At 42.0% G+C, this 55,983-nt stretch carries 70 protein-coding genes and 1 pseudogene (2 of these 71 running past the window's edge); 53 read left to right on the top strand and 18 right to left on the bottom strand.

All coding sequences use genetic code 11. The features are described from left to right. The 21 genes from ACRQ5D_RS31545 to ACRQ5D_RS31445 form a co-directional block, all read left to right on the top strand. Positions 1-2,235: the 3' portion of a TraG family conjugative transposon ATPase gene (locus ACRQ5D_RS31545; RefSeq protein ID WP_091207682.1), read on the top strand. The gene continues 219 nt to the left of window position 1, outside the view; 2,235 of the gene's 2,454 nt are visible here — the last part of the coding sequence; its start codon lies beyond the left edge, outside the window; its stop codon occupies positions 2,233-2,235. A gap of 27 nt (positions 2,236-2,262) precedes the next feature. Next, entirely contained in the window at positions 2,263-2,931 is a 669-nt protein-coding gene (locus tag ACRQ5D_RS31540; protein ID WP_091207680.1) for a hypothetical protein, read from the top strand. After that, positions 2,928-3,590: a hypothetical protein gene (locus tag ACRQ5D_RS31535; RefSeq protein WP_091207678.1), complete on the top strand. Its 663-nt coding sequence runs from the start codon at positions 2,928-2,930 to the stop codon at positions 3,588-3,590. The genes ACRQ5D_RS31540 and ACRQ5D_RS31535 overlap by 4 nt, the downstream gene beginning before the upstream one ends. Then, positions 3,590-4,252 carry a hypothetical protein gene (locus ACRQ5D_RS31530; RefSeq protein ID WP_091207675.1) on the top strand — a complete coding sequence of 221 codons (663 nt, stop codon included), beginning with the start codon at positions 3,590-3,592 and terminating at the stop codon, positions 4,250-4,252. Before ACRQ5D_RS31535 ends, ACRQ5D_RS31530 begins: the two co-directional genes overlap by 1 nt. Then, positions 4,249-5,031 (top strand): hypothetical protein, encoded by a 783-nt coding sequence (locus ACRQ5D_RS31525; protein WP_091207673.1) that lies wholly within the window; start codon positions 4,249-4,251, stop codon positions 5,029-5,031. Before ACRQ5D_RS31530 ends, ACRQ5D_RS31525 begins: the two co-directional genes overlap by 4 nt. Positions 5,032-5,061: 30 nt before the next feature. Beyond that, positions 5,062-6,198 carry a plasmid transfer protein gene (locus ACRQ5D_RS31520; RefSeq protein WP_244280836.1) on the top strand — a complete coding sequence of 379 codons (1,137 nt, stop codon included), beginning with the start codon at positions 5,062-5,064 and terminating at the stop codon, positions 6,196-6,198. A 77-nt stretch (positions 6,199-6,275) separates the two neighbouring features. Next, positions 6,276-6,827 (top strand): conjugative transposon protein TraK, encoded by a 552-nt coding sequence (gene traK / locus ACRQ5D_RS31515; RefSeq protein ID WP_432329926.1) that lies wholly within the window; start codon positions 6,276-6,278, stop codon positions 6,825-6,827. A gap of 120 nt (positions 6,828-6,947) precedes the next feature. Next, positions 6,948-7,232, top strand: coding sequence for a hypothetical protein (locus tag ACRQ5D_RS31510; protein WP_432327755.1), 285 nt, complete (start codon positions 6,948-6,950; stop codon positions 7,230-7,232). Next, the gene (gene traM / locus ACRQ5D_RS31505; RefSeq protein WP_091207662.1) at positions 7,229-8,389 is read left to right on the top strand and encodes a conjugative transposon protein TraM; all 1,161 of its coding nucleotides are present in this window, start codon (positions 7,229-7,231) and stop codon (positions 8,387-8,389) included. Before ACRQ5D_RS31510 ends, traM begins: the two co-directional genes overlap by 4 nt. Continuing rightward, the gene (locus tag ACRQ5D_RS31500; RefSeq protein ID WP_432327754.1) at positions 8,389-8,742 is read left to right on the top strand and encodes a hypothetical protein; all 354 of its coding nucleotides are present in this window, start codon (positions 8,389-8,391) and stop codon (positions 8,740-8,742) included. Before traM ends, ACRQ5D_RS31500 begins: the two co-directional genes overlap by 1 nt. After that, positions 8,703-9,236 (top strand): DUF4138 domain-containing protein, encoded by a 534-nt coding sequence (locus ACRQ5D_RS31495; RefSeq protein WP_432327752.1) that lies wholly within the window; start codon positions 8,703-8,705, stop codon positions 9,234-9,236. Before ACRQ5D_RS31500 ends, ACRQ5D_RS31495 begins: the two co-directional genes overlap by 40 nt. 55 nt (positions 9,237-9,291) lie before the next feature. Beyond that, a complete protein-coding gene (locus ACRQ5D_RS31490; RefSeq protein WP_091207654.1) occupies positions 9,292-10,086 on the top strand; it encodes a DUF4099 domain-containing protein in 795 nt (264 codons plus the stop codon). 161 nt (positions 10,087-10,247) lie between these two features. Then, a complete protein-coding gene (locus tag ACRQ5D_RS31485) occupies positions 10,248-11,288 on the top strand; it encodes a YWFCY domain-containing protein (RefSeq protein WP_432327750.1) in 1,041 nt (346 codons plus the stop codon). Continuing rightward, a complete protein-coding gene (locus ACRQ5D_RS31480; RefSeq protein ID WP_432327748.1) occupies positions 11,210-12,382 on the top strand; it encodes a type IV secretory system conjugative DNA transfer family protein in 1,173 nt (390 codons plus the stop codon). The genes ACRQ5D_RS31485 and ACRQ5D_RS31480 overlap by 79 nt, the downstream gene beginning before the upstream one ends. After that, on the top strand, positions 12,348-12,743 hold the full coding sequence (locus tag ACRQ5D_RS31475; protein WP_432327747.1) for a M23 family metallopeptidase: 396 nt from the start codon (positions 12,348-12,350) through the stop codon (positions 12,741-12,743). The genes ACRQ5D_RS31480 and ACRQ5D_RS31475 overlap by 35 nt, the downstream gene beginning before the upstream one ends. Positions 12,744-12,747: 4 nt before the next feature. Beyond that, complete coding sequence (locus tag ACRQ5D_RS31470; RefSeq protein ID WP_091207646.1) at positions 12,748-14,019, top strand: zincin-like metallopeptidase domain-containing protein; 1,272 nt, start codon at positions 12,748-12,750, stop codon at positions 14,017-14,019. A 5-nt stretch (positions 14,020-14,024) separates the two neighbouring features. Continuing rightward, positions 14,025-14,825, top strand: coding sequence for a DUF4099 domain-containing protein (locus ACRQ5D_RS31465; protein ID WP_091207643.1), 801 nt, complete (start codon positions 14,025-14,027; stop codon positions 14,823-14,825). Then, positions 14,825-15,028, top strand: a complete 204-nt coding sequence (locus ACRQ5D_RS31460) for a hypothetical protein (RefSeq protein WP_432327744.1) — start codon at positions 14,825-14,827, stop codon at positions 15,026-15,028. The genes ACRQ5D_RS31465 and ACRQ5D_RS31460 overlap by 1 nt, the downstream gene beginning before the upstream one ends. After that, a complete protein-coding gene (locus ACRQ5D_RS31455; RefSeq protein WP_432327742.1) occupies positions 15,028-15,447 on the top strand; it encodes a hypothetical protein in 420 nt (139 codons plus the stop codon). The genes ACRQ5D_RS31460 and ACRQ5D_RS31455 overlap by 1 nt, the downstream gene beginning before the upstream one ends. A 10-nt stretch (positions 15,448-15,457) precedes the next feature. Next, positions 15,458-15,931, top strand: coding sequence for a PH domain-containing protein (locus ACRQ5D_RS31450; protein ID WP_243487259.1), 474 nt, complete (start codon positions 15,458-15,460; stop codon positions 15,929-15,931). A 610-nt stretch (positions 15,932-16,541) separates the two neighbouring features. Next, entirely contained in the window at positions 16,542-17,555 is a 1,014-nt protein-coding gene (locus ACRQ5D_RS31445) for a YiiX/YebB-like N1pC/P60 family cysteine hydrolase (RefSeq protein WP_091207633.1), read from the top strand. 11 nt (positions 17,556-17,566) lie between these two features. Here ACRQ5D_RS31445 and ACRQ5D_RS31440 read toward each other — a convergent pair whose 3' ends face one another. From ACRQ5D_RS31440 to dinB, 5 genes are read right to left on the bottom strand one after another with little or no spacing between them, the layout of a single operon-like run. Next, positions 17,567-17,800, bottom strand: a complete 234-nt coding sequence (locus ACRQ5D_RS31440; protein ID WP_091207631.1) for a hypothetical protein — start codon at positions 17,798-17,800, stop codon at positions 17,567-17,569. A gap of 13 nt (positions 17,801-17,813) precedes the next feature. Then, complete coding sequence (locus tag ACRQ5D_RS31435; RefSeq protein ID WP_432327740.1) at positions 17,814-20,021, bottom strand: DNA polymerase III subunit alpha; 2,208 nt, start codon at positions 20,019-20,021, stop codon at positions 17,814-17,816. Then, positions 20,000-20,710: a PHP domain-containing protein gene (locus tag ACRQ5D_RS31430; protein WP_432327738.1), complete on the bottom strand. Its 711-nt coding sequence runs from the start codon at positions 20,708-20,710 to the stop codon at positions 20,000-20,002. Before ACRQ5D_RS31430 ends, ACRQ5D_RS31435 begins: the two co-directional genes overlap by 22 nt. Positions 20,711-20,761: 51 nt before the next feature. After that, positions 20,762-20,998, bottom strand: coding sequence for a hypothetical protein (locus ACRQ5D_RS31425; protein WP_432327737.1), 237 nt, complete (start codon positions 20,996-20,998; stop codon positions 20,762-20,764). Beyond that, the gene (gene dinB / locus ACRQ5D_RS31420) at positions 20,970-21,920 is read right to left on the bottom strand and encodes a DNA polymerase IV (RefSeq protein ID WP_432327735.1); all 951 of its coding nucleotides are present in this window, start codon (positions 21,918-21,920) and stop codon (positions 20,970-20,972) included. Before dinB ends, ACRQ5D_RS31425 begins: the two co-directional genes overlap by 29 nt. A gap of 144 nt (positions 21,921-22,064) precedes the next feature. Here dinB and ACRQ5D_RS31415 point away from each other — a divergent pair, with 144 nt between their 5' ends. From ACRQ5D_RS31415 to ACRQ5D_RS31380, 8 genes are all read left to right on the top strand, one after another. Continuing rightward, a complete protein-coding gene (locus ACRQ5D_RS31415; RefSeq protein ID WP_432327734.1) occupies positions 22,065-22,439 on the top strand; it encodes a hypothetical protein in 375 nt (124 codons plus the stop codon). A gap of 227 nt (positions 22,440-22,666) precedes the next feature. Beyond that, positions 22,667-23,362 (top strand): SOS response-associated peptidase, encoded by a 696-nt coding sequence (locus tag ACRQ5D_RS31410; protein WP_432327732.1) that lies wholly within the window; start codon positions 22,667-22,669, stop codon positions 23,360-23,362. Between the two features lie 60 nt (positions 23,363-23,422). Then, on the top strand, positions 23,423-24,313 hold the full coding sequence (locus ACRQ5D_RS31405; protein ID WP_091207616.1) for a DUF72 domain-containing protein: 891 nt from the start codon (positions 23,423-23,425) through the stop codon (positions 24,311-24,313). Positions 24,314-24,319: 6 nt separating this feature from the next. After that, the gene (locus ACRQ5D_RS31400; protein ID WP_091207613.1) at positions 24,320-24,547 is read left to right on the top strand and encodes a hypothetical protein; all 228 of its coding nucleotides are present in this window, start codon (positions 24,320-24,322) and stop codon (positions 24,545-24,547) included. A gap of 15 nt (positions 24,548-24,562) precedes the next feature. Beyond that, positions 24,563-25,012, top strand: coding sequence for a DNA-formamidopyrimidine glycosylase family protein (locus ACRQ5D_RS31395; RefSeq protein WP_432327730.1), 450 nt, complete (start codon positions 24,563-24,565; stop codon positions 25,010-25,012). Further along, entirely contained in the window at positions 25,009-25,335 is a 327-nt protein-coding gene (locus ACRQ5D_RS31390) for a hypothetical protein (protein ID WP_432327728.1), read from the top strand. Before ACRQ5D_RS31395 ends, ACRQ5D_RS31390 begins: the two co-directional genes overlap by 4 nt. Positions 25,336-25,547: 212 nt before the next feature. Further along, complete coding sequence (locus tag ACRQ5D_RS31385; RefSeq protein ID WP_432327726.1) at positions 25,548-26,924, top strand: hypothetical protein; 1,377 nt, start codon at positions 25,548-25,550, stop codon at positions 26,922-26,924. Beyond that, the gene (locus ACRQ5D_RS31380) at positions 26,915-27,175 is read left to right on the top strand and encodes a DUF4209 domain-containing protein (RefSeq protein WP_432329925.1); all 261 of its coding nucleotides are present in this window, start codon (positions 26,915-26,917) and stop codon (positions 27,173-27,175) included. Before ACRQ5D_RS31385 ends, ACRQ5D_RS31380 begins: the two co-directional genes overlap by 10 nt. A 98-nt stretch (positions 27,176-27,273) precedes the next feature. Here ACRQ5D_RS31380 and ACRQ5D_RS31375 read toward each other — a convergent pair whose 3' ends face one another. The 3 genes from ACRQ5D_RS31375 to ACRQ5D_RS31365 form a co-directional block, all read right to left on the bottom strand. Continuing rightward, complete coding sequence (locus ACRQ5D_RS31375; RefSeq protein WP_143065071.1) at positions 27,274-28,443, bottom strand: hypothetical protein; 1,170 nt, start codon at positions 28,441-28,443, stop codon at positions 27,274-27,276. Positions 28,444-28,655: 212 nt separating this feature from the next. After that, on the bottom strand, positions 28,656-28,880 hold the full coding sequence (locus ACRQ5D_RS31370; protein WP_091207602.1) for a helix-turn-helix domain-containing protein: 225 nt from the start codon (positions 28,878-28,880) through the stop codon (positions 28,656-28,658). A 300-nt stretch (positions 28,881-29,180) separates the two neighbouring features. Beyond that, complete coding sequence (locus ACRQ5D_RS31365) at positions 29,181-29,411, bottom strand: helix-turn-helix domain-containing protein (protein WP_091207600.1); 231 nt, start codon at positions 29,409-29,411, stop codon at positions 29,181-29,183. 307 nt (positions 29,412-29,718) lie between these two features. On the opposite strand from ACRQ5D_RS31365, the gene ACRQ5D_RS31360 reads away from it, so the two are divergent. From ACRQ5D_RS31360 to ACRQ5D_RS31325, 8 genes and pseudogenes are all read left to right on the top strand, one after another. Then, a complete protein-coding gene (locus ACRQ5D_RS31360; protein ID WP_091207597.1) occupies positions 29,719-30,000 on the top strand; it encodes a hypothetical protein in 282 nt (93 codons plus the stop codon). A 54-nt stretch (positions 30,001-30,054) separates the two neighbouring features. Beyond that, complete coding sequence (locus ACRQ5D_RS31355; protein ID WP_091207595.1) at positions 30,055-30,654, top strand: RNA polymerase sigma factor; 600 nt, start codon at positions 30,055-30,057, stop codon at positions 30,652-30,654. A gap of 56 nt (positions 30,655-30,710) precedes the next feature. Further along, positions 30,711-31,202 (top strand): hypothetical protein, encoded by a 492-nt coding sequence (locus tag ACRQ5D_RS31350; RefSeq protein WP_432327723.1) that lies wholly within the window; start codon positions 30,711-30,713, stop codon positions 31,200-31,202. 49 nt (positions 31,203-31,251) lie between these two features. Next, positions 31,252-31,497 (top strand): annotated as a pseudogene (locus tag ACRQ5D_RS31345) (FecR family protein); the annotation flags it as partial. Beyond that, entirely contained in the window at positions 31,481-31,759 is a 279-nt protein-coding gene (locus ACRQ5D_RS31340) for a DUF4974 domain-containing protein (RefSeq protein WP_432329924.1), read from the top strand. The pseudogene ACRQ5D_RS31345 and the gene ACRQ5D_RS31340, both read left to right, overlap by 17 nt. A 75-nt stretch (positions 31,760-31,834) precedes the next feature. Then, on the top strand, positions 31,835-35,407 hold the full coding sequence (locus tag ACRQ5D_RS31335) for a SusC/RagA family TonB-linked outer membrane protein (RefSeq protein WP_432327721.1): 3,573 nt from the start codon (positions 31,835-31,837) through the stop codon (positions 35,405-35,407). A gap of 151 nt (positions 35,408-35,558) precedes the next feature. Then, complete coding sequence (locus tag ACRQ5D_RS31330) at positions 35,559-36,794, top strand: RagB/SusD family nutrient uptake outer membrane protein (RefSeq protein ID WP_432327719.1); 1,236 nt, start codon at positions 35,559-35,561, stop codon at positions 36,792-36,794. A gap of 172 nt (positions 36,795-36,966) precedes the next feature. Next, a complete protein-coding gene (locus ACRQ5D_RS31325) occupies positions 36,967-38,517 on the top strand; it encodes a TlpA family protein disulfide reductase (protein ID WP_091207584.1) in 1,551 nt (516 codons plus the stop codon). Positions 38,518-38,558: 41 nt separating this feature from the next. On the opposite strand, the gene ACRQ5D_RS31320 is transcribed toward ACRQ5D_RS31325, so the two are convergent. From ACRQ5D_RS31320 to ACRQ5D_RS31300, 5 genes are all read right to left on the bottom strand, one after another. Continuing rightward, positions 38,559-38,861: a hypothetical protein gene (locus tag ACRQ5D_RS31320; RefSeq protein ID WP_091207578.1), complete on the bottom strand. Its 303-nt coding sequence runs from the start codon at positions 38,859-38,861 to the stop codon at positions 38,559-38,561. Between the two features lie 83 nt (positions 38,862-38,944). Next, positions 38,945-39,397 carry a MauE/DoxX family redox-associated membrane protein gene (locus ACRQ5D_RS31315; RefSeq protein WP_091207577.1) on the bottom strand — a complete coding sequence of 151 codons (453 nt, stop codon included), beginning with the start codon at positions 39,395-39,397 and terminating at the stop codon, positions 38,945-38,947. Then, a complete protein-coding gene (locus ACRQ5D_RS31310) occupies positions 39,372-40,754 on the bottom strand; it encodes a serine/threonine protein kinase (protein WP_091207574.1) in 1,383 nt (460 codons plus the stop codon). The genes ACRQ5D_RS31315 and ACRQ5D_RS31310 overlap by 26 nt, the downstream gene beginning before the upstream one ends. A gap of 53 nt (positions 40,755-40,807) precedes the next feature. Beyond that, a complete protein-coding gene (locus tag ACRQ5D_RS31305; protein WP_091207572.1) occupies positions 40,808-41,014 on the bottom strand; it encodes a DeoR family transcriptional regulator in 207 nt (68 codons plus the stop codon). Between the two features lie 84 nt (positions 41,015-41,098). Then, positions 41,099-41,485, bottom strand: coding sequence for a helix-turn-helix domain-containing protein (locus tag ACRQ5D_RS31300; RefSeq protein WP_091207570.1), 387 nt, complete (start codon positions 41,483-41,485; stop codon positions 41,099-41,101). Positions 41,486-41,607: 122 nt separating this feature from the next. Here ACRQ5D_RS31300 and ACRQ5D_RS31295 point away from each other — a divergent pair, with 122 nt between their 5' ends. Next, positions 41,608-41,784, top strand: coding sequence for a hypothetical protein (locus tag ACRQ5D_RS31295; protein ID WP_167667793.1), 177 nt, complete (start codon positions 41,608-41,610; stop codon positions 41,782-41,784). Between the two features lie 107 nt (positions 41,785-41,891). On the opposite strand, the gene ACRQ5D_RS31290 is transcribed toward ACRQ5D_RS31295, so the two are convergent. Then, on the bottom strand, positions 41,892-42,485 hold the full coding sequence (locus ACRQ5D_RS31290) for a rhomboid family intramembrane serine protease (protein WP_091207567.1): 594 nt from the start codon (positions 42,483-42,485) through the stop codon (positions 41,892-41,894). 195 nt (positions 42,486-42,680) lie between these two features. Between ACRQ5D_RS31290 and ACRQ5D_RS31285 the strand changes: the two genes are divergently transcribed. The 8 genes from ACRQ5D_RS31285 (at position 42,681) to ACRQ5D_RS31250 (ending at position 49,816) form a co-directional block, all read left to right on the top strand. Next, positions 42,681-43,256, top strand: coding sequence for a hypothetical protein (locus ACRQ5D_RS31285; protein ID WP_143065070.1), 576 nt, complete (start codon positions 42,681-42,683; stop codon positions 43,254-43,256). Positions 43,257-43,269: 13 nt separating this feature from the next. Further along, positions 43,270-44,655, top strand: a complete 1,386-nt coding sequence (locus ACRQ5D_RS31280) for a cysteine peptidase family C39 domain-containing protein (RefSeq protein WP_091207560.1) — start codon at positions 43,270-43,272, stop codon at positions 44,653-44,655. A gap of 99 nt (positions 44,656-44,754) precedes the next feature. Then, the gene (locus tag ACRQ5D_RS31275; RefSeq protein WP_432327715.1) at positions 44,755-44,946 is read left to right on the top strand and encodes a hypothetical protein; all 192 of its coding nucleotides are present in this window, start codon (positions 44,755-44,757) and stop codon (positions 44,944-44,946) included. Continuing rightward, positions 44,925-45,584: an RteC domain-containing protein gene (locus tag ACRQ5D_RS31270; protein ID WP_432329922.1), complete on the top strand. Its 660-nt coding sequence runs from the start codon at positions 44,925-44,927 to the stop codon at positions 45,582-45,584. The genes ACRQ5D_RS31275 and ACRQ5D_RS31270 overlap by 22 nt, the downstream gene beginning before the upstream one ends. A 279-nt stretch (positions 45,585-45,863) precedes the next feature. Beyond that, complete coding sequence (locus ACRQ5D_RS31265) at positions 45,864-46,136, top strand: hypothetical protein (protein WP_432327713.1); 273 nt, start codon at positions 45,864-45,866, stop codon at positions 46,134-46,136. Next, positions 46,118-47,593, top strand: a complete 1,476-nt coding sequence (locus ACRQ5D_RS31260) for an NACHT domain-containing protein (RefSeq protein WP_432327711.1) — start codon at positions 46,118-46,120, stop codon at positions 47,591-47,593. The genes ACRQ5D_RS31265 and ACRQ5D_RS31260 overlap by 19 nt, the downstream gene beginning before the upstream one ends. Next, a complete protein-coding gene (locus ACRQ5D_RS31255; protein ID WP_432327709.1) occupies positions 47,550-48,026 on the top strand; it encodes a hypothetical protein in 477 nt (158 codons plus the stop codon). Before ACRQ5D_RS31260 ends, ACRQ5D_RS31255 begins: the two co-directional genes overlap by 44 nt. Beyond that, positions 48,011-49,816, top strand: a complete 1,806-nt coding sequence (locus tag ACRQ5D_RS31250; RefSeq protein WP_432327708.1) for a hypothetical protein — start codon at positions 48,011-48,013, stop codon at positions 49,814-49,816. Before ACRQ5D_RS31255 ends, ACRQ5D_RS31250 begins: the two co-directional genes overlap by 16 nt. Before the next feature lie 176 nt (positions 49,817-49,992). Here ACRQ5D_RS31250 and ACRQ5D_RS31245 read toward each other — a convergent pair whose 3' ends face one another. Both ACRQ5D_RS31245 and ACRQ5D_RS31240 read right to left on the bottom strand, forming a co-directional pair. Further along, on the bottom strand, positions 49,993-50,466 hold the full coding sequence (locus ACRQ5D_RS31245) for a hypothetical protein (protein ID WP_091207551.1): 474 nt from the start codon (positions 50,464-50,466) through the stop codon (positions 49,993-49,995). 73 nt (positions 50,467-50,539) lie between these two features. After that, positions 50,540-50,689 carry a hypothetical protein gene (locus ACRQ5D_RS31240; RefSeq protein WP_432327706.1) on the bottom strand — a complete coding sequence of 50 codons (150 nt, stop codon included), beginning with the start codon at positions 50,687-50,689 and terminating at the stop codon, positions 50,540-50,542. A gap of 94 nt (positions 50,690-50,783) precedes the next feature. On the opposite strand from ACRQ5D_RS31240, the gene ACRQ5D_RS31235 reads away from it, so the two are divergent. The 7 genes from ACRQ5D_RS31235 (at position 50,784) to ACRQ5D_RS31205 (ending at position 54,884) form a co-directional block, all read left to right on the top strand. Continuing rightward, positions 50,784-51,086 carry a hypothetical protein gene (locus ACRQ5D_RS31235; protein WP_091207545.1) on the top strand — a complete coding sequence of 101 codons (303 nt, stop codon included), beginning with the start codon at positions 50,784-50,786 and terminating at the stop codon, positions 51,084-51,086. 94 nt (positions 51,087-51,180) lie between these two features. Further along, positions 51,181-51,783: a hypothetical protein gene (locus tag ACRQ5D_RS31230; RefSeq protein WP_243487262.1), complete on the top strand. Its 603-nt coding sequence runs from the start codon at positions 51,181-51,183 to the stop codon at positions 51,781-51,783. A gap of 65 nt (positions 51,784-51,848) precedes the next feature. After that, entirely contained in the window at positions 51,849-51,977 is a 129-nt protein-coding gene (locus ACRQ5D_RS31225; RefSeq protein WP_256464371.1) for a hypothetical protein, read from the top strand. After that, positions 51,974-52,147 carry a hypothetical protein gene (locus ACRQ5D_RS31220; RefSeq protein ID WP_167667791.1) on the top strand — a complete coding sequence of 58 codons (174 nt, stop codon included), beginning with the start codon at positions 51,974-51,976 and terminating at the stop codon, positions 52,145-52,147. The genes ACRQ5D_RS31225 and ACRQ5D_RS31220 overlap by 4 nt, the downstream gene beginning before the upstream one ends. Before the next feature lie 11 nt (positions 52,148-52,158). After that, positions 52,159-53,205, top strand: coding sequence for a DUF932 domain-containing protein (locus ACRQ5D_RS31215; RefSeq protein WP_091207542.1), 1,047 nt, complete (start codon positions 52,159-52,161; stop codon positions 53,203-53,205). 42 nt (positions 53,206-53,247) lie between these two features. Beyond that, positions 53,248-54,030, top strand: coding sequence for a DUF3560 domain-containing protein (locus ACRQ5D_RS31210; protein WP_243487263.1), 783 nt, complete (start codon positions 53,248-53,250; stop codon positions 54,028-54,030). A gap of 668 nt (positions 54,031-54,698) precedes the next feature. Beyond that, positions 54,699-54,884 carry a hypothetical protein gene (locus ACRQ5D_RS31205; protein ID WP_432327703.1) on the top strand — a complete coding sequence of 62 codons (186 nt, stop codon included), beginning with the start codon at positions 54,699-54,701 and terminating at the stop codon, positions 54,882-54,884. Between the two features lie 12 nt (positions 54,885-54,896). Here the strand turns inward: ACRQ5D_RS31205 and ACRQ5D_RS31200 are convergent, their stop codons facing one another. Both ACRQ5D_RS31200 and ACRQ5D_RS31195 read right to left on the bottom strand, forming a co-directional pair. Continuing rightward, positions 54,897-55,751, bottom strand: a complete 855-nt coding sequence (locus tag ACRQ5D_RS31200; protein WP_432327701.1) for a hypothetical protein — start codon at positions 55,749-55,751, stop codon at positions 54,897-54,899. 14 nt (positions 55,752-55,765) lie between these two features. Next, a protein-coding gene (locus ACRQ5D_RS31195; protein WP_432327700.1) for a hypothetical protein crosses the window boundary here: on the bottom strand, positions 55,766-55,983 show its 3' portion. The gene runs 373 nt beyond the window's last position; 218 of the gene's 591 nt are visible here — the last part of the coding sequence; the start codon falls outside the window, past its right edge; the stop codon is at positions 55,766-55,768.

Raw genomic sequence — 55,983 nt, 5'->3', positions numbered from 1 at the left:
GATGTCTTTTCAAAAGCCATTTATCCAAACAAACCTGCAAAGGAGTTTTTACAGCAAAAATTTAACGAACACTTCGCCGGCCGAAGGTATATCAAACTTGAAACACACCTCGTCATTACCCGGCAGATTAAACGCGGTGCCTTTTATGTTTTCGATCAGCGTGCGCTCATCGACTTCAGCCAATCGGTAATTAAAGTGTACGATCTTTTACTCGGCGCGGGTATGCAGCCCAAGATCCTCGAAGAAAGCCAGATCAATAAACTGGTTATGCAAATCCTTAGCATGAGTTTCAGTGAGCCAACTACAGTGCTTAACAATATTGCACCGAATGATACCGAATTGCTGATGGGTGACCGTGCTGTCAGGAGTATCAGCCTAATCAATATCGACAGTATGGATTTACCATCTGAGGTTGCCACCCATGTGGAATGGAATGAAAAAGATACCATTAAAGGGTTTCCGGTGGATGCGCTCCAATTCCTTTTTAAAGCTCCCGGCTGTGATTGCCTCGTTTATAACCAGGTGATCGAAATTCCGGGGCAAACGGCTACACTCCGTAAACTGGAGCTGAAAAAGAAAAGGCATTCCGGCATCCCAGACCCGGCCAATCAAACCTGCGTGGAGGATATTGACCACCTTTTGACGGACGTCGCCCGTGAAAACCAGCTCTTGGTAAACTGCCATTTTAATATCCTGATCGCGGCCGATAAAAGCGAAATACAAAAGGCGGCAAATTATATTGAAAGCAGCCTGTTTGGGTTGGGAATTATTGCCAGCAAAAACGCCTATAACCAGCTGGAGCTTTTCAGAACGGTATTACCCGGTAATGCAGTTGAACTGAAAAACTATGACTGGTTCCTGACCACCTGCGACGCTGCTTTATGTTTCTTTTTTAAAGAATCACTGCCAAAAGATGAGCCGTCAGATTATACCGTCCGCTTCACTGACCGGCAAGGCATCCCAATCGCTATCGATCCTTCTGATCTTCCCATGCGAACAGGGCGTATCAATAACAGAAACTCCTTTACATTGGGCCCATCAGGTTCGGGTAAATCTTTTTATCAAAATTCGCTGATAGAACAAAAAATGCTCTATAACACCGATATGGTGATCGTTGATACCGGTCACTCATATTCCGGGCTATGTTCATATTATAACGGCAAATACATTACCTATACCGATAAGAAGCCGATCACGATGAACCCTTTTGCGATTTCGCCGGAGGAATATAATATCGAAAAGAAGGAGTTTCTGGTTACACTGATCTGCCTGCTTTGGAAAGGTGCTGAGGGCATTATCAGCCAGGTTGAACGTGATGTCATCGCGCATACCATTAGCGCTTATTTTAACTATTGGTTCGACGACCACGAAGATGACCGTCTTTTGAACTTCAACACTTTCTATGAATTTGCCCTTAAAAAAATACCGGAAATCAAAGCCGAGGAGCAGATCGCGTTCGATCATGACGAGTTTAAATATGTACTTAAAAAGTTTTATCGGGGTGGTGAGTTTGAAACCATACTGAACGAGCAAACGGACAAATCGCTATTTAATGAGCGGTTTATTGTTTATGAAATTGATTCCATAAAGGAGAACAAGATTTTATTTCCGATAGTCACGCTCTCCATCATGGATTTGTTCATCCAGAAAATGCGCTATCGTTCCGACCGGCGCAAATGCCTGATTGTGGAAGAGGCCTGGAAAGCCATCGCCAGTCCGCTGATGGCGGGGTATCTTTTATATCTCTATAAAACGGTAAGAAAGTTTTGGGGTGAAGTCATCGTAGTCACCCAGGAACTGGCTGACATCATTGGCAATGCGGTAGTTAAAGATAGTATCATCAGTAATTCTGATACCATTACGCTGCTTGATCAGAATAAGTTTAAGGATAACTATAATGAAATTGCCGCTTTGCTTTCCATCAACGAGGTGGAACGCAAAAAAATCTTTAGCATACATCAACTGAACAATCAGGAAGGACGCGGCCGGTTTAAGGAAGTGTACATCCGGCGTGGTTCGACCGGCGAAGTTTATGGCGTTGAAGTTTCCTTATACCAGTATCTCGCCTATACCACTGAAAAGCCGGAAAAATCTGCGGTTGAAATCTATGTCAACCATTTTGGTACTTATCCGAAAGCACTTGAAGCGTTCGTGGAAGCCCTTAAAAGCAGCGGGCTTCAGCTTCAGCAATTTGTTAGCCGGGTCAACAATACCGGTGTGCCCTTAGCTGCTTAACCATTCCATTAAATTAAAACGACGACCATGAAACTGATGATTGTACTTTTTCCGCTGCTTTTTATGCTTTTGCATAAAGTTTGGGCCCAGGAATTGGTGGTTGATCCCACAACTTCTGCCGCCGTCGCGGTAAATGCCGGGGTGATCAACGGCCAGCTCAATACCACCAACAACAACCTCAGCCTTATCTCAAAGGGTCAATTGGCACTCACCGGCCAGTTGACCGTTGCCAATGACCTGCAAAACAATATTTATAAAGGGCTTAGCCAGGTAGCTTCCGTAATCTCCAATCTCTATACCATTAAGGACATCGCCGATTGCGGTAGTGACATTGTAACCGACGTGCAACAGGCTTTAACCTACGCAAAATCAAACCCCGTATTGCTGCTTTTTGCGGAGCAGGGTGCCCGCGACTTTGAATCAAGGGCCGTTGCCTTAGCAGCAGATGTAAGCGCGTATGTCATGAAAGGAGGCAATGCCAACCTCATGGACTCCGGTGAACGCGGGCGGCTGCTTAATCACATTGCTACCAACATGCAGGTTTTGCGTGGTATTGCTTATGGTATGTCCCGCGCCATGTACTGGGCCAGAATGAACGGGATATTTAGATCACTCAACCCATGGGCGACATGGCAGAATCAGGATGTCCGCATCGCTACAGACGTAATCAATAACGCTAAATACCTGAAGCAATGAAAAATCTCATCATGATCATCTGCCTCTTTTCCCTTAGCCTGCCGGTAATGGCGCAAAAGAATGCACTCGACTTGCCAGGTATGTACCAGCTGATTAACGAATCTCAGGATGAGCATAGCAGGCAGGTGGCCGCAAAAAATCAACAGGCTTTAAATACCGCTAATGAACAAGCCAACGAAACCCTACTGGACAAACTGAAGGGGGTTTACAGAACCATCCAGAACCGCTACAATGCCTTGGGTACGCTTATCAGCGCTGCTGATGTAGGCATATATGCTGTACCCGTCATCAATCGAATAGTCAATAATCAGCAGCAGATTATTGTGCTCGCACAAAAGAACCCGGCTATCATTCCATTGAGCTATCATACGGAAGTTGAATTTGCTGAAAAAGCGGAAGCCCTGTCGGGATATGTCGCTGGCCTGATCTTGTCCTATGGTGATGTAAACCAGATGAAACAATCCGACCGCAAATTGCTGTTCGACTACATCATTCAACAGCTCAGCCGAATACAGGAATTGTCCGGCAACCTTCTCAACCTGTTGCAATATTCTAACCTGGCATCAGTACTTAAATCACTTAACCCGTTTCAAACCTGGGTAGATCAGGATAAAAACATGGTTAACAACATTCTCCAAAACGCCAAATACCTCAAATAATGAAAAGTTTCTTAGTGTTTGCCCTATGCCTTGGCCTGTTACAGGCCAGGGCGCAGGAAATCGTTTTCGATCCGCAGCATTTTGCGGCGGTCATCGAAAATGGGCTGGTGCGCAGCTCGGCAGAATCCACCCACAATCAGTATTTAGGAAAAATCAACGGCAACCTGAATACGATGAATACAAACGTCAGTTCCGTCGTTCTGGCACAGAACATTATTTACAATGGATTGGCGAATGTAAACTCCGCATTGAAGGACGGGCTTGCATTCAAAAATCTCAGTGTCATCGTTGCCGACATGGTTGGTAACCTAAATCAATGCCTGGAAATGGCAAAAGCACAGCCAGAGCTTTTGCTCTTTACCCAAAATATCCAGCAGCAGATGCAGGCCCGGGCAATTGCGCTCGTCACTGATGTGTCCGGCTATGTTTTGAAGGAAGGCAATAATGTACTTGCGGACTACAACAGCCGGGATCAGTTATTACGCAAGGTTACGCAACAATTACAAATCATCGATGCGCTTGCCTATGGTGCTTATCGCGCGATGTTCTGGGCGAAAACCCGTGGATTGATCGCTTCTGTTAATCCCTATCAGGCCTGGGTCAACAAGGATCTGAACCTCGCCAGCCAAATTATTACCAAATCCAAATACCTGCAACAATGAAACAAATATTTATACTGTCAATCCTCTGTTGCTTATTCATTTTTAAAGCAAACGCACAGGAAGAGATCAACGATAAAGCGATCATTCATCAGGAACAGCGGATGGTGTACCTGCAATGGGATCAGAACAAATTCGATCCGAAAGCTGGCTTTCTAAGTCTCAACCCTTATTACTGGCTGATATGGGGGTTCTTTTATCCCAATTATCACAAAACTGATCTCAGGCCCCTGTCAGCCACCGGGCCGCAAACACAACGCCTCGCCCTGGTAGGTACGCAAAACAGCATCGATAACAAATACAAACTGCAATCCGACACCGTACGCAACACGGCACTTTCACAAATCGCCAGTCAATCCGGCCTGCTATCAGATACTGATCCGCTTTGGTTGCTCTACTATAACCAGCAGTTTAAGCCATTACTGAACTATTCAGCAGCATCGCTGCTCGGTGCGCTTCCCACGGAAGTCAGCGCCAAGCTGGTCACCGAGGGTACTTATAACTGGTATACCAACGAGCTGTCCATGCTCCAGCAAAGGTTAAACGGTGCCAGAGCGACCGACATGGATCGCGGGTCCCGTATTATGGCTTATTACCGGATGCTGAAAGATTATGAGCGCCTTGCAGGGGTTTGGAACATTCGCATCTCGGCCGCACAGAAGGATATCCAAATGGCAAGCCAGCAGCACCGTATCAAAACAGCAGCCGTAAACCCCGGCCCATGGTCGCCGCAAACGGATGTACAGATTGCCAATAAAGTATTACAGCACGCAAAATACTAACTCATGAAAAAGAAAATCATTCTACTATCCATGCTCTTCCTGGTCATGGCCACCGGAAGTTTTGCGCAGAATACCATCGACACAGCCAATTATAAACAATCAATTCAATTCCTTCAGGGTGACGGTATCTATGAAAACGGTATGATGACCTTTTTAGGTGGCCTTAAAGATTCCATTTGGTCGCACTTCGGTTTGTTCATCGGCGACGCGCAGGCGCTTGCAGCCATATTTATGATCATCTTCTTTTCTGTAAAATCTTACGAAATGATGGTCGGCGATAAAAAAATGGAGATCATGCCGCTGTTACGACCCTTCGCATTGGCCATGGTCATCATCTGGTGGGGCGCTTTCGTAAAAATGATCGCTTTTCCTACAGACCTCGTGCAGGCGCAAACAGATCAGATGTTCGAGAGTGAACAGCAAAATGTGGAAGGTTTACGGTTTCAACGTGCCAACCTCATCTTAGCGGTAGCCAATTCGCTCATCACTTACCAGGCACAAACCGAGGTTGCTGAAAAAGAAAGTGATACATGGTACGGACAGGCTTGGGATTCTGTTACCAGCACTGTAAAACAGGGTATCTCTGATGTGGTTTCGCCATTATTGGAGTTGAAAAACCGGCTGCAAGTGGGGATGCAATTACTCGTCACGGAGCTGCTCGAACTGCTCGCGATCTGGATTCTTAGGATAGCAGTCTACATCATCTTTATGATTCAGATTATCTATTCATCGATATTGGTGATACTCGGGCCGTTCTCCGTCGCAGCCAGCATACTTCCTGCTTTCCGTGACAGTTTCAGTACCTGGATCGCCCGTTTTATATCCGTGAACCTGTACTCCGGAATTGGTTACCTCATCATGTATCTCTGCGCCCTGATGCAGGAATACGGTATGCAATCGGAAATCAGTCGCTACCAGGTATTGGTTGGCCAGAATGGTGCCAGCGCCGACCTTGAAAAGCTTGCGTGGTTTGCAGGTAACGGCATCCTGTCCTTTGGAACGGTAATTATCGTTTTCCTGATCGGTGCCATCTGCATGTTTACCGTTCCGAGTATATCCACCTGGATCATCTCTACCTCCGGTATCAGCTCGGCCACCTCCAGCGCCAGCCGTGGTGCCGCTACCGTTTTCGCTGTCGGCCGCAGGGTCTCCGGCAGTTTTATTTAACCCAACTCCAATTTTATGATCATCAAGAACATTGAAGCCAAAATAAAGTTGGCCACTTTTTAGCGTGGGGTAGTTTCCTGACTGCCATCATTATCGCTGTCACCGCGCTGGCATTCGCCAGCCGGCAGGCGGCCGATGCCCGCAAGAGTATATACATATTGGCCGGTAACATCCCCATCATGGCGAATCAAACGGATGTCGCCGTTAACCGCCCAGTGGAATACCGGGCAGATATCGAACGCTTTCATAGCCTGTTCTTTTCCCTTACACCGGATGATAAATACATCGATTACCAGCTGAAAAAAGCAATGTACCTGGTTGACGAATCCGGCGTGCAGGAATACAATAATCTCAAGGAAAACGGGTATTTCAACTCCATACTGTCTTCCAGTTCGGTACTAACGCTCACTACGGATTCGATCAGCCTTGACCTCAACCGTAAATATTTCAGGTACTATGGTAAACTTAAAATCGACCGCCGCAGCTCCACCGTGATTCGCTCACTGATAACCGAAGGCTACCTGAAAGATATCCCCCGAAGCGACAACAACCCTCATGGGGTTCTCATCTGTGGCTGGAAAACACTTGAAAATAAAGACTTGCAGGATGTTCAAAAAAATACGCTCTGACCGTGATCCCAGGGATACGGTCTATTCCGAACTTAAAAAGAGTTCGCACCTTATCTGGACAGGGCAAAAAGTACAGCCAGCCAGTTCGCTGCTAAAAACACGAAAGCCATCTTTTGGGTAATGGTGGCCAGTATGCTGCTTTCGGTGATCATCATTCTAACGTCTCACAGATCGCCTCATATAACCTTACGCCCACATAAAACGGTTATTGCAAAATCGCCCGTTACCGGTGGATTTCAGCAAATCATGGCTACCGGTAACGCCATTCAGGAAATGCTTGCCCTCCGCAAAATGATCGACAGCCTATCAGAAAAGAAACAGCTAACCAGCGCGGACAGTGCCAGGCTCGATACCGCCCTTGACAGTTTTCAAAAACTCAACCACAAATTCAATCAAAGAAAATGAAAATCAATCTCCGACAACCCAAGTACATTCTTCCGTTGCTGGCGCTGCCTTTCCTTTGCCTGTTTTTCTACGTCTATCATAGCAGCGCTTCGAAAAACAAAAAGCAGGTGAAACACGAAGCTGGCTTCAACAGCACGGTGGCGGACGTTTCCCCCGACATCAAAAAACGCAACCTCGAAAACAAGCTCGACGCATACCGGGACAGGTACAAGAATGCGGATGGTAATTCGGCCGTATCGCCAATACCATCTGAAGCACCAGGCAATGGCGGTATGAGCACCGCCACCCGCCAGAAAAGACAACTGGATTCCATCGACAGCGTGATGAAACAACGCTTCATCATGCCGACATCAAAAACACAAATTCCCAAAAGCACCTATAATAGTCACGACCAGCAAATGGCCGATGCTTTAAACCTGATCTCACATCAGCAAAAATCCCTGCCACCGCTTAATAGTGGCACTGCGCAGCCCGGCGAGAAAGACCCGATGGAACTGTTCAAAAAGCAAATGGCCTACATGGATAGCATCAAGAAGTTAGGCGATCCAAATTACCAGAAGGAACAGCAGGAAGCCAAATTAAAAGCAGCGCAGAAAAAGGCCGAAGACCAAACGCTAAGTGTCGTCAAATTCAGCGAATCGACCGATGAGTTTAACACCATCAAACCGCAAAAGGATCAATCTTTTATCACGGCCATGATCGATGAAAGTATAACGGGTTACGCTGGTTCACGCATCCGGCTACGGTTATTAGAACCCATTGTAGCCGGAAAGGTGACCGTACCTAAAGACAGTTACCTTTATGCGCTCATCAGTGGCTTTTCCGGTCAGCGCGTGGTGCTCACGGTGAGGTCAATTCTGTATAATGGCCAGTTGCTCCCTGTTAAGCTGGATATTTATGACCAGGATGGGTTGCCGGGCCTTTATGTGCCCGATTCTCAATTCAGGGATTTTACCAAAGATCTCGGCACTAATTCCATACAAGGGGTATCCATCGACAACGGTTCCGGTTCCGGCAGCCAGTTTTTAATGAGCACCGCCAGCAAACTCTTTCAATCGACATCGACCGCCATCGCCTCGGCCATTCGCAAAAACAAGGCGAAAATCAAATACAACAGTTACATCTACCTCATTGACACTAAAAACTTAAATCAGTAATGAAAAATTTCCTGTTTACGCTCGCTGCTATCTTCATAGCGGCCCTGCATTCCTATGCCCAAAAAATCAATTTGCCCGAGGGCACCCGTAAATCAGACTTACCCGTAGTTTATTTACCCGACAGCCTTTCGGTACACTTTATTTCCCCTGAACCTATTCAATACGTGGATATTTCCTCTAAAAGTATTGTCGGAGATCTGCCGGTAAAAAACGTGCTGCGTATCCGTTATCGTTCGGATTCGTCAAAAATTGCTGGTCGTGAAGCCATAGTAACCATCGCCGGTGAAAAGTTTTTGGCGCAATACCGTATTGAATGGTCTGCGTCGGATGGGGGGCCATCCAATCTGAAATAGAAATTCAACCCTCGGAGACGAGGCCGCTCGATATCGGGGTTAGTCTATCTCAGCCAGAACTTAAAAGGTTAAGCACGAACCTGCTTTGTTTTCGCCCGGAAGCCAACCTACGGCACGCCAAAGCATTCGATATCAAAGCCAGGCTTAATCATGTATACACGTTCGGCGATTATATCTTTCTTGATCTGGGCTATGTCAACCGAAGCAAGCTGAGCTATGAAATTGATAATTTTCGATTTACCATCGAAGATCAGAAAGTTACCAAAGCATCAACTGTGCAGGCCCTCGAAATAAAACCGGAGTTTATTCTTTTTGAGCAGACCCAATTCGCGCGTCATTACCGGAACATTTTTGTATTCAAGAAATTCACCTTCCCTGGCAATAAGCTATTGCGGGTTGAACTTAATGAAAAGCAGTTATCAGGCAGGGTTATTTCTCTACATATCCCTTATAAAGATATACTTAACGCTGACATCATCCCATCGGTCAGATAAAGGATATGCATTGCCAATTATCTACTGAAGTCCATTACCTCCTAAACAAAACAATATGCTAAACCCTCAATCATTTAGCGAAAAGGATTTACCATTAAAGAGCCTCGCAGCCGTAGACCTTGTTCAAGGTGACCTCATCTTTCTTGAACCCACCGATAAAAATGCCTTGTTAGGCGGACGACGGACACGCCTCGTTGAACTCCGAAACCTTGAATTTGCAGAAATGAAGATCGCTTCACTCCAGGCAAAGCTATCGCTCATCAGGAATCAACAAGGGGTACCCGTTTTATTGATTAGCCCCGTGTATTTACAAAGCACCGGCCCAAATCACCTGTCAAAGGAAGAAATGAATCTGTTGGAATCGCGCCGGCAACTGGTCATCGAAAAGCAGGTGACCGCTATTGACGGTTCACCCAAACACGTACTGATAGAATATGACCGGGAAACCAATCAGTTTTTGGAAACTGACGTGAACGATCTCATTGCACCGGAAAAGGTTAACGGCTATCAGTTATCCAAAGAACAGCAGGAGGATTATAAGCGGGGCAAGATCATTGAAATACCGGATAGCACCAGGCTGCAATTTACCGCCACAGATTCCCAGGGCATGCGGGCCAATAAAATGGAGCTGATCGCTACCATAACAATCAATGGCCAGGAAATTTATAATTCCTTTTATAACCTGAAGACGCTAAGGGATTACTCGCACGACTATCAGGAACACCCGCCAACTAATGCATATTTAAATGCCCTTGCTAACCTGCAGACGATTGAAATGGAACAACCCATAGTTCCTGATATTCAACCGGACGTTGAAACACCATCCAATACCTACCATAGGTCACGATGAACCTCTAAACGGAGTTAAGCAGGCTAATACCAGAAGATCGCCCTTCATAGCGATCAAATATCCTTCAATCCAAACCCCTGTTAGGGTGCGTTCAGCAGGTTACATTTCCCGGTAACAGTGCCCCGGCATCTGCTTTTCAAATTCTCAAATACTACAATTTCATGGAAGAAACACGTGAGCAACAACGCCTGCACGGCTTTTTGCAATGCCTGATCTATGTCTCTATCGCACTGGAATTTTGTGTGTTCGTTTATCCCCAAGCCCCATTCTGGGGCATCCTTGCGCATGCGCTCGATAAGATCAGCCAAATACCGATTTACCAGCAATTGCTTTACAGTAAACTCTCAACGCTACTGCTCATCTGCCTGGTCAGCGTGGGCACTTTAGCAAAGAAACAAACAGACCTCAATCCCAAATCCCAGATCCTTTATCCATTAGCTATCGGCCTGTTGCTATTTTTTGGTAGCACGATCTGCTACAACCGGGACTCTGCCGATGCATTCGGCCATACCAGCTGGTTTAATCTCATTTATATGGCCGCCTCTCTAACGGGAGCCATCATGATTAGCCTTAGCTGCGACAACATCTCCAAATTTATTCGCACCGGCCTCGGTAAGGATAAATGGAATGTGGAAGGCGAAAGCTTTATGCAGCCGCTCAAGCCGGTGGAAACGCCTTATTCGGTCAACATCCCGATGCAGTTCTACTACAATAAGAAAGTGCATAACGGGTACATACCTATAGCAAACCCCTTTAAAGGTGTGCTTCTTATAGGCGTACCTGGATCTGGAAAATCCTTTGGCATTGTTTGCCCATACCTGCGGCAAATTATCGCTAAAGAGTTTTGCGTCTGTCTATATGATTACAAGTACCCTGATTTAGGCAAGGTTGCATACTACCATTACCTGCTCGCCAAACAGCACGGCAAATGCCTGAAGCATAGTTTCCACGTCATCAACCTGACCGATCCCGAGCGAAGCAGGCGTATTAATCCCTGGCGAAGCGATTACCTTCAATCTCTCGCCGATGCATCTGAAAGCGCCGAAGGTTTGGTAGAGGCGATGAAAAAGGTGATAAATCAGGCGGCAGCGACCAGTTTTTTACGCAATCGGCCATCAACTTTTTGTCTGCCTGCATTTACTTTTTCAGTAAGCACCAGACCGGTAAGTTTTCGAGCTTGCCGCATGTGTTATCGTTTTTAAATCATTCCTACGAGGATATTTTCAATACCCTCTTTTCTGAACCGGAGTTAGTATCGTTACTGTCGCCATTTAAGAGCGCTTTTATGGCAAAAGCTTTCGACCAGTTGGAGGGCCAAGTCGGCACACTCAAAATCTTCATCAGCCGGTTAGCGACAAAGGAAACTTTTTGGGTATTCTCCGGGGACGATTTTAACCTCAAAATATCCGAACCGGAAACACCTGGAATGTTGGTGATCGCGAATGATCCTAATACGCAAAATATCAATTCGGCCTGTTATTCAGTAGTCATTAACCGATTGACCAAACTACTTAATAACAAAGGCAATCTCCCGTCAGCGCTGGTCATCGATGAAATTCCCACCCTGTATACTCACCGCATCGAGAATATTTTGGCAGTTGCGAGATCCAATAAGGTGGCCATTTTAATGGGGTTGCAAGAGTTGCCGCAATTTAACCAGCAGTATGGCAAAGAAACAGCGGCAACAATTACCTCCGTAGTGGGTAACGTACTGGCCGGTGCGGTACGAAATAAAGAAACATTGGATTGGCTCGAACGCCTGTTTGGTAAATCCAAACAGATCGGCGAAAGCCTTTCCATTGACCGTAACAAAACATCTACATCGCTACAGGAAAAACTGGAAGCCTTGATACCAGCAGGTAAAATGGCATCCTTAAATACCGGCGAAATGGTCGGCCTCCTGGCGGCGGACGTTCAGCAGACCTACACTGGTCAGTTTGAAACTTCGGCAATTAATTGCCGCGTTAACCTGAATGCGGAAGAAATAGCACTCGAAGAAAAGAACTATCGTGACCTTCCGGTTTATTATCATTTCGGCGATAAAAAGGATGAAATCCTCCGCCAGAACTTCAACCGCATAAACAGCGAAACAGAAGCAATTGTCAAACAGTTCCGCCAAAAAGTGCGCCTCCGGCTACAGCGCCCGAGAAAGAAACTCAATCAGTCATTCAGAAAAAATAACCATGAAGCGAACCTGTTACCTGGTCTTAGCTGCTTGCTTAGCTATGACTGGCCCCGCTTATGCGCAAGTGAGTTTACCATTGAAACACCTCCGCGTAACCTCATCCTTCGGTAACCGCATTCATCCATTAACTGGCAAAGATTGCTTTCATGAGGGTGTAGACCTCCGTGCCCATAGCGACACCGTTTATGCAGCCATCCCAGGTCGGGTAGCTTCAGTCGGTTATCATCCTTTTATCGGCATTTTTATTAAAATACAAAATGGCCCGCTATGCGCCATCTATGGGCACCTTTCGATGTGCCTGGTTGCCACCGGTGATTCATTAGCCTGCGGCATACCCATCGCCATCAGCGGTGCCACGGGCAGGATCACCGCTGAACACCTTCATTTTTCCATCCGGTACTATAACGGGTATATCAACCCGCTGACTTTTCTATCGGCGGCATTAAAAAATCAAGAAACAATTAATCATTAATCCCATGAGCGAAAATCAAAAACCGCTATCAGAACAGGTTGCCGAAAAAATGGCTGGCCTGTTAAATGAAGACAGATCGATCTTCACTAAAGCCATCAGAGAAGATGGTACATCTCAGTTTAACACGCCGATCAATGCGCGTACAAAGCAACCTTACCGGGGTGCGGCAGCACTTGTATTGATGATGCAGAACCGTCGCGATCCCCGTTGGCTTACCTATGACCAGGCAAAATTCAATCGCACTCCGGTAAAGCGCGGTGCCTACGGAGTCGATATTGAGTTTAACTCAACGCGTGAACTACGCCAAAAGACTGAAAACGGCCAGCCCGTAGTTAAAGAAAACGGCGCACCAAAGATGGAGCGGGTCAAATTGGATGAACCGGTCGCGGTAACAGCGAGGATGTTCAACGGCAAAGACCTGATGAACCTCAAATCCGGCGAGGTGAAACCGCATGAAAAGACCCCGATGGAGCGGGCACAGGTCATTATCGATAACAGCCAGATCAAAATTGAACCGGCGGGCCTCATGACCACTTACGACCGGGAGAAGGATGCTATTCAAATTTCATCGATGGAAGATTTCGACAGACCAGAGTTATATTATGCCGCCGCTTTACGCGAAGTTGCCGCAGCAACCTCCCATGAAACCAGGCTTAACCGTCCGGAAACAGATCTGCCGCAATCAGATCAGATCGTCAGAGAATCACTCCGCACCAACATCGCCGCAGTTTTCATGAGCGCACAGCTTAACCTGCCTTACGAGCTTGGCGAACATGCCAACATGACAAAGGATTGGGCCAAACTGATTGCCGAAGAACCGGGTGAGTTATTTAACGCGGCAAACGACGCCCAGAAAATCGCCGATTACGTCATGCTCTACGAGCGTCAGCCAGCCCAAAAGCAGGAAGTTAGTCAGGATCAAAAGCAAAACCAATCCCAATCGGGTAAACTGGAAGTAGGCCTGGAAATCCCCTACAATAACACCACTTACAGAATCATCGAAAAACAATCGAAAAATGCGGTCAAGATTGAAGACTTGACCAGCCATCAGAAAATCAGGATCACTCCTTCGATGGGGCTTTATAAATCCTTGCTTAAAGAGTTAAATAGTCCTGGTAGCGCCGAAACGCTCGACCTCAAACAAGATCAGCAGCAGGGCGAAAAACGAGAGGAACAAACTAAGCAGGAAGGCAATAAAGAAGGCCAGCAACAGGAAAATGAACCTGTGGTTGCTCAGGATATCGAACACAATGCCGGAAACCGTTTTAAAAGATAAGCTAAATGAAACAACAACTTTATGAAGCGCAACAGCTTCCATACAATGAACTGGAAAAGGTAGGTCTGGCCAGGGAAGGAAAGTTAACCATTGACCAGGATAACCTGATGACTTTATTATCCGGCAGGCGCACGGAAATGCTGCGCCTTAAAAATCAGTTCGCGCCGGAACTTAACCTGCCCGAGTTTGATGCCAAACTCTCTGTTAGGCCTGCTAAGGAAGGCGGCCTGGAACTCATGGTTCATCCAATTTATAAAGAAGCGCCACAGCTGCCTTATCTGACGGATACCGAAGCCCTGAACCTCGAAGAAGGGCACGTACCCAACATTGAGAAAATGATTTTTGACGATGAAGGTGATCCGCAGGATATCCTCATTGAGTTTGATGAAGAAACCAATGAGTTTATCGTAACTGATCAGAGCCGTATCCTGGTACCTGACCGCATTAATGGCGAGGATCTGTCACTCGATCAAAAGGAACGGTACCGCAAGGGTAAAGAAGTCGAATTGCAGGACGGCACAAAGGTTCAGTTTTCAGCGAAAGAAAAGGAAGGTTTGCGCTCCAACAAAATGTTGCTGATCGCCTCGGTCATTATGGATGGCGGGTTGACGTATGCCGTCTATCATGGCCTGAAAGCACTGTTCGGGCACAAAGAACATGATGCCAAAGCTACAGAGAACAGCAAAGGCTATTACAGCGATCTTGAACAGTTTCAAAAACAAGATCGCCGGGAAACCATGGCGCAAAAGCCTGAAAGTAACAACAAGGAGTACGAACGCTCGTACTCCCGAACCGGCTCCCGATAATGCATCCTTACCTCGACTGGCTTGGAATAAACCCGCAAATTCAAGCCTGGCTGGCACCATCTTTTCAGTCTGATGCTGCCGGAAATATCCTGTTTAAATATGGTAACGAGGCCGAAACTTACGGTATCGGCTTTCACCGGGTCCCGGTGACCGATGAATTTTGGCAGGCTGGCGCTCCAAACATTGCTACCATAAAAAAATAGTGGTAAGCACGTCGGCAATGGAAGCCATTGCCTGGCTGCACTTCCATGCACCGGCATTTAACGACCTCGACAGTCTCCTGCTATTATCTACCGGCAGTGCTTTATCACTGATTCAGCGTGCCAGGCTAAGCACACTCGGTAAACACAAATCATATGTACTTGCAACCGAAAACAGCCTTTTAGGGTCGGTAATGGATTTAAGTATCGCTGCCGCGATCCGAAGAAAGCCGATTTCTATTCGTCATGAAGCGGGGCAACTCGACATATTTTTCAGGAACCAGGCTTACCGCGTTCAGGCTGATGTATTCAGCCTGAACGCTTTCAGTAAACAGGCAGGTTTTCGCTTTCGGTGTGGCACATCGAAACCAACAGAACATCTCAACTGGCTGCAACTTTTGCTTGCCGAAAAAAATCATTAACGGCTTAATTATGGAAACATCTGATTTTACACCACCCGAAACGCTGCTGATCCGACCGGCCGCGACCTTCGCTTTTATGCGGATATTTGGTTATCTGGTAACTGCCATCGTTATCTTGCTACTGGCCTGGCGCTTTTGGCCCGGATTGACCTGGTTCAGTCTGACTGCCATTCTTATGGCTGCCTATCGGTACTGGTACATCCGTCATATCAAATACCTGATCACCGCTGAATACCTTCAGATTTGCCAGGGCCTGATTTTTAAAAGAGTGGATACGGTCGAACTATTCAGGATAAAAGATTATGTGCTTATCCAACCTGTTTGGCTCCAAATCATGCGACTGATGGATTTGAACCTAAAGACCACCGATCCCGAAAACCGAAACCTCTGGTTACGTGGTATTCCGTGCTCTGACCTGGTAGAAACACTGCGCGAACGGGTGTTAGCAACACGGCGAAACAATGGCGTTTATGAGTTAAACTAATAAAAAAAGCTTGCAATAGACTAATAAAATTAGTATTTTTAAGTATTGAAGCTATGAAAACATTTGTCTATTTTATCTTTACCATCTGTATTTCATGCGGCCTGATGATGGCCGCAACGAATACTAAGCAGTTCTCTGCCAAAGCCATATTTTTTTAATTGCTTTTGGAATCTGGGTGCCTTTTTTCAGAGGTTGGAACAACCGCATGAAGAGATACCAGCAGCGTAAATCCGAAGAACGCGGGTTCCAGGAATACATGCGTAATAAAATGCGAAACCAGCGTTATTAAGGATTTTATAAATTTTTATAACTTGCAAGTTCTTAAATGTCATTTGAGACATTTATTGTGATAAGGTTTAGGTTTAAAGCCCCATGCAGCGAGTGCTATGGGGCTTTATATTTTCTAACCTTAGTCATTACCCATTTCCTTACAATGGTATCGCAAGTCTGCGAAACCTCTCTCTCCAAATAAGCGATATATTTTCCCGCAAGAATTAATATGACTTTCTACAGCTTATAAATAGTCATGCAAGATTCTACCTCCGATTATTAAATCTAAATTCGGGTAACCCCAAAAAATCAGCTTAATTTTGCAAACTCAATTTATACCATGCCAGAATCAAATAATAAGTTTGTTTTAGATCTTACTAAATTAGAACCAGGAGATATTTTATTAACGATTTCAAGTCGTGAGCTAAGCGCGCTGATGAATCGTGTAACCGGATGCAAATATCATCACGCCATTTTATATGTAGGTGACTCCAGCTATATCCATTCTTACGATTTAGGAGTGCAGGCAGATAACCCAATGCGCGACCTGTATGAATTAGAAGACGATGTAATAGCGCTTCGGCTCAAAAGTAGCGACGATAAAGTTATTCAAAATGCGATGAACAGCGTGCGTAAAAAAGTCGGTACCCAATACTCATTAGCTGAAGCCAAAGCGGTACTGAAAAAACCTGATATTGATGCTACTGAAGCAAATCGGCAATTTTGCTCGCGTTTAGTTGCACAAGCATACGCTGATGCCGGTGTAGAGTTGGTTCCTAATTCTGACTATTGCTCTCTGAACGATCTGATGACATCCGATAAAGTAGAGATCATTGCGAATGTTTTAAGGGAAGGAACTGCAGCAGAGATAGCTCATGCACTTGAAGGAAGCCCTGAGCTTGAAGAGCAAAAACATATTCAGAATTCAATATTGGAAAACGCCAGAAATATAACTGGCAAGGATATCCAAACATTTGATCAGATAGAGCAAATAATCATCAGTTATCCTGAATTTGATGTACCGATAACCGATGTTATAAAGGCCTCTGGGTACTTAGATCACTGGAAAAAGGAAATGGCGAAAAATCCGCAAAACTATAGTTTCAAGGATTTTGCCAATCATTACCCGAAGCACGTATGGCCAGGAGTCATCCAAGCCTACTATAGCACTGGTTATAGGCATTATCATAGCTATAGAATACAACTTGAAGTGTTAGAAAGTGCTTATAAAAAGCAGCCATTAGAGTATAGCAAAGTCCATATCGAACTACTCAAAAATTTGATGATCATGTTTGGTAAAATGATGGAAACTATGAACGAGGCAACCATTGAGTTATTAGTGGATAACAAATAGTATTCGTTCCATTATATTACCTGCTGTCTTAAGCTATCGCCAATAACACGTAAATCATCAACGTTAAAATAAGGTACGCCTAAAGTTTGATAAGCGCCATCTTTTTTCCTGGAGATATAACCTTTGAAACAACCTCCTTCAGAAATCATGAAACATGGGCCGATTTCGCCTGGCATAGCCTTTTTATCGAATTGCAACTCTATTTCCTGACCGGCAATCAGGCATTTAATGATTATTCTATCCATTGTTATATTGCGTTTAAGAAATTACGGGATTTGGGAAGATTGGCAGTTTGGCAAATTTGAGCACTTCTAAACTGGCAAACCCAAACTCTGCAACAACTTTCCCAAGTATCAAATAACATCCGGCCCCACGAAATGGATAAGTAGGGGTATTGTTAGGAAAGTGTACCGTGTCGAATGTGTTGCCTTCTACATCGAGAAAGTTACCAAACCACATTTTTTGATTGTATTTCGTATGAACTGTTTTTTCACATACGTACAGGCCTACCATTTTTACCTGCTGGCCAACATGATTGATCAGATCATTCGCACAGATTTCACCTCTGTAATCTGTTTGCAAAAGTTCAAACATGGTCATGCTAACGGGAAAACCCAGCAACTCCAGTTCATGATACGCATTCTCTAACCGCGTATTGACCAAAACAGGAAGGGAGTAATTCTTAGTTTCAACCTTAAATAACTCCGCATTATTATTAGGCTTTGTTTTCGCACCTAATAACAGGTGTATCGCCCAAAGCAGTTCCTTTTTACTTTTTCCTGTAAATCGTAGCGCACCAACACGAATCAGCGTGATCGTTTGCTCTAAACCAATCCCCGTTCTTTTTACAAAATCTTCTAAGCTTTGATATGACCCATTTTGACGGCGTTCTGCCGGGATCATTTCAATAAGTTCCTCATTTAGGCCGTGAATACCGACAAATCCCAGATAAACATCGACTCCTGAAATATTCACCAGGCTGTCACTGTTATTCACGCATGGCAAATGAACAATGCCTCCCGACCTTTGCAACTCCTGCACGTACAACGCCCGGTCATAAAATCCCCCGTAATTATTCAGCACTGCAACCATGAACTCCCGCGGAAAATAGGTCTTCAGGTGAAGGCTTTGATAGCTTTCTACAGCAAAGCTGGCCGAATGTGCTTTGGAAAAACTGTAACCCGCAAAAGAGGCAACCTGCCGCCACACCTCTTTAACTACTGCCTCCGGACGGCCCAAATTCAACGCACCTTCATGGAAACGCTCCACCAACCGGTCAAATTCTTTGTTTGAACGGTATTTGCCGCTCATGCCGCGCCGGAGGATATCCGCATCCGTTCCGTCCATGCCTGCGAAATGAATACAAACTTTAATTACATCCTCCTGGTACACCATCACACCATAGGTCTCTTCAAGCTGTTCTTTCATCACCGGATGCAGGTATTTCACTTGGTCCGGTGCGTGATGATTTTTAATATACTCGCCCATCATTCCGGAACTGGCTACGCCTGGCCGGATAATCGAACTTGCGGCGACCAACACGAGATAACTATCACACCCCAGCTTACGGTTTAGCTGGATCATTGCCGGAGACTCGATATAAAAACAACCTTTCGTGTTTCCAACCCGCAAATTGGCGTTGACCACCGGATCTTTCATGAAATTTTTGACCTGGTGAATGTCAATCTTACGTTGTTGATTTTCCTCAACCAGTTGAACCGCCATTTTAATATGTCCGATTCCCCGCTGACTGAGGATATCATATTTGTCAAATCCAATCTTCTCCGCTTCGTACATATCCCACTGTACGGTAGCCATCCCTTTTGGAGGCAGATCAAGCGCGGTATAATAAGTAATGGGTTCTTCTGTAATCAGCACGCCACCGGCATGAATCGAGCGCTGGTTAGGCATATTGGCCATCCGCTCATAAATGGCGGTGATCTTTTTAAAGGCATCGTTATCACGATTGAAAGCCAGCCTGGTTGGATCAGTAAAACCATCAATTTCAGCTTTGGGCAGGCCCATTACTTTGCCAATTTCGCGGATAATGCTCCGATCTTTGAAAGTTGACATCGTGCCTAATAAGGCAGTATGCTGACTGCCGTAGCGCTTAAATATATAATCCTGCACATCTTCCCGTTCATCCCAGGAATAGTCGATATCAAAATCAGGCGGTGAGGTCCGTTGCGCATTCAGGAACCGTTCAAAATAAAGGTTCAGCTCAATCGGGTCCACATCAGTTATTTTCAGGCAATACGCGACAATGCTGTTAGCGCCAGAACCCCGGCCAACATGGTAATAGCCCTGAGAACTGGAATACCGGATAATATCCCAGGTGATGAGGAAGTAGGCGCAAAAGTCCAATTCATAAATAACCTTCAATTCATGCCTAACCCGGCGCAACGCCTCTTTGTCAGATTTACCATAACGGTATTCCATACCGCTCAAGGCCAGCTTCTCCAGCAACTCCCGGTCGTTTTTTTGTTACCGGTGAATGTTCTCCGATTTAAATTGATGCGACCTTTGGGATAATCCATCACACAGCTGTTCATGAGGTTGCGTGTATTATCCAGTATAAAAGCATACCGGGCAAACTTAGCCTCTAACTGTCCTGGCGGAAGAAACATATCAGTTGGCGCACATTTATCGTCCGGTGTAACCTCGGTCAGTACGACGTTCAGATCAATACCCCGCAAATATTCATGTAAGCGATATTCGATCTTATCGTTTACGAACACCGGCTGTAGAGCCAGGAGTTTCTGTTTGATGCCTGTCAGATCAGTGTTAAACAACCGGTTAAGCTGATGGTAACGAATGCCCAGGTATTCATTTTCTTTCAGCGGTTCCTGGTGGCCGTATGGGTAAACGATATAAGCATTTGTAAACGCTGGTGCGAGGTCAGGTAGGGGCTTCTGCTCCAGGTTGTGTTCGGTCAGGTAATCATTCAACTCCTTCATTCCTTCCTTGTTCCGCGCAATGCCGAAATATAGCAGCTTTTTATCCCGCCTGAACTCCATGCCGGCAATGGGCTTAATGCCTTTCTCATCGCACTCCCGCATAAACTCCATAATACCCGTTGAATTGTTAATATCCGTGAGCACCATTTGCGTTACACCACGCGCAATAGCTTCCTCCACTAATGCCGGGATCGACATTGTGCCGTAGCGTAAGCTATATTGGGAGTGGACATTCAGATACATGGCTCACTATAAATTAAGATTGATACCTGACGCCAGCTTGATGGCATCGGGGCCAAACCGGCGACGGATTTTATCCATCGCCTGGCAAAGACTGTATTGTTCTTCTGATTCCGTGTATAAATCTATCTGTTCAAAGCCATTGACCAGATTGGATAACCGCACACCAACCAGACGTATAAGCAATCGCTTTTGATAAGCCTGTTTAAAAAGCTCTTTAACCTTTTTGATGAGCGGAGCATCCAAAGCAGTATAAGGGATAGTGGCCTGTTCTCGTCACATCTTCCCGCGTCGAATAACGCACTGTCACGGTTACACAAGCGGCCTGTTTTTGCTTTTGGCGCAGCTCGAAAGCCAGATCCATCACCATAGAGGTTAGTAAATAATTAATCGATACCAGGTCGATACTATCATTTTTGAATGTGGATTGCGTACCGATGGATTTTTGCTCCTGGTAAGGAATGATCGGCGATTCATCGATACCCTGCGCTTTCTGTAACAGCCAAATACCATTCTTTCCCAGTATGCTGTTCATGTATTCGGGATGTACCTGCGCCAGTTCGTGAATCCGCTTGATACCCATATCACTCAGTTTCACAAAGGTTTTCTCGCCCAAACCGGGGATTTTCCGAATGGACAAAGGGTTTAAGAAAGGCTGTACAACAGCCTTTTCTATATTCAGTTCCCCATTTGGCTTACATTCGTTGGTGGCCATTTTGGAAACTGTTTTATTGACCGATAACCCGAATGATATGGGCAACGCCGTTTCTTTCATGACCATGGCGCGCAATTCTTTAGCATAACGCAGGGTTCCGAAATGCTTGTCCATGCCGGTCATATCGATATAATGCTCGTCAATACTGGCTTTTTCAATCAGCGGCACATTTGCTTTAAGGATATCCGTGATCTCATGGGATGCTTTGGAATACTCATCCATATTGCCTCTGATCCAGATGCCATGAGGACAAAGCATACGGGCCATCCTTGCGGGCATGGCGGAGTGAATACCAAATTTTCGTGCTTCATAGCTACACGAGGCCACTACACCGCGATCCGACAAACTACCGATGATTACCGGCTTGCCTATCAGTTCAGGATTTTTGCGAACTTCGACGGATACGAAAAATGCATCCTGGTCCATGTGAATGATTTGGCGGTCTGTGCTCATTTATGCCCTTGAATTATTATTACACGATCAGTTTTTAATCACATCATGATTGATTTTGTTCGTTTAGAAAACGGAGAACAAAACTAATACTAAAAATATTAGCAAATTGTTTATATTTGAAAATAATTTTGGAGGATAGGCTAAATGGCTGATAACTTGTTTTATAATCCATTTTTACGCATCAAGGAGGATACGATCCGGAAACTGATGGCGATGGGTAAACCGCATGTGGTCATCCAGCGTTTTCAATGGCCTGGACAGCCCTTACAGAAAACGTTTCTGCTTTCCGCTTATGAACAGGAATATGAAGCGCATTTGCATGAACGTGAATTGCGTTCTAATGAAGGTAAAGCACAAAACCTGCTCGATCTCACTCAATATCAAAATATAATCAAACTGCTCAAGCCGGCTGAAGGTATCGGCGTTTTTTTGCCGGTACCATTGATGCGAAACATGAAGCACGTTTGCAAAAAGCCTATGCCAAAGCCGTTTCAGCGTATATCCATCATATCCGCATGAAAAAGGAAGATCACTACGATGTGCGTATATTTGTTGAATACGGGCGATTAAAAGCGGAGATCAGTTCAGGCGATCAAAGTCACACGGCGCTCTTTTATGATATGATTAAATAAATTCTCATGTGCAGGGATATTAGCTTTCATTCAGAAATACAAATAGTCACCAAGGATTTCCAAGGAATCAAACTGTCGCCCGATCTGGCGCATTATCCAAATGATATGATCCATGTGACATGCGAGAGCTTTCCCACTCATCCAATAGTAGTTAACCGGCAGATGCTGGCATTGGCTAATATGAGTTGGGGTGTTGTGCCGATATTTGTTGACGATCCCAAGCAACGGCAAATACAACGAAGAAACTACGTAAATGCACGCTCCGAGCGTGTCATTGAAGATAAAAGATCCTATTGGTATAAGTTACGCAAGAACCGCTGCCTTATTCCGGCAACCGGTATCTATGAACATCGTAAAGTTCAAGGCTTTAAAAACAAAATCCCATATCATGTCAGCCTCGTTGGTCGTGAACAGTTTTATGTTCCGGCATTGTACCAGGTAAGTCAGGAGGTCGATCATTCTACGGGCGAAATATACAGTTTTGCTTCATTCGCCATGCTCACTCGCGGGGCTAACGAGAAGATGAGCTGGATTCATAACGATGGCGACAACAAACACCGCATGCCTTTATTTCTGACTAAAGAAATGGAACAGGCATGGGTATTGGATGACTTAAGCGATGATGATATTGATGAAATCTTTCACTATAGCATTCCATCGGATCAAATTAAGCACTATCCGGTATTCTCGATTCGGGGAGGTAAAGCACAGCCGGAGGGTAAAGAGCGGGACGCGTTCTACGATTGGGGTGGAAAGTTGCCTGTTTACGACCAGGATGAACCTCCTCAAGTGCAATCCAATTTGTTCTGATCACGTGCAACCCGAAGACTAAGCCCCATATTTTTTAAAATCATTACATAACTTCGACCTATGAACTTTGGGAAAGAAAATATAGATATTTCAAGCTTCGATTATCATTTACCGGCAGATACTAACCTGACCACGGCCACATTAGCAAGCGAAGAGAATGCCAACCCGTTTGTAGCGCATGTTGGGGCACCTAAGTGGGGGTATAAAAATTGGTCAGGAGTCATCTATCCCCATTACACCAAAGACAAGGATTTCCTACAATATTACGTCAGGCACTTTAATGCCATCGAACTCAACGCCACTTTTTATCAGACGATGCCGCCGGAACGAATGGCCGCCTGGAAAGAGTTGGTCAGGGACAGGGCAGATTTTAAATTTTGCCCGAAGTTCCCGCAGAGCATTACCCATATCCGCAGGTTCAAAAATGTAGAACAGCAAACGGACGAATTTTACACGAGCATCGCGGTGTTAAGGGAAAATCTTGGTCCTGTATTTCTTCAAATGGCCGAAGGTACTTCACCAAAAACCTTTTCCGACCTCAAAGCATACTTAGTTACTTTGCCAACCGACGTTCCGCTATTTGTTGAGGTCAGAAATAAAAACTGGATTGATCCCCGGCATAGAGGTGATCTTTTTAGTTTTTTGAAAGAAACAAACATAGGCGCGGTTATCACTGATACCCTGGGTAGAAGGGATTGCCTGCACATGGAATTACCTACGCCACATGCGTTTATCCGTTTTGTCGCCTGTGGTGATGATCGTATAGATTATCTAAGATTGGAAGAGTGGGCCAAACGTCTGAAAATATGGAAGGAAAAGGGACTTCAGTCACTATACTTTTTTATTCATGCCGGTGACGCACCTTCGCTATCCTTGTATCAATTTTTTATAACAACGCTCAATAACCAACTGGGCCTAAATATCAATCTGCCAGGAAACACCCTTGATTAAATAATAATGGAAGAGCAAAACCCAGCATTTAATTTTGATTTGGTTTATGCTGGAAAAGTCGTGAACTGTAAGGTAGTCATGCAGCCACAAGGTTATGAGGTGATTTTCGATGGCCGGTTTATGGCGACGATCGCTCATACGGATGATTGGACGTGGATACAGGAATCCGGGGTTATATTGCCGGACTCAATCATCGAAGAAATCGGCTTGCACGTCGAAAGTGAATACAAATAATTAAAGCAAATTCTTATGCCTGAAATTCCAGATTTGAACGTATTTAGCGCGAACCTGACCAAACGCCTTGTTGGTAAATCGCTTACCGCTATCCATATACTTGTTTCCCGCAAAATCAAAACGACTGAAGCCGATTTTGATGCAGCCCTTACAGGCCAAGTATTAACGGCAGTGAAACGAATCGGCAAACAGCTATTCTTTGAGTTCGGGCAAAATCACCTATTGGGACTACATCTGATGCTTTATGGCTCAATGCACTGGTATGAAGGCAAGAATGAAAACAAGTTTACTATCGTGGAATTGCTGTTTTCTGATGGTACCGGGTTAGCAATAACAGACTGGCAAAAATCAGTAATGTTAACCCTTGATCCGGTTATCTCCCCAGTGCCCGATGCCATGCAAATGCCGGATGGCTATCTGCAATCTGCTTTGAAAAAAGTGCAAAGCCGATCAAAACGGTATTGACCGATGGTAAAACAGTTCAGGGTATAGGTAACGCTTATGTGGATGAAATCCTTTACGCCGCAAAAATATCGCCTTTTTCAAAAGCCAATAAAATTCCTGAGAGCAATATTGAAATCCTTAGTCAGGCAATCAGAGGAGTATTAACAGATGCTGAAAATCACATTCTTTTTCTTTTCCCGGACACCATCACTGAAAAAGAGCGCGATTTTTTACAGGTACACCGCCCGAAACAAACACTTACGCTTAACGGTGAACCTATTCTTAAAGCAGAACTTGATAAACGTAAGACATATTATACTGGAAGTCAGCAATTATTTGAGTAAAACGCGGTCAATACGATATACCTCAAACTAAGGCTTTTTAAGCATATCAGTTTCTTAACATAATACATAGTTGACGCCATCTCTTTGAGTGGTAAACGACCGTTTTATGGTAAGGGATGAATTGTCAAAACAACCTTAGAGTTTGTTTTGATTTTACTGCGCAGATAGACTGCGCATCTATTTACGTAATTTGTTCTATAATTTCAATCACCATGGAACAAGTTCAGTTAACCGTGCCTGACGGCATTTTTAAAGGTAAATTACATGCTGCGATTTGGCAGCTTCAAAATAAAAGTGATTTCGATAAGCAATTGATCGACGATTTGCTGCTAATCCTGAAAATGGATCTCAGACAGATTAGCGAAGAAATGCTCAGGGAAAATTATAAACCCGAAACGGTAGAGCGCTTTACTAAAATCGACATCATACCAATTACTAATAATAAAGAATTACTTGCCAGAGTACTGGATATACAAATAGTACTTAATCGCACACTGATTGGCAAACATCTCAAAAATGTCGCTGGCTACTATTATGATATTTTTTCGATCAAAGAAGATTTCGAGTATTTGGTTAGATACCTGGCAGTTATCAAACAAGCAAAGGCAATATTTAGTGGGCAGTTAACCGATATTTTTGACCGCCTTAAACCTATCCTTGTGAGCAAACCTTCTCCTTATTGGCTTTCCCGGATTTGTTTTGAGTTAACAATTGTTTTTGGCAAGGAAGAAAGCCAGAATCTGCTTAAAAATCTGTTAGAGAAACGTAAAGCTGAATATTTGTCAAAAAGGGAATATCAATCTGCAATTTGGTGTGTAGATGGGTTACAGGGCATAGGCGTGTTTAATGAGCAAGAACGCCATGTTCAAGCTGCACTTGTTTTGGAGCAGGAAGCTGATCAGATTGTTGCCGAACGTCAGCCCAATACATATTATCCAACACTTTCAAATAAATTGTCTGCTGCGCTGAATTTGGTTTTCGATGTTCAGGAAGGCCAGGAAGTAAAAAAACGTTTAATCGCGAAATTGGAAGCTGCACGATTGGATGACATCAAAATGGTAGCGGTTGGTGGTGCTAAAATAAGCCCGGAAATTGATTACGACAAACTTCTTGAAACCGTTAACCAGATGAATATTAATAGTTTTCAAGATGGTTGGCGAACGTTGTTAGGCATACCTGTTTTAACAGAAAGTCTTTTTAATCCTTCTGGCGCAAAGCCGGAACCCACATTTTTCGATCAATTTTTTGATACTTATATCCGATTGTCCACTAAAGGCAAGCCAATCGGTACAACTAAGGGCGACGCTGCTAAAATGAATGAAGCACGGTTAAATGCCAGAGAAATATTGATTATCCTCTTGAAAATGATCAAAAATAAGATGGATATTTTTGGTATCCCACCGGAAGAATTTATGCTACAGAATCTGGTGGATATAAAAAGTTCCTTTATACCCAATAGCCGGCTTAGGATTTATGCACGTGGTTTGGCTGCAGGTTTTGAAAACGATTTTTTATTGTCGGCTCACTTATTAGTTCCTCAGCTTGAGAATAGCTTTCGGCATGTGGCTGAGCTAAAAAAATATCGGTAACGAACTACAACCAAGACGAAGAGTTTGAAAACACATTTGGCGGGGTACTGCAAAAGTTAACCGGCGTATTTGGCGAGGAGGTTATAGTGGAGTTACAAAGTTTTTTCCTTGATAGCTCCAATGTTAATTTTAGAAATGAATTGATGCATGGCTTCATGGATGAACGCCGTATCGAGCATTATGCCATCTATGCGTGGTGGTTGACTTTAAAATTTGTCTATCAAACCGAAGGGTATTTTAAAGAGGAATAATCAGTGAATTGAGACAATTGTTTTTACAACTGGTCAAACCTTTGCTATCGCTTGCGCTGGAAGAAAGGTTGGCCAGTTATACAAAGACGTACTAATCATTAGCAAAATTTTACATTTACGGCTGTAGTTCGGTTGCCAATATTGAAGCCTTGTAACACGCTTTTTAAAATGATGTGCGGATTCTTTTGAATATATGCCGCCAAACGATCCAATCTATCTGCATTGGGCACCTGGTTAATTACCTCAAATTTGTTTTTTGATGAACGGGTTACGGTAATGCTGAAATCAAACGATTTTGGTTCATCCTCTCCATCATTAATGACAGTTGCTTTGATCTTTTTCCCTTTATCTACTTCAATGATAGTTGTACTTTCTACCCGTATTTCTCTACCCACAAAGCCAGCAGCATATTTTAACCGCTCCGCAATCGGCTGATGATTGAGATGTTCATCAGCCAGCCAAAATAATTCATTAAAAAATTCCCGAATCAGCTTGTAAAACGGCTGTAAGAACTCGATGTTTTTGATACGCAAAACGTAGTAACGTTTAACCTCATCAACGGTCTCTGTCCATAAAGCAGCTTCGTCAAATTCCTGCTCCCAGTCAAGCATATGATTAGAGTCTTTAACGAATTTAGACAATTCGGTACCTTCAATATCCGGAAACTCGCCATTGTTGTGCATGATCTTATTTCTCAAAAGCCTTAAAGGTTGTAGTTTTTCTATGTAAGGTTTAATAGTCGTTACGTTCAGTCCGATCACTTTTTCAAGATACTTTACGATTCCATCCAGGTAGTTCTTTTGTACCAGATCTTCTACCGTCAAAATATGATTCCCTAACAGCCTCAATAACTCCGCAAATCTCCTGAACTGCCCCTCCAGTATAGAATACAGCATAGCAGTGGCAGATTTGTTATAATGGTCGATCATTTCTCGATGATTTCTATCGACAAATTCTTCAGCTGATTGCTCTTCTCCTTCAATATAGGCGAAATTGGCTTTGTGCGCTGCCCAAGCGTTCTTTTCGCTATCATCACCCGAGATTTCTTCATATGCTTCCTTGTAAACTTCATTAGCTGCTTTCCATTGCACTCTAAAAGTATTTTTAATCTTTTCTTTCTCACTTAGATATGACTGGCCATAAAGCGTCATTGTTGCTTCCACATTCCTTTCAAACGTATCAATCATGTCTTCGAGGTGGATCAATAAAGCATCAAAATCAGATTGAGGTTTTCCGTATAGGTATCGTAATGTTAATTCAAAATCCATGAGGTGTGCGATGATAGTTTACGAAGTTCGGTAGAATTCTTAATGTAGATAACGCAAATTTTAAGATTTAGCATTACCTAAAATCTTCGCGCATGCACCTGCTTCGAATTAAGGAAGACGAGAAAAGTGTTAGAGTGAAAAATAAATAAGGAAAAATAGAGCCAAGAAAATGTAATTAATTCACAACCGACTATCGGTTTTCAACGACACAATTAAAAATCCATTAATTCTTTAAGAGGTATGCCAAGTCCCTTAGCCAACTCACTCAAGCTGATAAAAGTCATATTGAACTCGCCCTTCTCATATTTTTTGATCGTAGAAAACTCCAATTCGCACTGCTGTGCAACCTTGCGATAAGACAACTTTTTCTTTTTGCGCAGCGAAGCAACATGCTTTCCAAAGCTTGTAAGAAGTAATTTATGTGCTTCGCTCTCCACTTAAAAAATTAAGAAAAGCGAAAATTGACTTTTTACTGCTTAAAAGTGTTGTAATATATTACAACACTTTTAATAATTTTGTAGGTATATTTAGAGACCAATTGATTAAACCCGGTATTCTAAAAACAACTGAATGCCATTCATTTAGCAAGGAATGAGGACTAAGGACGACAAAAAATTGCCGCCGACAATTGCCACAAAAACTGGCAATAAAAATCGTAGACAGCTATATTTTGGTATAGCTTTATTGTTATTATGGGGGCTAATATATATGGTTATTCATTTAGGTTGGATTAAAACCTAAATAGTGAAATTGAGTAATTCCTTCGGATCTACTTCAAGAGCCTTAGCAAGAAGTATTATTCGTGACAATTGCAAATCATACAATCCTCGTTCCCATTGAGAAATTTGGGAACCGTCTGCAAAACCACATTTGATGCCAAGAGTGTCCTGAGTTAATTTCTTCTTTTTCCGGACTGAAGCAAGGTTTTTTGCAAACTCTTTTTTTATGTTTTCGATGTCTAAATCCATCACCAATAATATGATGGGAAGTTCAGAAGTTTATTTCAATTAAAATTGGAGGTATAACTCCACTTTTAATTGAAATTATTATATTTGTTTTGCAATTCTTCTCGTAATAATTGAAGCAATTGCTTTTGTCTCGGAACAGAAACCCGCGAAATTTCTACCCGCGAGACGTAAGTGATAGCCCATACCATAGGTATATGCCATAGGTGTGGGCTCGCTTATCGTGGGTGGGTCCTTCGCGGGTACCTTGTTTCGGTAAGTTGAGTCCGCCCTATGGCATTTACATTCGACAAAACATTAACTGTTTAGTATGGGAGCAATAAATTTCGATAACAGTCCTTCCTTAGAAACACCTTTTAAAGATGTATTGGCTAATTTTTTTGTAGTCAATACTCCTGAAACCATGAAGGTGTTCGCCTGGAAAATCTTTCAATGCTGGACATTAAAAGATTGCAACCAGAAAGCGGAAATCTCCGACGAAAAGCTTGCCCTGTTCTTAGATCAGTTAATTGGCCTGGTGGCTGCTGCGTACAACGTTCACCAGGCTAACAATGCAGCCGAAACTAAGGAAGGGTTAACTAATCCCACGTAAAGCACAATCCGAACCTGGACGCTAATTATATATGAGTGGATAGTCAAGGCAGTTATGGTACTCAACGATGAAGAATTAAAGGTTTTAGTCATCGCGATAAAAAATGGCGACGAAATTGCCTTTGAAAAATTTTACGATATACATAGCCGCAATCTTTACAGCAGAATTCTGCGCATCATTAAGGATGAAGAAATCGTTCAGGAGATTCTTCAAGATGTTTTCCTAAAAATCTGGACAAAACGCGATACACTCGACCCCGAGAAACCAATAAAAGCCTATCTTTTTAAAATCGCCGAAAACTTAGTATATAAACATTTTAGAAAAATTGCTCAGGATCAAAGACTTATTGAGCAGTTAATAGAGAATAATATCGACTACGTATTACCAGTAGAAGATAAAATAATCGAAAGCGAAACCAAAATACTCATCAATAAAGCGATAGAAAGCTTGCCCCCTCAACGCAAGATTGTTTTCACCTTATGTCGCTTAGAAGAAAAGAGCTACAAAGAAGTAAGTGAACTGCTCGGGATCTCCGTTTATACCATCAACGACCACCTGGTAAAAGCCAACAAATCAATAAAGCAGTATTTTCTTGCCAATCAACATTTGGCTCTCCTGGTAATAATCCCTAAAATTTTCAACCATCTAAAATAATTTTTAATTCACAGCAGTGAGAATTAATTCAATTCGGATAATAGCATTAAACGACATTGAATAAAGTGGATTTAAAAGCCCTCCTTGATAAATATTTAAACGATCAATGCACCGCAGTTGAAGCAGCATTATTATTTAGTGAAATTCAAAAGCCCGAGAACGAATTATTAATAAGAAATTTCATAGCGGATGAATTAAAGGGTGATTCGGCTGCGGCTGACCGCCTATTTGTAAATGAGAAAGCTATCGAAACTGTAAAAATGTCGCTTTTGGCCTCGGTTAAAGATGTCAGCGGGAAGAGCAATAAGAACAATGATTTCAGTACCAGGTTTATTAAAATCTTTTTATCTGCGGCGGCAGTATTTATTTTGATGGCCAGCGCTACGATTTATCTCATTTACCGCTCTGAACTCACAGTAAATAAAACGATCAGAGCAGATTTCAAAATGCTGGCGACAAATATTGGTGAGAAAAAAGAATACAACTTTACGATGGAACTACGATATGGCTTTGTCCATCCAGCAAACTTAAATACCGGGATCAGTTAATAGGTAAATTTCGTGAGGTTAGTTTGGATGGCGAAGCTTTTTTCAGGTTGCAAAAGATAAGGCACATCCATTTATCATACATAGCGGAAACATGAAAACGGAGGTAGTTGGCACTTCCTTCGATATTACCTCTTATAGTAATCTCAAGATATTTTCAGTTTCTGTAGTTACCGGCATAGTGAAGGTAAGTTCCAATCAACCTCAATCTGCTCTTACTAAAAATGTTATCCTAAAACCTGGGCAAAAAGTCCTCTTTAACCGAAGCGATTTAGAGCTAACTGTTAGTCTCGTCTAAAGTCCAGTCTGTTTTAAATAGAAAATCAGGTATACTATCATATAATGGCACACCTATTCAAGAGGTCATAACAGATTTACGACGATATTATGACGCGTCGATCAAACTTGGCGACAATACTTCAAGTTGCCTGTGTTTCGGAGACTTCGATACATCACAACCATTATCCGTCATTCTCAAGCAAATTTCCGTTTCTATCAATGGAAATGTCATTGAAGAGAACGGGGGATTTGTCATTAATGGTGGTTGTAAAGAGCCTTAAATAAAACGAAACCATAAGCTGCAATAGCCAGCACAGTACCACTTTTCCAGTCAAGAATTTAAAAACTAAAAAGAAATGAAAATTTACTTCATGGGAAAGCTATTGCCTTTCCATCCCTATGTGAGGCGGCCTCCGGCAGCCCTAAATCAAGTTCCCTATGCAATTTTCAAAACACTATTTAAACGCAACTTTAAAATGCCTATTAGACCTTTTTTACAATTAGCTTTTAAACGAATATGTCTTATTGCTCTATGTCTATTCGTTTTAATCCCTCTGACTCAGACTAACAAAGCTTTTGGTCAGGATCTCAGTAAATTAATTTCGGTTGATGTAACCGATAAACCACTCAAGGATGTTTTAACGATAATCGGAAAGAAAGCCAAAGTGGGTATTATTTATAGTAATGTAAGTGGAAACCTAAATGCGAAGTTAAGCCTGCATGAAACAAATCAACCATTAAAAAAAGTACTTACCGACTTACTTGTTCCACTTGATTTAGACTTCGACATAATTGGAAATCGAATTGTGATTAAGTCGAAAATTATAAATACTGAAAAACGTGATCTGTCTTCACAAAATTCTTCGCCAACAGATGGCCGGAACTTAAAACTTGTTCATGGCACTATAATAAGCGCAGAAACAAAGCTCCCACTGAACGGGGCATCCATTTATCTCGACAATAAGATAATCGCTCAAACAGATCCGTCAGGTGTATTTTACTTTCGTACCAGTGATACCACCGGAACTTTTCGAATTGTATTTATTGGCTACGCTTCACAAGAAATAAGTTTTGATCAACGGAAAACAGGGCCTTTCAATATTACTTTAATTCCTGATCAAACCTCCCTTAACGAGGTGGTTATTTCAACTGGCTATCAAAATATCCCAAAAGAAAGATCATCCGGATCATACGATCTAATTGATAACAAATTATTAAATAGAAACCCTGGCGATAATATTCTCAACCGCCTCTCTGGTATTGCAAGTGGCCTGCGTTTTAATGGTGAAGCTAATACCAATATCGCCACAGGTTCGGACTCCAGGTTTCTCGGCATTAATATTCGGGGAGTTAGTACACTCTCTGGTAATGTTAGTAGAGATCCACTCATCGTAGTAGATAACTTTCCTTATGAAGGAAATTTAAGTAATATCAACCCCAACGATGTAGAAAATATAACGATCCTTAAAGATGCCGCAGCAGCAAGCATTTGGGGCGCGAGATCAGGTAATGGCGTAATTGTAATTACTACTAAAAAGGGCCGTAAAAATCAGAAGATGTCAGTTGAGGTGAATGGAACACTGACATTTCAGAATAAACCAAATTTATACTACGATAGGAATTTTCTGCCATCATCGGATTATATAGCCTTGGAAACTGATCTTTTTAAGCAAGGCTATTTTAATACCGCCATAAATGATGTTTCTTATTGGACTCCCGTTTCTCCTGTAGTTGATTTACTCGCCGCAAGCCAGGCCGGCACCATTTCACAAGCAGATGCAGCAGCAAGGATTAATTCTTTAATGAATCAGGATGTTAGAAGGGATTACGAAAAATACATCTATCGAAAATCGGTTAATCAGCAATATTCCATTGGAATGCGAGGAGGCAGTGAGCAGAATGCATATACAATGTCTTTGGGCTATGTAAATAATCAAAACCCGTTGATCAGAAATGGATTTAACAGGTTGACGGTAAATGCACAGAACGTTTATACCCCAATTACAAATTTATCGATTACGACTGGTCTAAATTATAGCAGAAATGTCACTGCTCTAAACAATGCGCTAAATTATGGTACTGGAATCTCCGTCGGAGGCAATATTGCGGGAATATATCCTTATGCTCAATTTGCCGACAACGATGGAAATCACTTGGCCATTACGAAAGATTATCGGGCAAGCTATGCAACTAAAGCAACGTCCAGCGGTTTGCTTAATTGGCTTTATAAACCCCTTGATGAGTTAGGCTTCGGTGATAACACCACGACAGTAAATGATCTGGTACTCAATATAGCTGCTACCTACCGCTTTTTGAAGCATTGGAATATCAACCTCCAGTACCAAAATGAAAATCAACAAGTTGGTGGAAGGAATTATCAAAACAAGGATACATATGCCGCACGTACCTTGATCAATCAATTTACAAAATTGAATCCCGGCGCTTCACCAACATATCAGGTACCCGTTGGCGGTATATTGAATCTCTCCAATAATCAATTAATAGCCAATAATGGGCGTGCTCAACTAAACTATGATCAAACTTTTGATAATAAACATGAAATTACTGGTTTAGCCGGTGCAGAGATAAAACAGCTCCAAAATATTGGATATAATAGAAATTTACTGGGTTACGACGACGAATTTGGTACAGCTGTTCAAAATCTCAATTATAGCGACTATGTGCTGATCAATCCATCTGGTTACGGTGTTATACCATCTCCTGGCGGGAACATTTATGGCTCAACAAATCGGTATTTGTCCTATTTTGCAAACCTCGCATATACCTATGATAGTAAATACACGCTGACCGCAAGTGGTCGTAAAGATGGCTCAAACATCTTCGGGGTTAAAACAAATGACCGGGTGACGCCCTTGTGGTCAATAGGTGCAACTTATGATATCGCAAGAGAAAAGTTCTACAAAATAGATTGGTTGCCAAGCTTGCGTTTAAGAGCGAGTTATGGTTTTAACGGCAATGTTTACAATGGCTCAGCTTATGTTACAGGTAGGTACGGGGCAAGCCAAATTACGGGTGCAACAGCGATCTTAAACCTTACAGCACCGAACCCTGAATTACGATGGGAAAAAGTGAAGAATATAAATTGGGGCATTGATTTTGGGACAATCAATAACCGCGTTACAGGAACAATTGAATATTATATCAAAGATGGCAAAGACCTGATAGAAAGAATTCCGCTTTTTAGTTCAAGTGGCTTTTTAGCTTTTAACGGCAATGCGGCGTCAACAACAACAAAAGGGTTTGATATTACGCTAAACAGTAAAAATATTACTGGCAAGTTTCAGTGGATTACCAGTCTCTTATTTAGCACCTTAAAAGATAAGGTAGTCAGCTATGACCAATCGTTAACCAATACCTCTATTCAATCTGTATCCGGCATGCCCGTTGTTGGCCGGTCTATCTATGGACTATACAGCTACAAGTGGGCCGGACTCGATCCGACAAATGGCGATCCGCAAGGCTATTTAAATGGTAAGATTAGTAAAGACTATACAACTATCATTAATAACTTCAATTCCGATAGTTTAAAATACAATGGATCATTACGCCCAACTGTATATGGCTCTATTAGAAATGAATTTTCATACGGTCCATTATCCTTATCTGCGAACATCGGTTTTGAATTTGGCTATTTCTTTCGAAGACCTTCAACAAGCATCAATGCTGCAGATATCATCTCGGCAACCGGTTCTCAAAATATTGATTATCAACAACGATGGAAAAAGCCCGGAGACGAAGCCTTAACAAACGTACCATCAGTAATATATCCGTCAAATAACAATAGAAATACATTTTATAGATACAGCAGTGTATTGGTGGATAAAGCAGATAATATTCGACTGCTGGATGTTCGGTTTGCCTATGTATTAGATAAGAATACCTTAAAAACATTACCATTTAAAAAATAGAGGTGTTCGCTTATGCAAGCAATCTTGGAATTATTTGGCGTGCAAATAAATATGGCATAGATCCCGATATCTCTGCTTTAGGATTCAATTCAATTCCTACACCATTTACTATGGCCATAGGATTCAATGCAAATTTTTAATCTTTTTTAAAATGACAATCTTATATACCTCAAAATATAAGCGGATACTTTTCAGTATATGCGTACTATCCCTTATTATAAATGCTTGTAAAAAGCAAGATGACTGGTTAAATGTAAAAAGCATAAAGTCTGATGTAACCCCAAAAACGATGGCAGACTTCCAAGCTATACTTGATAATGCTACCCAATTTAATACTTATGGTTCTATAATTGGCCTGATGGGTACTGATAACTTATATGTGCCTGATGTGAACCTGGATGCGGAACCTCAGTTGGAAAGAAATACATATTTATGGGCCAAAGATATTTATCAGGGAGCCACAGCGTATGATTGGTATTACTTATATCAATCTGTCGAATATGCAAACGTAGTATTGGATGGGCTCTCCAAACTTAAAAACCTCGACGGCAACCAGGTACAGGCAGACAATATCAAAGGACAGGCGCTGTTTTTTAGGTCTTTTGCATTTTACCAGCTATCTCAACTTTACTGCAAACCATACAATAAAGCAACAGCCACAGTTGACGCGGGCATTCCTGTTAGATTAACATTAGACGTAAATGTCAAAGTATCTCGTGGCAATGTTCAGCAATGCTACGACCAAATGATCGGTGATCTAAAACTCGCTATATCATTGTTGGCTACCTCACCGCTATATAAAACACGGCCAGCCAAACCAGTTGCCAACGGATTATTGGCAAAAGTTTATTTATCGATGGGCGATTATCTGAACGCGTTCAATTACGCTGATGCTGCCCTGAAACTCAATGGTGATTTATTAGATTTCAACACGCTTAGCCAAACGTCAACTGCACCATTCCCAACGTTTGCTCAAGGTAATGGGGAAATAGGCTTTTATGCTTATTGCTATGGCACCTCGATGACGGTCAATGCAAGTTATGCTTTAGGTAAAATTGATCCTAACTTTTATAACACCTACGACGATTCAGACTTACGAAGAGGCTTGTTTTTTACAACTGATGGAAAAGGCTTTTACAGACCCAAAGCCGGTTTCGCTGCGAGAGCAAACAACTTCTGCGGTATCGCTAACGATGAAATTTATCTGATCAGGTCCGAATCGGCTGCACGAACTGCCAATACTGTTTCTGCACTCGCTGATTTGAACCTGTTACTTCAAAAAAGGATTACTACAGCTGCATTTAAACCATTTACAGATACTGATCCCGAGGCATTACTTTCCAAAATTCTTTCTGAACGACAGAAAAGAATTACCTCTTACAGGTAATATCCGATGGGAAGACCTAAGACGGTTAAATCAAGATCCCCGTTTTGCAAAAACATTACAACGAACTTATAAAGGTGTCACCTATACTTTAGCACCGAACGATAACCGCTATGTATTACCCTTACCAGTAGATGAAATTCTGCTTCAAGGGCTTCAACAAAACCCACGCTAAATGAAAAGGATATCAAATAAATGCAGACTTACACTGTTAATCATTATAACCGTCCTTTTATTGCCATTGTCGGCATTCTCTATTGACATTTGTAATGCTAAGAAAAGACAACTGGTTGAAATATCTGTGAAGTATCCGGAGGCGGAAAACGGCAATCAATTACGCTTAAGTATTTCGACTAATACGCCTATATTCAACTTAGCCGGAACAACAGAGTTTAAGGATATTGTTGCTGATGCCGATTATAAAGGACATTATAGATTTTATATAGATCTGACTCAAAAACAAAAAGAAGCCGGGCTATACATCTCAATCGTTGACTTGAATAATGGTACCGGCAAAAAAATTAAAGGCAATCGTACCTTCGCAATATTGTCGAATTATTATGCGCAATCGAGGGACTCAATAACCATAAAAATTGCCAGGAAACCAAAATACGGAAGTGGCTCAGCTGTAGTAGATAATTACCAGATTCGGTTCAAGGGAAAAGGAGCATTAAAGTATGAGTTGCGGGCCGGTATTGATTCAATTAAACAAAGTAAAGATTTAGCAAACGATTATTTGAATGCTGACTTGACCTACAATATGCGGAATGGGTTTAATGCGATTAGAGATGAATTAAGCACTAAACTTTCTCATTTTTCCAAACAAATTGATGATCAAGCCTTGGAAGAATTAAGGTTGCACGCATTCTATTCCGTTAAATCAACGGAGTTGGCTATAATAAACAATGCAGTAAGTAGACAGTTTCGGCAAGCCTCAGTTGCATCAAGATTAAAATTTGCTGAACAATTGGATAGGTGCGATACAGTAAAATGGTCATCTTTTCGAAGGAAATCCTTATATAACAGTTACGATTTTTGGGTTGCAGAATTAGAAAAATATCGTACTGTATCCCTTTTATGCTCGGGCAAATCTACACCCGACAGTACAGCAAAATATTTTAGAAGCATATCCGATAAAATGATTAAAGAACGGATAGCGTTAATCTCTGCAAATTATTTTTCAGCTTCTATGATGGACAGAGAAGCTTATTTACGAAGTATTTCTCCGCTGATTACAACAGCAGAGGGGAAGGAACAGCTTGACAAATTATGGAAAATTTCAATCGGTCAAGTGGCGTACAACTTCTCCTTGAAAGATATGAATGGTAAAAATGTAACGCTCAATCAATTTAAAGGGAAAATCGTATTTATGGATTTTTGGTACACGGGATGCGCGAACTGTATAAATTACTTCAATAATGCTTTAGCCAATGTGGAGGAGGAATTTAAAGGTCGATCTGACGTGATTTTTGTCTCCGTGTCCATCGATAAGAATGAAATACAGTGGAAGAAAAGTGTAAGATCAAATAAGTACACTTCAGCCAATGTGGTTAATCTTTACACTAACGGTCAAGGTATGTCAAATGAGACTATCCGATATTACGATATACATAGTTTTCCTTCGATCTTTATCATCGATAAAAATCAAAAGATTTTTAAAACAGGTGATAGCTTAAGGGACAAATCTGCCTTAATTACGGCAATTAATATGGCTGCTAATCAATAATGAAAAACCGGGATCAATTTAAACAACCGATCCCGGTTTTTTTACCTCACAAACGTACCTTCGATTTCAGTTACCTGAGTGGGGCTTTTAGGAATCATTTTGCTTGCGTTCGGCTGCAATTCTGTTTGTATCTCGCAAACAGTGCTGCCAGAATTACAATGTGAGTTAGCAGTTAGCGCCGTAACCTGATAAGAGTTGGCGGTTGTTGCAACTACACCCCAGGTAGTACCGGCCTGGTGTTTAGGCGCATTCATAGCGTAAGCACCACCAACACTCATAATGGTTACGATAGCAACCATCGCAATTCTTGCTTTTTGTAAAAAGCTTTTTTTGTTGTTTAACATAACTTAGAAATTTAGATAAATTGTAATGCCTACTCTTTTCGCAGGTTTTCAGCTTTGCCCTGATTCGTTGCGCAGTGAATATCTTATAAAGCCGCTTTACTATAGGAGGCTTGGTTGGTTTGCTCATGTTTATGATAAATCCAAATGCCGAGAATGGCGAGTAGTAAAAAGAAAAGATTGAAAACCAGGTGCGCAGTCCAACTCATTTGTTGGAACACACCTGCACAGCCGCAGGGGACTCTCTCAAAAACGTTAAAAACCGCCAGGCTAACGTATATAGTAAAACTTAACATAAGAATGGCGGAGGCATATAAACCGAATTTCCTGGATTTAATGCGTAGTAGCGATACTCCGGTTATGATTTCCACCAATGGAACCCCGACAACAAGAGAAGGGTCAACTATTTTTGGAAATGGTTGGTTTCTGATCGCCTTGGTAAAATGATGCATGTCTACTAACTTGCTGAATGCTGTATAAAGGAACATTAGCGCCAGAAAATAAATGATAATTTCATACAGCCATTGAGATCGTTTCATGGTTCAGGTTTTTAATGTTGGATATTCTGTTTAGAACAGTAGCATGTACGGTTTGAATTGAAGGCCTGTCAGTTCTGTTATAGCTCAGGCATTTTAGGATGAGCTCCGTGAGTTCTTTTTCGTCAGTTAATCGAACCAATTTTGATTTTAGCTGATGATGGTTGGTGGTGATAAAGTCCCAGGTTTTGCAACCGGTCAACACAAAACATAATAAGGCTCCGAGGGAGTAAATGTCCTCTTTAGGATCAGGAACAGCATGCTGAACTTGCTCAGGTGCCACATACCCGAATGTGCCGAGTAGAAAAGGCGGGTTAGGTTCGCCTTTTTCAAGCGAGTAACTTAGCTCAAAGTCGATCACACATAACTTTCCATCATCCAATAGTATAAAATTACTGTCAGTTACATCGCGGTGAACAAAACCCGCTTCGTGGATGCTTTTAATCAATTCAATTGCCTGAAGAAAATAACCGAGTATCTTGATTTGGGTAGGATAATTAAGTTCTGTCCACTGCTTGCCAGCTAAAAAAGACCTGATAACGTTGCCGAGAGAATCACCGTCAGCGTAATTGAATACCAGGTAATGGTAATCGTTTGAGGTAAAATAGTCAATTACGTCAGGCGTATAAACTTTGCCTTTTAAATTTGCATGAACTTCTTTTTGCCATTCCAGCCGATCTTTCATATCTCGGTCGAAATGATCGTCCAGGGCAACGGGATTACCCTGCTTGATAAGGCACCAGTCAAACTTTAGTCCTTTTAGGTTAATAGCTTTGTAAATATTGCCTTTGGCTGCACTTCTTAATAACTGTATCGGCAGATAGGCTTTGCCAATCAAGCCCAGGCGATTTTTCTTTTTTCGGTATTGTTTTTTGTATTCAAAGGGGAACTTTTTAAGATCGGGTGCTGACAACACAAGTTCCTTGTTGTCATTGCGTACAACTTTTTGAATATAAATTACTTCACCGACGCGTTGCGCTTGTATAACTTCAGGTCCTTTATGAAATGCGGTTACAGTTTTTAACTCTTCTACCAATCCTATGGCCTCATTGAGGTTGTTCGGAAAAATAGTGATCACTTTACCGACTTCTTCATCACCGTAGGCTCCGGCATTTAACCGATATTGGTCATGCTGACCTTTTATAATCCGATAAGCGGCTTTGCTTTTCTTAAGTAACTGTAGGATGGCTTGTATAAAGGTTGGGGCATCCACAGTTCTCGAACTGATATGGATGACATAACCAGAGTCAGCCAACGGTTTACCAACTAACAGGGTTTTCTCATCCTCCTTAAATTTAATACCTGCGCTTTTTAATATCGGCACATAAGAAACGAGATGTACGGTAAATGCCTTTTCCATAGTAGCGATTCGTTTATGAATTCAAAACTATTCCGGCTGCGGGACAGAGATTGTCACTCTGTATTTTTGATGAAATATTTTTTTATTTTCTTATCATATAATATATCATGGCCCTTATCACGGAGGTTCTGAAGCATACGCTTAACAGTACGTGTACTGACATCAAATCGCTTGGCGACTTTTTCAATTGATCCAAAACGGCCTTTTTCGATAAGTTCTAAAATATATTCCAGGCGTTTTTCATAGGTTCTGTAATCCATAACCAATCCCTTTTTACAGTCGGTTTAGAACCGTAAAGATGAATCGCAATGGCCTAATGCGCAATAATTCAGGTTTTTAATTTATTAGTCCAGGTTTTTTGAAATGTCCCTGTAAACAATACCCTTAGCTAATGCCGATTCATGTTTTCCTTTTAACCGCTTGTTATTAGGTTTAAGTAGTTTGAAGAGCGTGTTTACATAACGCCCCAAATTGATACCTGACCCATACTTTGAAGGAGGCATTAACACGAAAATGGAGATTTCCAGTATTTCGGCAATTTCATATAACCTGGGAACCGTCAATACTGAGGTGCCGCGTTCGATATTGGAATAGGCGGGTTGTGATATTTCCAGCATAAACGACATATAGGTCTGCGAGTAATTCTTGATTTCCCTTTGGATGCGGATTCTTTCTCCTACACTATCTTTATGATGGGGCGTATTATCCTTATTAAAGCCGGTTGGTTCCATAATATTGTTTTATCCTATAAGCAAAAGTAATAAATCATAAGTTAAGCTTTTAGCTTCCCGGCGCACATCTGTCCAATTTTAGCCCGGTTCCTAATAGGGGGAATCACTAAAATTTTCAACGTATGAAAGACTTGACAGATGAACATGCTGATGAATTAAAGGGCGGCGCTGCCTCTGGTATGAGTTGTGGATACAACATCGTTGTATCTGCTTCTTTAGGTGGCTTATTTGGTGGCGCTGGTGCTGTAGTTGGTGCAGTGGTAGCAGCTACCGGGCCTTCGTGTCTTGGTTTGTGGTAACCAGCAAGTGGTAAGTATTTAATACCCTGCCTGATCGCCGGCCAGAATATACTTTTGGCCGGCTTTATTTTTAGGATAATTTAGCAGGCCTTTTAAGATCATATAATCTACCAGTGAACTAACTGGTCATGAAATAATAGCAGGGTGAAAATTGCACCCGTGATGGCCGAATAAAAATGTAGCTCATTGTTAACCATCGGATTCTTTGTCCTGAACTGGTAAATAATAAACCCGGCGACGAACAAAAATGCACCATAAATATTTTGAATACTTCCGAACATCGGTAAGTAAAAAGCGGCAACATGGGGCTGAAGGATCATATATCCAAACATACTCCCAATGGCGCTGCCTGATGCACCGGAACTGGAATAATCGAAATCCTTATGATATCGAATAGCTATAATTACGGCTCCTCCTAACATACTGATGAGGTAAATCGATAGAAAAAGAAAGCTCCCTCGGGCATAATGGCCGTGTAAATAGGTTTCCAAAGTACCACAGGCAAAGAAGATAACCGTTTCATTGATAATCAGATGTATAGGGTCATTATGTACGAAGTCGGCTGTAATTAGCCGGTAAACTTGCTTGTGGTGAAAAATACTAAAAGGGTGAAGCATGAGGTTGAACTTGACTATCGGGTTAATAAACCCAATAACGCTCGTTACCATGATGAGGGTCATGATGGCTATTGTTATCGGCATAGGTAGTAGATAAGGTACGACTAATATTATAATAATGATTTATTTAAACCATAAGTTTAATTTATAACTTATAATTCATACAAATAGGACATTTCCCGCTGTAATCAGAATTTTACCAAAAAATGTTATAACGTGCATTGCAAAGGTAAAACGATTTTAATAGCATTCATCGCACTTTTATCAACCTCATTCGCTTTGATTGCTTTGACTAACCGCCTGATCCTCACACCGGATTTTTATAAAAGAAGCGGCGATCTCCTGGGTTATGATGACAATGCCTTAACCACCTATGTTAATGCGCAAAAATGGCTTTACTTTTTTGAGATCATCTATCTCGGAATAAAACTAAGCCTGATCTCCCTGGTGCTTTACACGACTTTATATATTGCCAGACAGCCAATCCGCTTCTCAAGTATACTCTGCGTGGTGATTATTGCTGAATTTACTTTTGTATTGTCGGCATTGGGAAAACTGTTATGGTTCCATTATTTTATACCTGATGGTTCGTTGAGCGACTGGCACAACACTTATCTGTTATCCGCACTTTCATTATTTCCTGATGCTCCCGTCGCTTGGTACTATCCGCTGCAAACCTTAAATGTATTTGAAATCGCCTATTGGTTCATTCTGGCCATGGGAATGACAAAAATTACCAGACTCAATTTTGATAATTCATTACTAATCGTCCTGAAGGGATATGTCCCGGCGCTGGTCGTCTGGATGGCCTGCGTAGTGTTTACTACAATGGTATTTTTCCCATCGCAGGCCTAATAAGAAACAACTTATGACCCCAATCGCTTTAATTAAAAGAATCTTTGTAAGGCAAACCACAGATCAGAATTGTGGCTTAGCCTGCCTCAAAATGATTTTTACTTGCTACAATCAAGTCCCCCTAATTGATTGCGATTTACCAGGGCCGAATGAAGCGCTTTCACTGGCACAAATGAAAAAAATATGTGTGCAGGCATCCTTTCCGGCAAGGGCTGTAGAAATGGATATGGATACCCTCATATCTGTCAATAAACCGCTAATACTACACACCAGGAATGAGTATGGCCTTGATCATTTTATAGTTTGTTTCAGTTGCCGGAAAATTAAGGGTAAGCTTTATTTTCTGATTGCTGATCCCGCCCAACAGGTGACCTACTTAACATTAGACGAAATCAACAGGATATGGATATCAAAAGCGGCTCTTTATTTTGAAAATGAACCGAATTTTAAATCTGATAATTATCCTTCGCCCTGGAAGCTATTGCAGGGTATTCGTGCTTTTCCACTAATTCTGATCCCTGTTTTTGGATTGCTTTCAATGATCGCTGCTGCTTTTGGTGTAGGTTTAACCTGGCTATTACAACGGGGACAGATCTACAATAATTTGATGCAGGGCACTCGCATGGTTAGTCTAATTGTATTATTGGTGATCATTTATTTCGCCCGCGCCCTGGCAAATTATCTGAAGCAATTTTTGCTTATTCGCATCAATATAGGCATGAATGCTAAAATGATGCAGGCTATCATCTCTCGCCTTTTTATTAAGCCGCAACAATATAAAGGTCAAAGCTATAATATCTCCAACACCCTTGCCGATATTCAAAGAGTTCAGGCTGCTATTTCTGCCTTTATTGCTGGTTTGTGCTGTGATGGTACCTTTATATTCGCCATGCTCGGGGCAATTTTTTATATGATGCCATACGCCGGGATGATTGATTTGGTATGCCTCATCATCTCGCTTATTTATATTTATAGGTTTTCGTCTAAATATTCTTTTGAAATGGCGAAGCTGAATGATTTCTCCAGGAAAGCAGAAAGTTCATTAAAGGATGTTTCCGGCCTGAGAACGCAAATTTCAAATCAGCAAATGAGCGATGAGATCGCTGGCCAACAACTGGATAATTTCCGGCGTACCATGGGTTATGCAGAAATCCACGGCATGAAAACGGCGCGATTAACACTTTGGCTGGAGATATTGCAAACCCTCAATATGGCCATCATTTTCTTTACCTGTTATCAAACTTTCAATAATGGAGGCACATCCTACGATACCCTAATGATCGTTGTGATCCTCAGTTACATTATGTCCTCATTATTGCCGAAGATATTGAATGCTTTGACAGTTTTAGCCGAAGGTGCTGATGCTGCCATTCAAATCAATACCGTCTACGGCAATTAACTATTTTTTATTCGATTCATTACCTCCGTGAAACACCGGAGGTGGCAACGCCATGCCCTTCACAAGCTTTTTATGTCATCTTACTTTGAACATCATCATATGAATTTAACGTTTGAAACCATCGAAGCCCAGCTGAGAGAGGAACTCCTCAGCTTGCAAAATTATCCGCCAGTGGAGCGTTACAATGCCTCCGTCATCCTGGTAAATAAGGCCATTGCAGACCTGAAAGAACACTTGAAAAAAATGAGTTTACCAGTCCGCAAGAGGAGATCATCTTCTTCAAGGAGATAAGGCCTAAAATACTGGCTCATAAGCTGCAGGTTTCTGTCGAGTATAACATCAGTGTCAACGAACCAATAGGAACAAGTGATGTGCTGATTAATTACTTCGAGGAAGCGATAAAAGGTTTTCAGTCTCTCTTTAAGCTAAACTCCTTTTATTATCAATACTACAGAAATCATTTCAGCGAACTCGACCACCTTTACTTTATCCGGAACGCAGACCATTCGCAAATACCACTCCCCGAAATAACAGATCCTGAACACACCGATACCACACCAATGAGTGATCTGTTCGCCAAGTTTATCGCTTTTGAACAGGTAAACCAGGTAATTATTTACCGCATTGCCGCACTAATGAACAACTCACCAGTTATTCGCGCGGAAAGTGAATTTGAATTGCGGTGGACTGGCGATGTAATAAATGCAGTTGAACTGGCCTACGGTATTTGGCTGACTGGCCAGGTAAATGACGGCAACGCCAGCCTAAACCAGATAGTCCGATGGATTGAAGCAAACCTCAAAATTTCAATAGGCATTGCGCAACGGAAATTCACGGAAATATCCAGGAGGAAAAGATTGAGCATTACTAAGTTCATTGATCAAATGCGCGCTGCCATACTGGGCAAAGCCGATGAACATAATAGCTGAATTGCTAAAGGGTTGCCGGTAGCAAGGCAACCCTTTTTTATAATCCATTGCACTCATTAAATTCTGTATGGATTGACTCCACTATAATTTATTTAGCGAATTCTTCAACTTATTATTTAGAGATACTTTATTAATTATTCAGTTTAATGATATTTGCATAAACGCCCTTATCATTATGCCTAAAGCAATACTCGAAATTCAAATATTTATATCTTGCCCAGGTGATGTAGAAGCAGAAAAAACCGGTTAATTGAGTTTTTTGCAAGCACCGAAATTTCATTGACTAAAAAGGGCATTCCCGCCCATCTTAAGCCACTGTACTGGAAAAGTATTACACATCAATATGATGGTGTTCGCGGACAGACGATCATCAATAATGAATTTGATGGTTATGACCATTATATCGGTATACTGGCGACGCGTTTTGGAACGCCGACAACTGCTGAAGATGGTACCGTATATGGTTCAGGAACAGAGGAAGAATTTAGGGTAGCTGTAAAAGCAAAAAAGAAAATCCCGACCTGGGCTTGTATGTGTTTTTTAAAAATGTAGAAGAGCCCACTGACCCCAAGCAGAAGGAAGAGTATGATAAAGTGGTTAAATTTAAACATGAATTATATAAAGATGGCTGGGTAAACCACTTTACGACTCCGACAAATTTAAGTGATAAGCTTAACGAAGATCTGATACCGATAATTGAAGAGACTATTCGCAGGCATAAAGTCGTAATTGTAAGTACCTTCAAAGCTGAAGCCGAAGCTAAGTTTGTGGTTACTCCAGAAGGCGTGGCAACAGCATTGGTAACGCTTACTGATGAAATCACCGTCGTTAAAATTGACCACCCTATTCCAAGGACGGTGACATTGGAGGAAGGTGACGAAATCAGCCGAATGTTCTTCAGTGATGATTATAAAAAAGAGCTGACGCAATTATTAACTGACCGAAACCATCTTGTTTTATTAGGTGACGCCGGTTCAGGTAAGTCAACTGAACTTGCAAAACTCGTCGATTTTTACAAGGCCCCAGGATCACTTTATATTCCAGTATTTAGCAAACTGAAGACTTATAAGGGAGGGCCAATAGCTGATTTGCTTCCTGAAGAATTTCAGCATGTTCCGGAGAATACTGCGCTTATAATATTGGATGGCCTCGACGAGGTGGAAACAGAATATTTTAATGATGCGCTGGAAGAGATAAAGAATTTCAGTGAAGCCTATCCATTATGCAAAATTGTCATATCCTGCCGGACAAATTTTTTCGAACTTTCCATCGGAGCAAATAAGGGCTACTTAGAAGACTTTACCATAACCCGTATAAATGAAATCACGCCGTTTGCTATCGTTCAGACAATGAATGAATATGGCATTGATGGTGAAGCATTTTATAATGAGGTAATAGATTGTGAGTATAAGGAGATTGTAACCAAACCTTTTTTCCTGAATATTCTTTCGTCAGTATACCAAAAGCAAGGCAACCTGCGCGGTGGCCGGGCTAAAGTATTTGCGGAAGCGATCAAACTTCGATTGGAGGCCGCTGCTGTAAAGGAGAATTTATCAGAGGCAGATTTAATACGTTGTGAACAATTGTTAACGCGCCTTGCATTAACAATGGAATATATGGGCAGGAATTACTTGACCAATGACGAGTTTGAACGGGTTGTTGCCGCTGAAGCTGATCGTATAATCATTACCAAGTGCTCAATTGTGGCCATTTTTAGAGGCAATTGGTCATTTGAGCATAATAATATTCAGGAGTATTATGCCGCCCGTGCCTTGAGCACGCTGCCTGTTAATTCTGTAAAATCGTTTGTCGCTTTTGCACCTGATTTTAAACTGATCAAACCAAGCTGGTTGAATACGATGTCATTTTTGATTAGTATTTCATCAGATGATCAACGTCAGCCGTTATTGGATTGGCTCATAGCAAATGAACCTGATACACTAATTAGGTTTGAACCTGATCGTATTGACGACGAGAACCCGCAACCGAATTTTTTCGGCAATTTTTAAGGAATTTCAGGAAAATGGCTTAATCATCAGGTCTAATAAATTTACTGAAGCAGAATTAGGTCACTTCGCGGATACCCCTGAATCAATGGCCATTGTGAAAGAAGCAATCGGCCGAATTGGTAATAGCATATCTAATAAAATCACGGCACTTCGACTTCTGGAGTACTTTACCCTTAATAGTGAAGAAGAAAAACAGGATGTAAGGAAACTTATTTTGAATTTTATCGATCAGCATCAGGATAAGCCTGATGTAGTATATTCTGCTGTCCATATACTTGCACGATGTGAGCTGGCAGATTCAGAAACAGTTGACAATTTTGTCGCAAAACACAGAACACGTGAGGAAGATTATTACCGTGCAGCACTTTACACCATAATCACCAAAACAGGAAACGTTGACCGATATATTGACGTTTTTTGGAAGGCATCATGATGATGGGTAAACGCGATCATCAGGCACACAAAAGCAGTTTATGGGATGAGACTGCACAATTGAAAAGAGCATTTGAGGCAATTAGAGAGCCGAGAGCAATTGACACGGCTTTAAGTTTTTTTGAAGAGCCTTATGACCAGCGTTATCGCTTCTATGGCGAAAAAAAGGACGTAATGGAAAGTTTAATAAAACAGGCTATTACGCTTTACCCGGAAGCAAATCAGTTTTACGATAGGATATTGAACATATTTATTAATTATGGCAAAACAAGCGACCGCGATATACTTCAACTTTGCAGAGAATTTTTTGAAAAAACTGGTACCCTGACAAAAGCCTACGATACTGTCTTTCATTTACAAGGTTTACACCAAATTCAAAAAAACCAATTATTGTCTTTAGCCCTTAACGCAGAAACGATTGATTTCATTATCAACGAAATTGAGTCTGGCCGGGTTAAACCTGAAGATATCGTTAGGTTTGCGGAGGAGGCCTACCACCATACCAGAAATACCAATTATGCTCCCGGAGCAAAAGAACTTAAAGAGCAACTGGAACAACGATTAAATATAACTTTTGATGATGCCCAGCTATTGGCGCGTCAGGATAAACGCCGGCAGTATGAACAGGATAGTTTCGATTTGTTGTTTGACGAACCGGCTTTTAAGGCGGAAGCCGACCGCTTTTGGAAAGCTTTAGGTAAGGATGCTGCATCCTGGTCAGATATTTGGGAATTTGCCAACAGCAAAGAATATCATCTTGACGAATATTTTCCGCGATCAGTCACAACCATTATTGGTGAACTTAGCCGGGATACAGGATATATAACAAAGGCTGACGCTGACGCCTTCATGAATAGTGGAATTTCATTTGAAATAGAACGAATCGACAGCATCTATAACCTCCTTAAAAATTCGGGATTAAAAGCAACAGACGAACAAATTGCGTATTTGGAGGATTGGGCCAACCGTACCGCAGCCAGACTTGATATTAAAAGGAGCATCGATGAACATGGCCGGTTTAATGGCTTGTCCTTGATGATCTGGTATTTTGTTAAAAATCAGCACATAAAATTACCGGATGACAAACTGCTTGATTTTACTTTGTTTTACGATTTTATTCAAGGTGATATTGAGAGTTGGTATACGCCCATGGTAGAACAGGTAGGTGAAGAGGCCTTTAATGCCCGTATCATTGAAAACCTGAAGTCAGGACTCAAAGTAGAGCATGTATGGTCGCTAAACGCTGAGTATGCTATTAAAAAAGGTTTGAAAGAATCTTTCGATGCAATAAAATCTGATTTGGTACGGATCAATGAAGTTACTTCTGTCAAGGAAAATATTGCTAAATTATACCTTGAGTCCACCAACGATCACGGGGGCCTTTTTGAAGTGTTGCAACAACTTTCTCCCCAGGACTTCCGATGGGAATTGGTAGATCTGCTATTTAACGGATTGAAGGAGAAAATACACGCTTACCTGTTAGAGATTTTACATTCGGACACCAGTAAGGAATATAAAATCGCCGCCGCCAAACGACTGACCGCTTTGGCTGATGAGGAAGGTTTTAACTATTATGCGGATCACGGTTTTAATAATCCGGATGTCGCTTATCGCGACGACCTATGGCTTAGCTATCTAACAGGTCTGAAAACATTGAACTTCCTGCCACGGTTAACCGCTTTGTTAGAACAAAGCCTGCGGCCCGAAAACATGAATGATGTGTTTAGAAGATATGACGGTAAAGTGCTGGAAGCTTTATTTAATATGGGCCTTCAATCGGAAAAAACTTAAACGCGGTTACGGCCGCCGTCGGAAATGTAATTGCTAAACGTGCTCCGGAATTAAATTACCTGCTTAACTGGTTGAAACAACTGGACTTTCAGTATAAATTAAATCGTTCTCAGGATGTTAGCCTGGAGGCTGCAATTGTTGCGGTTAATGTTCTCGGTTACCTGTAGAACTATTTATTATTTAGGGATTTTGTCGTAATAATCATTAAGACACTGATCCCGGTAAATGTAAAACTTATGCATATGAGGCTGAAGGATAGCAAAATCTTTCAGCTTCGTTTCTGCTCTATCCCAGGCATCACTTTCCCTTTGATGTGTTAAGAGTGGATTTAGCCTGATTTCATTCGTGAGCGTTGGTTGTGATAAGTGGCCCCATTCATGAAATGAAGACCAAATGATCTCCATATAATCTTTACGATATTTTACACCAATGACCAAGTTTGCAGACCGCCCACCCAAGAGTGGAAAAGGTTCAAAGTGAGAAGATATAAGATGATCATCATATCTTACATGACCTCCACCTTTGTAGAAGGCAAAGAAGGGAAACCTTAAGACTTCCGCAAACGCTTTCAATAAAGCGTACCTTTTAAAAGTTTCTATAAAAAAATGATCGACCTTTTCGATGGCCTGCTCATCGGTCAAAATCTCCATTCCTAAAAATACAAAATCTACATATAAAAGCAATTTTCAGGCGCTGGGCATCCCCTGCGGGCCGGGTGTTCCGCTATATCTCCTCCGGAGGATGCCGCTGCCCCCCTGATGCGGCTATCGCTGTAGCAAGTTCGCATTCCGCAATGCTCCATTGCTCACCCGCTTCGCTCGCACGGGAAATAGCCATTACAGCGACCGCTTTGCTCTGCACAATACTCGTCATTCCGCTGCCGCTATATTCCTCCCTTTGTGCAGCCGCCGTAAAGGCAATTCCCTTTTCCCTGACCGTGATATGATTTTGCAACGCTTGTTGTGTATTGCAGCGCAATATACACTGCGATGACCTGCCCGGCCTTTCGCTTACGGACGGTAACGGTAACCGTCAGGCGCTCGTGCCGTTCAGGTCGGTTTTCATGACCGCCGCAGCGCTGGTATTCTTCAGACGGCTATCGCCTCATTTGCCTTTTGTTACGCAAAGGAATCCCTCGCCGCGAGCCAAGGCCATGCGGAGTGCCGTCAAAAAAATCTTCCTGCAATTTCAAAGGCTGCGGCTGCGCCGCGATGTGTTGGCAGCGTATTTTTTAGCGTCAGCCTTGTCTCTTTTCCCCGCGCGCAAATAATGGGGTGCTTAACAAAAGGCAAATGAGGCGATAGCCGAATGAGCCAGGCGAAAAAAAGTATCAAACAAATTTTTAACCCTTTAAAGCGCAGAAAATGAGCACAACAACCAAAAACAGCGGAACTACACAAGGTGCAGCAACCGCAAAAAACGACAGCAAAAAAATCGAAACCACCAACCGCCCGAGCATCCCCGGCAAAGACAATGAAAAAAACGATGGACTTGTTAAAAACGACCCCGCCAAAATTGAACCCGCTGCCCAGGCTGCGCAAGCTGCGCCCACACCGGCAACAGAAACTAAGGCCTCCGCTAATGAGCAACCGGCAACAGGCCATGAGCAACCTAAAACCGAAGAGGTGAAAGAACAGCCCGCAGGAGAAATTAAATTTCTTAAACCTGCCTTGAATTTGGAGCAGACCGTAAAATACGTTGAGGGCCTGCACCGCAAAAATATTCAGCGTTTAGCCTTAATCGCCCGGATCAAAACTTTAGAAGATTTTCAGATCAAACTGGCCGAAAATGCCGACCAACTGGAAAGCAATTTTTATCAGGGTTGCAAACTGATCATTGAGGATGACAAGGGTAACAAGTTTACCACAAACACACCAAACCTCATTGCGATGACTGCACAGTTTGTTTACGATGCCTGTGTGTCTAAACTTTCAGAAATCGAGGCAGAAATCGTTTTTCCTAACTAATTAACTCTTGCCTCCCGGAACTACCGGGAGACTTTTTTTAACCAACCCATTAAATAGGAATTAAGATGTACGAGCTATTTATCGAGTTAACAAACCAGCTTTTTTGGGACGGCTACGCCGAACAGTTAGCAAAGGAAAACCCCGCAGTTTTCCAGTTTGAATTTGCCGAGTTCATAAACTCCTATCAATTATGAATAAGCATAACGACACCTTGTATTTGCTCATTAAAGTAACGGTAAACACGCCCTACAAGCACATACATAACGCCATTAGCGAACTGCAAAGGGAAACCAATTTGAGCATTACCAGCACCGAAAATGTGCAGGTGCTGAAAACCGAAATAATGGAATTGAAAACCAAATAACATTTACAATCATGCCAGATAATATAAATTTCAATCAACTAACAGGTAAACACGCTTTTATGAGCGTTAAGGAAAGAGCATGGCACGGCCTCGGGCAGGTCGTTGACCGTTACCTGACCAGTGCCGAAGCTATACAGGTAGCCGGACTGGACTATGAAGTAGAAAAATGGTCATTATACGCATACGATCAGCAGGGGCGGTATTCCGATGATCTTTTTGTGCCTGAAAAATTTGCTACCGTTCGCACAGATACAAATCAGGTTTTGGGGGTAATCGGTAGTGAATACGAAATTGTACAAAACCGGGATGCCTTTAAATTTTTTGATGCCATTGTAGGCGGTGGCGATGGCGTTTTATATGAAACAGCCGGAGCATTGGGTAACGGTGAACGTATTTTTATTACCGCCAAATTGCCGGGTTACATTCGTGTTGGTAATGACGACCTGATCGAAAAATATTTGTTCCTCACCACCTCGCACGATGGTTTTGGCAGTATCACTATTGCATTTACCCCAATTCGTATAGTATGTAACAACACGCTTAACGCAGCATTGCGAAATATGACCAATTGCCACAAAATCCGCCATACGGAAAGTGCCAAAGAACGTTTGGAAGAGGCACACAAAATTATGGGCTTCACCAACACCTTAGCCGACCAGTTGAGCGATGTATTTAACCGTTGGTCACAAATCCGCATCCGTGATAAGGAAGTGCTTAAACTGGTGCAATTGGCAATGGCACCAAGCAAAGAGGTGCTAAATAAAATATTGACAGACGAAGCACCTGACGAGTTTTCAAGCAGGTTTAAAAATACCGTTGAACGTATTTGTACCTATGCCTTCACCAATCCAACCCAACAAATGGACACCACCCGCGGAACTTTATTTGGTGCATACAATGCGATCACAGGGTATTTTCAAAATGTATTGGACTACAAAAGCGAAGAGCAAAAACTAAAGTCCGTCATGTTTGGCAATGGCCTGACAAAAACACAAACTGCATTTAATCTCTGCCATGACTTTGAAAAGTTTGGAGGCGGTGATTTTATACTCAATTAATAACAAGGCGGGGGCATTTGCCCCCGCCAAAATTCTACAATCATGAAACACGATTTTGAAGAACGTAAAGAAAACCGCATAATAAACGCTCACCGCTTAGCTAAAAAGAACACCCAGGAAGCGGAAAGCCTGTATACAACAGCCTCAGAAATGGCAAGCGTTATACCTATGGGGCAGCCTATTTTAATTGGCCATCACTCAGAAAAACGAGATCGTAATTACCGAAACCGCATCAGCAATAAATTTCAACAGGCAAATATCAAATTGGATAAAGCTGCCTATTATCAGGACAAAGCAAAAACTATTGAAAATAATGACGCCATATTTTCGGATGACCCTAAAGCCCTGGAAAAGCTGAACGCCAAATTAAATGAATTAAAAAAGGCACAGGAGTTTATGAAGTCTTCTAACAAATGTCTTAGGAAAGGCGATAAAGAATGTTTTTTAAAATTAGAGGCTGCAAGTGAATACCTTTGGGATGAATTAAATAAAACCAGCCCCGGTTATGGCAAAGGATTTGCACATTTTAGCCTCTCCAATAATAACGCCAATATACGCCGTATTCAGCAGCGTATCGACCAACTTAAAAAGCTGGAGGTTAAAACAGCAATCGACGAGACAATAAACGATATACGCATTTTTGAAAACAAAGAGGCGAACCACTTGCAAATCATATTCCCCGGTAAGCCTGATGAAATCACCCGCAAAAAACTGAAATCTGCGGGTTTCCGCTGGTCACCAAGAGAGGGTGCATGGCAACGACACATCAGCCGGAGCGCTTATTTAGATGCTCAGATTATAGTTAAGAATATAACTTCAAAATGAGACATGACAATTTGTTATGAATTTGCATTCAGGTTAGCCGTCCGTAAGAAAAACGGACGGCTATTTAAAAATCACTCCGTTAACGGTATCGGATTCACTTTTCAAAATGCGCTTTGGGATGTTTACCATACCTTGAAAAAACGGAAAGCTGAAATTGTTACTATTTTAAGTGTGAGGCCTTTGCGGGTGGCATTTGCCTTTAATAGTCAACAACAATCAATTAAAATAAATATTGCAGATCACCCACCGGACATACCAGGCGATTTAAACCGGGAATTGGAAATGCTGCCCAAAAAACGCATAGAAGAACCCGTTAAAGCCTTCATTTGGGAGGAGGAACCAACCTTCTATTTTATTTTAAAAAGGCCGTATAACGGCTAATATAGGGGCTGAGGCCCCTTTTTTGATAGGGTTAGACTTCTTTTCTTTGTGATCAAAGAAAAGAAGCAAAAGAAATTATTTTAAGGTAACCTATACGTTCTACTTATAAATTACAACTATATATTGGTATTACCAGATAAGGATTTTGAATCAATTATACCTACCTTAGAAATACTAAACAGAACCGATATGATAGATGTCAAATTTAAATTCAATGATCAAAATCGCGATTTTGGCCTGACAACATTTGTCAACTATGAAAAGGAACGATTGGTTTTTTCGTACAGTTGGATAATAGCGGCATACTGGTAATTGAAAAACTATCAGGTACTTCCTGGAAGCAAATCTCCGGAGGTACATTTGACGATGGTTTTAGGGATGTTATTATTGAGGCTATCAACAAAATCCACTTATCTAAAATTTGGGATGATGCCCGCCCACTTGAAGAATTGCCAGCACATTATTTAAATTAATTAGTTAGCACTTTAATCTTCTACTGATTCAATATTTAGCGGATTATAAAGATCAATGTAAAGCCGCTCCATCCGGTTATCCCGTTTAGATTTTAAATAAGTTTCTAATGTTGATTTTATGACCGGATGCTTTCTAAATGCGGCAAAGTAAAATTTAGTGGCATAGAGTCCAATCCATCTGACCTTAAATTTAGAATAATCAAAATTGGCAATGTCAAGTAACCAATCGTAATAATCACCGTAACCAAAGAAATTCAAATCGGTAATTTTTTTTAGGTCTATCTCCATTTTAAAGCAGAGATTAAGTAGCATATCAAACATCGGGTATTTATTTTCAGTCTCGCTACCGAGCATGGCCTGAAAATTTGGCCGGTTAGGATCTGGAACAGCCTGAGCAATGAACTTATCCAAATATTTAAGATCTAAGGGCAGATCATAAATACTTGCATAGTAATACTGATAGGCATCAAATTTATGATCAAGTCTCTTTTCCAGTTTATTGATAATCTTCTTTTGAAGGGTTGCAGGTAATATTGGATAAACATATACGCCAATATTATTTTCTCTTCTTTCGTCGTCCTTAGCATTACTATTCATTAAAACCTTTTCCTCAGCTTTTGAAACCTGCAATTTTATACCACGGAATTTTATGGCATTGGACACTATACTAATCCTCGCTTGCGCATAAGCATCTTTTTGGAGCAGTGAAAACCAGAAAAGTCGTTCAAGTGTCGATGAAGCTAACTGAGGATGTTTTTTGACGATAAATGAGTTGACATTTACGTAACAATCAGGTGAATGTAATGGCCCATTGTTAATACAACAAATGATTTGAGATATAACCGTTTCTGCTTCCAGATCGCTCATTTCTACAATCGAAGCTATACAAAGTGTGTTAGCGAATAAGGAGGGGTATTTGTTTCTCCAAAAAAACCATCATCCGGGCTGTAATTTTTAAAGGCTTCATCTACCAAATGATTGTTTGCGAGAAGATTTTTAATTAACAAATGAAGGTTATCATCTTTTTCCCATGGTTCGTAGGCTATAGATGTAAGCCGGTACTTATTGAAATATCGCCAGATCATTTCCTGACTTCCGT

The sequence above is a fragment of the Mucilaginibacter sp. P25 genome (assembly GCF_050859465.1).
Classification (GTDB): domain Bacteria; phylum Bacteroidota; class Bacteroidia; order Sphingobacteriales; family Sphingobacteriaceae; genus Mucilaginibacter; species Mucilaginibacter gossypii.
Note: the sequence above shows the minus strand (reverse complement) of the source record. Positions and strands in the feature narration are given on the sequence as shown.

Coding starts and splice junctions, on each gene's coding strand:
- ACRQ5D_RS31540 (WP_091207680.1), top strand. CDS start 2,263: ATGAAACTGATGATTGTACTTTTTCCGCTGCTTTTTATGCTTTTGCAT.
- ACRQ5D_RS31535 (WP_091207678.1), top strand. CDS start 2,928: ATGAAAAATCTCATCATGATCATCTGCCTCTTTTCCCTTAGCCTGCCG.
- ACRQ5D_RS31530 (WP_091207675.1), top strand. CDS start 3,590: ATGAAAAGTTTCTTAGTGTTTGCCCTATGCCTTGGCCTGTTACAGGCC.
- ACRQ5D_RS31525 (WP_091207673.1), top strand. CDS start 4,249: ATGAAACAAATATTTATACTGTCAATCCTCTGTTGCTTATTCATTTTT.
- ACRQ5D_RS31520 (WP_244280836.1), top strand. CDS start 5,062: ATGCTCTTCCTGGTCATGGCCACCGGAAGTTTTGCGCAGAATACCATC.
- ACRQ5D_RS31510 (WP_432327755.1), top strand. CDS start 6,948: ATGGTGGCCAGTATGCTGCTTTCGGTGATCATCATTCTAACGTCTCAC.
- traM (WP_091207662.1), top strand. CDS start 7,229: ATGAAAATCAATCTCCGACAACCCAAGTACATTCTTCCGTTGCTGGCG.
- ACRQ5D_RS31500 (WP_432327754.1), top strand. CDS start 8,389: ATGAAAAATTTCCTGTTTACGCTCGCTGCTATCTTCATAGCGGCCCTG.
- ACRQ5D_RS31495 (WP_432327752.1), top strand. CDS start 8,703: ATGGTCTGCGTCGGATGGGGGGCCATCCAATCTGAAATAGAAATTCAA.
- ACRQ5D_RS31490 (WP_091207654.1), top strand. CDS start 9,292: ATGCTAAACCCTCAATCATTTAGCGAAAAGGATTTACCATTAAAGAGC.
- ACRQ5D_RS31485 (WP_432327750.1), top strand. CDS start 10,248: ATGGAAGAAACACGTGAGCAACAACGCCTGCACGGCTTTTTGCAATGC.
- ACRQ5D_RS31470 (WP_091207646.1), top strand. CDS start 12,748: ATGAGCGAAAATCAAAAACCGCTATCAGAACAGGTTGCCGAAAAAATG.
- ACRQ5D_RS31465 (WP_091207643.1), top strand. CDS start 14,025: ATGAAACAACAACTTTATGAAGCGCAACAGCTTCCATACAATGAACTG.
- ACRQ5D_RS31460 (WP_432327744.1), top strand. CDS start 14,825: ATGCATCCTTACCTCGACTGGCTTGGAATAAACCCGCAAATTCAAGCC.
- ACRQ5D_RS31450 (WP_243487259.1), top strand. CDS start 15,458: ATGGAAACATCTGATTTTACACCACCCGAAACGCTGCTGATCCGACCG.
- ACRQ5D_RS31445 (WP_091207633.1), top strand. CDS start 16,542: ATGCCAGAATCAAATAATAAGTTTGTTTTAGATCTTACTAAATTAGAA.
- ACRQ5D_RS31440 (WP_091207631.1), bottom strand. CDS start 17,800: ATGGATAGAATAATCATTAAATGCCTGATTGCCGGTCAGGAAATAGAG.
- ACRQ5D_RS31430 (WP_432327738.1), bottom strand. CDS start 20,710: ATGTCGATCCCGGCATTAGTGGAGGAAGCTATTGCGCGTGGTGTAACG.
- dinB (WP_432327735.1), bottom strand. CDS start 21,920: ATGAGCACAGACCGCCAAATCATTCACATGGACCAGGATGCATTTTTC.
- ACRQ5D_RS31415 (WP_432327734.1), top strand. CDS start 22,065: ATGGCTGATAACTTGTTTTATAATCCATTTTTACGCATCAAGGAGGAT.
- ACRQ5D_RS31405 (WP_091207616.1), top strand. CDS start 23,423: ATGAACTTTGGGAAAGAAAATATAGATATTTCAAGCTTCGATTATCAT.
- ACRQ5D_RS31400 (WP_091207613.1), top strand. CDS start 24,320: ATGGAAGAGCAAAACCCAGCATTTAATTTTGATTTGGTTTATGCTGGA.
- ACRQ5D_RS31395 (WP_432327730.1), top strand. CDS start 24,563: ATGCCTGAAATTCCAGATTTGAACGTATTTAGCGCGAACCTGACCAAA.
- ACRQ5D_RS31385 (WP_432327726.1), top strand. CDS start 25,548: ATGGAACAAGTTCAGTTAACCGTGCCTGACGGCATTTTTAAAGGTAAA.
- ACRQ5D_RS31375 (WP_143065071.1), bottom strand. CDS start 28,443: ATGGATTTTGAATTAACATTACGATACCTATACGGAAAACCTCAATCT.
- ACRQ5D_RS31365 (WP_091207600.1), bottom strand. CDS start 29,411: ATGGATTTAGACATCGAAAACATAAAAAAAGAGTTTGCAAAAAACCTT.
- ACRQ5D_RS31360 (WP_091207597.1), top strand. CDS start 29,719: ATGGGAGCAATAAATTTCGATAACAGTCCTTCCTTAGAAACACCTTTT.
- ACRQ5D_RS31355 (WP_091207595.1), top strand. CDS start 30,055: ATGGTACTCAACGATGAAGAATTAAAGGTTTTAGTCATCGCGATAAAA.
- ACRQ5D_RS31335 (WP_432327721.1), top strand. CDS start 31,835: ATGAAAATTTACTTCATGGGAAAGCTATTGCCTTTCCATCCCTATGTG.
- ACRQ5D_RS31330 (WP_432327719.1), top strand. CDS start 35,559: ATGACAATCTTATATACCTCAAAATATAAGCGGATACTTTTCAGTATA.
- ACRQ5D_RS31325 (WP_091207584.1), top strand. CDS start 36,967: ATGAAAAGGATATCAAATAAATGCAGACTTACACTGTTAATCATTATA.
- ACRQ5D_RS31320 (WP_091207578.1), bottom strand. CDS start 38,861: ATGTTAAACAACAAAAAAAGCTTTTTACAAAAAGCAAGAATTGCGATG.
- ACRQ5D_RS31315 (WP_091207577.1), bottom strand. CDS start 39,397: ATGAAACGATCTCAATGGCTGTATGAAATTATCATTTATTTTCTGGCG.
- ACRQ5D_RS31310 (WP_091207574.1), bottom strand. CDS start 40,754: ATGGAAAAGGCATTTACCGTACATCTCGTTTCTTATGTGCCGATATTA.
- ACRQ5D_RS31305 (WP_091207572.1), bottom strand. CDS start 41,014: ATGGATTACAGAACCTATGAAAAACGCCTGGAATATATTTTAGAACTT.
- ACRQ5D_RS31300 (WP_091207570.1), bottom strand. CDS start 41,485: ATGGAACCAACCGGCTTTAATAAGGATAATACGCCCCATCATAAAGAT.
- ACRQ5D_RS31295 (WP_167667793.1), top strand. CDS start 41,608: ATGAAAGACTTGACAGATGAACATGCTGATGAATTAAAGGGCGGCGCT.
- ACRQ5D_RS31290 (WP_091207567.1), bottom strand. CDS start 42,485: ATGCCGATAACAATAGCCATCATGACCCTCATCATGGTAACGAGCGTT.
- ACRQ5D_RS31280 (WP_091207560.1), top strand. CDS start 43,270: ATGACCCCAATCGCTTTAATTAAAAGAATCTTTGTAAGGCAAACCACA.
- ACRQ5D_RS31275 (WP_432327715.1), top strand. CDS start 44,755: ATGAATTTAACGTTTGAAACCATCGAAGCCCAGCTGAGAGAGGAACTC.
- ACRQ5D_RS31245 (WP_091207551.1), bottom strand. CDS start 50,466: ATGGAGATTTTGACCGATGAGCAGGCCATCGAAAAGGTCGATCATTTT.
- ACRQ5D_RS31240 (WP_432327706.1), bottom strand. CDS start 50,689: ATGACGAGTATTGTGCAGAGCAAAGCGGTCGCTGTAATGGCTATTTCC.
- ACRQ5D_RS31230 (WP_243487262.1), top strand. CDS start 51,181: ATGAGCACAACAACCAAAAACAGCGGAACTACACAAGGTGCAGCAACC.
- ACRQ5D_RS31225 (WP_256464371.1), top strand. CDS start 51,849: ATGTACGAGCTATTTATCGAGTTAACAAACCAGCTTTTTTGGGACGGC.
- ACRQ5D_RS31220 (WP_167667791.1), top strand. CDS start 51,974: ATGAATAAGCATAACGACACCTTGTATTTGCTCATTAAAGTAACGGTA.
- ACRQ5D_RS31215 (WP_091207542.1), top strand. CDS start 52,159: ATGCCAGATAATATAAATTTCAATCAACTAACAGGTAAACACGCTTTT.
- ACRQ5D_RS31210 (WP_243487263.1), top strand. CDS start 53,248: ATGAAACACGATTTTGAAGAACGTAAAGAAAACCGCATAATAAACGCT.
- ACRQ5D_RS31200 (WP_432327701.1), bottom strand. CDS start 55,751: ATGAGCGATCTGGAAGCAGAAACGGTTATATCTCAAATCATTTGTTGT.